Raw genomic sequence first — 57,123 nt, 5'->3', positions numbered from 1 at the left:
TGGAAAACCGCAAGACCGCGACGAAGCGGCCGAATTCATGCGCCTCATGTCGGGGCGCAGACACAAGGTTCTGACCTCGGTGGCGCTCAGCTATCGGGGCAAGGTCCGTTCGCGTCTGGTCGAAACGACCGTTCGCATGCGCAATGTGACCGAAGCCGAACTTGCAGCCTATCTTGATGTCGGCGACTGGCACGGCAAGGCCGGGGCCTATGCCATTCAGGGGGCGGCGGCCGTATTCATCCCCTGGATCCAGGGGTCGTTTTCTGCCGTGGTCGGTCTGCCCCTGGCAGAAACGGCCTCTTTGCTGGCATCGATCGGAATTGTTGCGAACACTGAAGGAGATCGGCCATGAAGGGTCGTCAGGTCGTTCTGGACCATATGTTTGGCGAACCGGCCGCTGCCCTGATGCAGGACGGCCAGCTGATCGATCTGATCATTGATTCGGGCGAGGCGCTTGCCCCGGGTGCGATCTGCCGCTGCGTGACCGAACGTCTGATGAAAGGGCAGGGCGGTGTCTTCGTGCGTTTGCCCGACGGGCAGCGCGGCTATCTGCGCGAACGTTCCGGGATCAGCGAGGGTCAGCCGATGCTGGTTCAGGTCGCCGGTGTCGCAGAAGAGGGCAAGGCGATCCCGCTGTCGACGCGGCTGGTATTTCGCGGTCGCTACGGGCTTGTGACCCCCGGCGCTCCCGGAGTGAACGTCTCGCGGCGCATTCGCGCAAGTGAGTTGCGCGAAGCGCTGCAGGCGGTCGGGCATGAGGCATTGCAAGGCCGTGACTATGGCATCGTCATCCGCAGCGCAGCGGAACATGCTTCTCATGACGAGATCCGCGAAGAGCTGACCCCCTTGCTGGAACTGGCCGACCGGATCATGTCCGAGCGGATGGGCCAGGAAGAGCTGTTGCTTGATGCGCCGGACGCCTGGGAGCAGGCCTGGCTGGACTGGGCCGAACCGGAACCGGATGCTGTCGAACAGGGCGAGGGCAGCTTTGACCAGAACGGAGTCAGCGATGCTGTCGAAGCCTTGCTGTCTCCCAGGGTTGATCTTCCCGGCGGGGCCAGCGCCTTTGTCGAGGCAACCCGCGCCCTGGTTGCCGTTGATGTGAATACCGGGCGTGATACCTCTCCTGCCGCCTCGCTGAAGGCCAATATCGCCATTGCGCGGGACTTGCCGCGCCAATTGCGGCTCAGAGGGTTGGGAGGCCAGATCGTCGTCGATTTCGCCCCGATGCCCAAGCGCGACCGTGCCACGCTGGATCAGGTGATCCGCGCGGCCTTCAAGGCTGACAGCACCGAAGCCTCGATGATCGGCTGGACCGCCATGGGATTGTATGAAATCAGCCGCAAGCGTGACCGCGTGCCTCTGGCGCGTCTGGCAGCGGAGGCGTTCTGATGGCTTGCCCGATCTGTTCCAAGGACAGCGTGCCGGCATACCGTCCTTTTTGCTCGAAACGCTGCGCCGATGTCGATCTGGCCAAGTGGCTGAGGGGGGAGTATGTCATCCCCGGTCCGCCGCTGGATGATGTTCCTTCGCAAGAAGATGAAGACGATTGAAGTTTTCGTCGTTTTGGGTCTGGACACGCCGCGCGGAGATCCGTAAATACCGCTCCACACCGGATGTCGAAACGATATCAAGGTGGCCCGGATAGCTCAGTTGGTAGAGCAGCGGATTGAAAATCCGCGTGTCGGTGGTTCGAATCCGCCTCCGGGCACCATTCCCCCCCCCCAATATATGAAGCGATTGTCGTCGGGCGCCCATGTCTCTTGCGCTGTTGAGGCAGGTGGTTGCGCTGTCGAGATGCTGAATGCCGCCTGATGCGTTGTCCGGACGCGGGACTAATCCAGTGAAATCAATATGCGGGCGATTCTGGCCGGGTCGTATTTGCAGTCTTCTGCTCTGCCAAGCGGCAGGCGCAGGCAAGGGATGCCATATTGTTCCGTGACGCGGTCACATTGGCTTTGCGGCCGAGATTCATCACAAAGGATATGAGTCATGAAGTCGCTCGGGCGGCTGTCTGAACCGGCATCGGCACGGAGGGGGGCCAGAATGGCCCCAACCTGATCGGCAAGATCATGATCCAGAGCCTCGGGATCATGGCCAAGGCTGGGAAGATAGGCCTTGGGGATGTGGCGCGCCGCGATGGCACGACCGACGCCTGCGGGAAGCAGATTGGCGATGACGCTGGAATAGAGGCTGCCGGGGGGGTAGCAGATCGCATCGGCCTGCTCGATCAGCTTCCTGTTGCGTTTGGGCAGCGGCACGTCAGCGGGTGGGATTTCGTTTCGCCCGTCGCTGAGGAAGCAGCGTGTGATGGGGCTGTCGATGGCGGGGGCCTCTTTGCCGCTGATCAGGCGCTGGCTGATGATGCGCCGTCCGTTCGCCAGATCGACGCCCAACTGCAGATTGGCATCCACGATCGCGCGCACGATGCCGCGCACGTCAACCATCTTGGACATCAGAAACAGCACCGGCTCCAGCTCTCGCCCGTGGCTCAGATAGCCGCCCGCCAGGATCAGATTGCCGATGCTGGCATTGCGATAGTCGAAATCCTCAGGCACCTGAGCTGCGAATTCGCCAAGCAATGTCTGGATCAATTGCCGCATGGGTTTCGGGATCGCCGCCACCAGCGGATGCTTGCCGGAAATGATCAGTGCGACTTCGGCGCGTAGACGCTTTTGCGCGCCATTCTTCGGCAGGCGGTGGCTGAACAGGGCAAAGACATCGGGCTGCCCCAGAACCGATTCATCGGCCAATGCCATCAGCCGACTGCGCAAATCGCCCACGGCTGGCATGTCAAAGGCCTGCCGCAGCGTCTGCGAACTGCCGCCGCTGTCAAAAGGGGTGATGAGATGCATCGAATTGAAGGTATAATGCTTCAACCGGCGGGAAATGCCGTTCAGTGCGCTGCCTCCACTGAAAAACAGGATGCGCGGCCCGAGGTGCGGGGCGCTTTGGGCCCGGGCGACACGCAGATCATCCGGAAGGCGCAATTCACGTTCCACGCGCGCAGCTGTCATGAAAATTTCATCTCCGGCTGGTTGCTTCGGTCCGATTGACTGTTGGATTTCATGATGGGCTGGGCGCATAAGATCAGATGAGGAACGAAGATGACATATCTCCAACCGGTCAGGCTGTCATTGGCAGGGAACCCGTGTTTCCATTCCGGGTCAAGCGCGGATCCATCGACCGCAATGGCCTGACGGGCGGGGCCGTGGCGGTCGGCCCGGGAAGGATCCGTCATGGCGCGTCCTGACGCCGTCGTCGAGAACATGTCCTTCCTGCTGGCAGAACTTGACGGTCAGCTGACACGCCTGACCAGCTATATGCAGGAACCCCATCCCGAGATGGCGCTGCAACTGGTGCAGAGGGCGGGCTATTCCAACAATCTGTCGGCACGGGTGCGCAAGGCCTGTCTGGCAGGGATGATGCGCGCCAAGCTGACCGAGGCGCAAAGGCTGCGCTTGCAGGGAATCGACACGATCGCGCGGAACCTGGATCTGGTGTCGCGCCTTGGTCGTCGTGCGGTGGAACATGTCGAACAGGCAGAACGCAACAGGCTGCTGCGCACCAAGACCTATGTCGCGCCCGTGACACTGGTGGGCAAGACCATTGCCTGCATCCCCAAGGCGATGGAAACCAGCGACAGTCGGCTGGCGGTCGAAATCGGCAAATCCCGCAGCCAGATCGACATATTTCACGATCGGCTGTTTCGCACCTATACGCGCGACATGCGCGGCTCGAAACACAGTGCCGATCTGGCCCATGGCCTGCTGACCCTGAACGAAATCCACCGCATGGGAGAGGGGCTGTCGGCGATCAGCGAGGCGCTGCTGTCGATGAATATCGGGCAGGCAGTGCAGTTTGACCGCTATTTCACCCTGCGCAGCGTTCTGGGCGGGGGCAAGGGCGATGAAGAGGTTCGTCTGCAGCCCTTGGCCGAGACCAGGTCAGGCAGCGCCATCTCCAGCGTAAACCTGCGCAACGCCAAGGGCGAAACCGTCGCCGCCGTGTTCAAGGACGGGGATCGGCGCAAGGTCAAGCAAGAGCGGGTGGGCGTCAAGAGCTGGAACTCGGTCTATCCGGGGCTGGCCCCGGAAATCCTGTCCTACGAAAGACATGGAAAATCCGCAGCATTGCTGATCGAGCATCTGGAGGGTGAAACCCTGGAGGATATCGTCGTCGCCGGCAGTGACGAGGCCTTGGCCCGCGCCCAGAAGGCTCTGCACAAGACGGTGGGGGATATCTGGCGCCAGACCCGCACCGAGGAGCCCGCCGAGATGAAGGCGATGGAGCAATTGAGCAAGCGGATGAAGGATGTCTATCGCCTTCACCCACGCTTTGCGCAGGGAGTCCGGAACCTGAACGGGCTGAGGATTCCGGATCTGGACGAATTGATTGCCGCCGCCGCGCGTCGCGAAGCGGGGCTGGCTGCGCCGTTCTCGGTCTATATCCACGGCGATTTCAATCTGGACAATGTGATCCATGACGCCGTGGGCAACAAGATCCGCTTCATTGATCTGCATCGGTCTCGCTATATGGATTATGTGCAGGACGTTTCGGTCTTCATGGTGTCGAACTATCGTCTGCAGGTGCTGGACAGCGCCACGCGCAACCGCATTGCCAAGGTGGCCAGCGATATGCATGCAATGGCCGCCAAATTTGCCCGACGCCACAGGGATCCGACCTTTGAATACCGGCTTGCGCTGGGGCTGGCGCGCTCTTTCGCCAGTTCCACCCGTTTTGTTGTCGATCAGAACCATGCGCGGCGTATGATCCTGCGTGCGCGCTATATTCTTGAATCCGCCCTGGCGGTTCCCGAGGGACGGGAAGCCCGGTTCAAACTGCCCATAAGGATGCTGTTCAGTGACTAGGAAAATCGGGGTGATCGGCACCCCTGGGAAATGGTCGACCGAAAGCCTGGCCGACGCGCTGGAGGCGCGGACCGGCTATCGGCAGGTCATCGACATGTCGCAGGCCGTGCTGGATCTGGAGGCCGGAACCCTGCATTGCGCGGATGTGGATCTTTGCCAGCTGGATGGTCTGATCCTCAAGAAGATCGCCGAGGACTACAGTCCCGATGCGCTGGACCGGCTGGAAATGCTGCGCGTAGCCGAAGCTTCGGGGGTGCGTATCTTCAGCCCTGCCGTCAGTGTCCTGCGATTGATGGACCGGCTGGCCTGCACAATGACCCTGCGCGCTGCCAACATTCCCATGCCCGCAACCACCGTCACCGAGGATGAGGGCGCGGCCCTTGCAGCCCTGCAACGCTATGGCGCGGCGGTATTTAAGCCGCTGTTCTCGACCAAGGCGCGCGGCATGATGCTGCTGGACAGCGATACGGCGGATGCGGCGGCGCGGATTGCCGCCTTCAGACAGGCGAACCCGGTGATCTATGTGCAGCAGAAGCTCGATCTCTCGGGCGAGGATCTGGGCATGGTCTTCCTGAACGGGGAATATCTCTGCACCTATGCCCGCGTCGGGCAAAGCGGCAGCTGGAACACCACGATCCATTCGGGGGGCAGATATGCGCCCTATGAGCCCTCGGAGGAACTGATCGAGCTGGGACGGCGCGCTCAGGCACCTTTTGGTCTGACCTTCACCACGGTGGATATCGCCATGACGCCTGATGGTCCGATCGTTTTCGAGGTCTCTGCCTTTGGCGGCTATTCCGGTGCGTTGAAGGGCTGCGGCATGGATGCGGCCACGATGGTGGTCGATCATGTGCTGGGCGAGGTCTCGCGATGAACCGTGTCGATGAGTTGCTTTCCGGTCTTGACCTCTCTGTGGCTGCCAAGGCCGAGGCATTCTACATGCGAGTTGGCCATGTGAGGCTGACCGTGCGTTGCCCCGAACCGCTGCGGGCCAGATTGATGGACTATTTTGTTGAGACCCTGAGCCCGGAACCCGGTGAAATCACCGTGCATTTGCTGCCGGGGCAGGAACTGGCGCAGGATATCGACTGGACCGAATGGCAACGCGAGCCCGGCAAGACCGGCCGCAAGGATGCCATCTGTGATCTGCAGGACGGGCGACTGGTGCGCAAAATTCGCAGTGGGGTGACATTCCTGCAGGCGCGCGACATTGCCGTCGCCTTGGGGCCGCTGCAGGACAATATCAGCACCGTGATCAACTTCGTGAACACCCAGGTTCTGTCGGCCTGTCTGCGTCAGGGCTGGCAGCTGTGTCATGCCGCTGCCGCGACCCGGGAGGGACGCACGCTGGCCATTTCCGGACTGTCGGGGGGCGGAAAATCGACTTCCATCCTGAAGATGATGGATATCGATGGGATGCAGTTTCTCAGCAATGACCGGATTCTTGTGCAAGCCGGAGAACCGCCCCGTGTCCTGGGCATTCCCAAGCATCCGCGGATCAATCCCGGCACCATCCTTGGAAACTCGCGTCTGCATGGACTTCTGTCGTCGCAACGGCGCGCTGAATTGCAGCAGATGCCGGCCAGTGAACTCTGGGCGCTGGAGGAAAAACACGATCTGATCGTGCCCCGGATCTATGGTCCGGACCGAATGTGCCTGTCGGGGCCGCTGACTGATTTCTGGGTGCTCAACTGGAGCCATGACAGCAGCCATCCGACCCGTGTGGCACCGATATCCCTGGCCGATCGGCGGGATCTGCTGGGGGCGATCATGAAAAGCCCCGGCCCGTTCCATCAGCATCCGGACGGGCATTTCGAACCCAGCGGAGCCACGATTGATCCGGCAGCCTATCTCAAGGCGCTGAAGGGGGCGCGGGTCAGCGAGGTCTCGGGCCGGATCGATTTCGATCTGCTTGCGCAAGAGGGGCGGCGGCTGTTTGATGGCTAGTCCCGCCTATATCGCCTTTCTGCGTCATGGGGCCTATCGCCAGCGCTCCGATGCGCCGTCCGCGCGACAACCCTTTGCGCTGAGCCAGGAGGGAATCGAGCAGGCCCGGGAGGGCGCGCGCCAGCTTGTGCAGATGATCGCGCAGTTCGGCCTGAAACCGGTGGCGCAGATCCATTCGTCGCGGCAATTGCGGGCATGGCAGACTGCCAATGAGTTGCTTGCCGGCCTGCGTGCCCATGGCTACCCGGTGGACGACATTGTCCAGAGTTCTGATCTGGCCGAACGGGGGGTGGGTTGTGCGGCAAATCTGACCCTGTCCGAGATCGAGGCCGTGCTGCGTGACGATCCCCGCTGCGAACCACCTCCGCCGGGCTGGAAATCCGACAGCGATTATCGCCTGCCGCTGGAGGGCGCGGAAAGCCTGTCCGACGCGGGCCGCCGCGTCGCCGGTTATATCCAGCGATGCCTGCATCCGGGTTCGCTGACGGTGCTGGTCGGGCACGGGGCATCCTTTCGCCATGCCTGCCATCATCTGGGCCTGCTGCGGCGCGAAGATATTGCCGGAATGTCCATGTATCATGCCCGGCCTTTACTGTTCTGTCACGATGGCCGTGGTAGCTGGCAGCATCTGGCCGGGGAATGGAAGATCAGGACGCCCAAAGAGGTTCCTCTCGACTGAGCCTTGTCCATATGGAAAGGCCCCGAACTTGGAACACGCGCTTTATCATCAGCATGGCGAGCCACAGCTCTTGCCGCCGGTTTTCGACACCGATGCGCAACTGGCTGACTTGCCCCGGAAACTACGTCCCTGGCCCGATGCCGCGACCCACCCGCAGATCATGGCATGCCTGGCCCGCGCCCGCGAATATGGGGGCTGGCGCTGGCCCGACCGCCCGATCATTTTCGTCTCGGATCCACATGCCGATGCCGAGGGACTGCTGCTGTCGCTTTGTGCTGCCGGTGTGATCCGGCGCGAGGGGTGCCGAATTGCGCTGACCGGCTTTGGCCGCAAGGCGCGCATCATTCTGGGCGGCGACTCGCTGGACAAGGGGCCCAGCAATCTGGCGCTGCTGGATGCGCTGGGCGCGCTGGGCGAGGCTGGGGCCGATCTGCATATTCTGGCGGGCAATCACGATCTGCGCATGCGCATGGCGGTTGCGGCCCTGCGCGGGCCACGCAACCCCATGACCGAACATCTGTTCCTGCGCATGGGGCGCAAGATTTTGCCTGCCCTGCACGAGGTCCTGCAACGATTCGTGACGGCGGATGACCTGGCCGCCATGCCCGATGAGGCCACATGTCGCGCGCGGCTGTTGCCCGGCCCTGACTGGCCGACGCGATTTGCTGCGGCCGCACAGGCTGAACTGCGTCCGCAGGTGATTGCGACCGAGATCGCCAAGCTTGGGGAAAAGCAGAGGAAATTCGATCACGAAAGTCGTCGCTCGGGCATGACCAGCCGCGAAATCCTGGCCGCAGCGCTGAAATGTCATACGATATTCTTCGAGCCGGACGGCGCATATGCATGGTTCTATGAGAGGATGGATGTCGTGGCGCGGGTCGGATCGCTGCTGTTCGTGCATGCGGGGCTATGTGACAGCATGTGCGAGATGTTGCAGCAGGCAGGGGTCGCCTCGGTGAATGCCCGCTATCGCGACGAGGCTGAAAATGCCTCTCTGGGGTTCTATTTCGGGCCGCTGGCCAATCTTGTGCGCACCAAGTATCGCCGGTCGGATTGCGAACTGACGGGGCAGGGCGTCACCGCGCTGCATCGCGCGGGCATCCATATGGTCGTGCAGGGCCATGTGAACAATCACCGGGGGCAGCGGCTGCTTGCCAAATGTGGCCTGCTGCATCTGGAAGGGGATGTCACGCTTGACCGGAGCTCGCGCAGGCTGGAAGGTCTGGATGGCGTCGGGGCAGGTGCGACATTGATCTTTCCCAGTGGAGATGTGGTCGGTCTGAGCAGGGATTATCCTTGGGCCAAGCATTTCGCGCCTGACCGCATGACATAAGGAACGGATGCCGCATGAGTGACCCGAACAAGCGTTTCACGCATGAATCGCTGGCCGACCGGAAGACCATCAAGACATTGCTGTCCTCATTGGCCAAAGGGTTTTCCAAGGGTCAGATGACGCTGGGTGATGACAAGGACGAGCTGGTACTGAAGACCGCCGGCCTGATGGATCTGCGGATCAAGGCCGAACGCGAAGATGGTCGATGCGAGGTCAGCCTGCGCGTGTCCTGGTCGGATCCCGAGGCCCCGGCACAGCGCAAGGGTGCCCCCCGCATCGAAAGCTGAACTGCATCGCTAGCGGTTGGGCCACAGGGAAGCGTGGCGGTTCACATCCTTGTAGAGCAGATATCGGAACCGGCCCGGTCCGCCTGCATAGCAGGCCTGCGGGCAGAAGGCGCGCAGCCACATGAAGTCACCCGGGCCGACCTCGACCCAATCACGATTCAGACGATAGACGGCCTTGCCCTCCAGCACGAACAATCCATGTTCCATGACATGGGTTTCGGCAAAGGGGATCGAACCGCCGGGTTCAAAGCTGACCAGGGTGATATGCATGTCGTGCCGCAGATCGTCCGGGTCCATGAATCGGGTCGTGGCCCATGCGCCATCAGTGTCGGGCATCGGGGCGGGGGTGATATCCTGTTCCCGCAGGATGATCGGATCGGGCCTGGCCAGATCGGCACTGGGCTGCCAGCGCTTGCGCCACCAGTGAAAGCCCGCCGGTTCCGAGCCGCCGTTGCGGATCTTCCACGGGGTGCCCGGCGGGACATAGGCGAAACCGCCGGGCTCCAGCAGATGTTCCTGCCCGGCGATCCAAAGTGCCACCGCGCCGACGGTCACAAAGATCGCATGCTGCACCTGCGGGTCGTCATCGGGCATGTCGCTGCCGCCACCGGGGGACAGTTCGACGATATACTGGCTGAATGTTTCGGCAAAACCCGTCAGCGGGCGCGCCAGAACCCACATCCGCATGCCCTGCCAATGTGGCAGATAGCTGGTGACAATATCGCGCATCACGCTGCGGGGAATTACCGCATAGGCCTCGGTAAAGACAGCCGTATCCGTGGTCAGGTCCCGTTGTGGGGGCAGGCCGGCCAGCGGCCCGGCATAGGCAGGGATCGGATGGGCGCGTGGCCTGTCGCTTGGCGGATGGTCGGTCATGGCAGGATCTCTTTCAGGCGAAGTTCGGCGATGCGGATGACCTGTTCCTCGGCCTCGTGACGCTCGGTGAACGTGTCATTCTCGACGCGGCTCTGCATGGCTGCAAGGATCGACGCCTTGTCATGGTCGCGCACCGCGATGATGAAGGGAAATCCGTGCTTTTCGGCATAGGCGCTGTTCAAGCGAGAAAATGCCGCGCGCTCGTCATCGGTCAGGGCGTCCAGACCGGCACTGGCCTGTTCCTGCGTGCTGGCCGCGGTCAGACGCCGCGCGGCGGCCAGCTTGCCCGCCAGATCGGGATGGGCCTTCAGCACGTCAAGGCGTTCCTCGTCACTGGCCGCGCGAAAGATCTGTGCCATGCGTCGTGACAGCCCGGTGGCGTGGTCGTGAACCGCCCCCATCTCGCCGTCCCAGACCCTTTCCGCGACCCAGGGTGAATGTTCGTAGATGCCGCCGAAACGCGCGACGAAATCATCGCGATCCATCTGTGACGGGAGCAGCCGCTCCGCGACATGGGGATGCGTCTGGGCCCAGTGTTTCGCGATATCCAGCCGCGTGGCGAACCAGACTCCGTCATGGGCACAGGCATGGTCCAGGAACCTGCGAATGGCCATGGCCCGGCCCGGTCGGCCCGCCAGCCGGCAATGCAGGCCGATCGACATCATCTTTGGCGCGCCGGCCTGGCCTTCGGCATAGAGAATGTCGAAACTGTCGCGCAGATAGTCAAAGAACTCCTGTCCGGTGCCAAAGCCCTGACCGCTGGAAAAGCGCATGTCATTGGCATCCATCGTATAGGGGACGATCAGCTGCGCACGTCCCTGATGCAGATGCCAATAGGGCAGGTCATCGGCGATACTGTCGGCCAGATAGGCAAAGCCGCCTTCCTCACATCCCAAGGCGACGGTGTTCATCGAGGTGCGGCCCTGATAGAATCCCAGCGGGCGCTGGCCGGTCACCTGGCGGTGCAATTCGATGGCGCGGGCCAGATGCTCGGCTTCGGTTTCGCGAGGCACATCCTTGTAGTCGATCCATTTCAGCCCGTGGGTGGCGATTTCCCAGCCGGCCTCCTGCATGGCGGCGACCTGGTCGGGGCTGCGCTCCAGCGCGGTGGCAACGCCATAGACGGTGACGGGAAAATCCTTCAACAGCCGATACAGCCGCCAGAAGCCTGCGCGTGAGCCATAGTCATAGATCGATTCCATGTTCCAGTGGCGCTGTCCGGGCCATGGCTGCGCCCCGATGATTTCGGAAAGAAATGCCTCGGAGGCCGCATCGCCATGTTCGATGCTGTTTTCGCCGCCTTCTTCGTAGTTGACCACGATCTGCACGGCGATCTTTGCGCCGCCCGGCCATTTCGGATCGGGGCTGGACCGGCCATATCCGCGTAGATCCCGACTGTAGCGCATCATGTCGCTCCTCACTTCAATGGATAGGTCAAAGCAAACAATGTCATGGCCGGCGGAGCAAGCATCCTGTCGCGGAAATCACGCGCGCGACGACATTTGCCCTGCCTGTAAATTGGGCAGGACTTGCAAGAGGCGGGGCAGGGGCTATAGCAGACCGCTCTGGCCAGGGGGATGCTGATGACCACCACACTGACACGACGCACCTTGCGGGCATTGGGGCCGGCGATTCCCATTGGTTCGGTCAAGGAATCGCTGCGTGCAGGGGGCGGGGCACTGCTTGGCCTGGCAGTTGCGGCGCTGGTCGTCTTGTTGCCTGCCGTGAATCTGGATCTGGGACTGTATCTGATCGCGCCTTTCGGGGCGACTTCGGTTCTGATCTTCGCCGTGCCCAGCAGCCCTCTGGCGCAGCCTTGGTCGGCGGTCATCGGCAACAGTGCCTCGGCAGTCGTGGCGGTGGCCATCTGCCTGACGATCGACGACCCGAACCTGCGTATCACGCTGGCGGTCAGCCTGGCCATCGTGGCGATGATCCTGCTGCGCGCATTGCATCCGCCGGGCGGGGCGGTCGCCATGACGGCGGCGATGAATGCCGAGACCATGCACGAGATGGGCTTCTGGTTCGCCCTGTCGCCCGTTGCGCTGGGAACGGCGCTGCTGGTCGCGGTGGGCATCGTCTATGCCCGTGCGACCGGGCGGCATTATCCGTTGCGCCAGTTCGAAGACCCCAACAGCCATGGCACCGATGATCCGGAACCGGCCGAACGCCTGGGCCTGAGCGCCGAGGAACTGACCGATATCCTGGCCAGCTATCGACAGTCGCTGAACCTTGGGGTCGAGGATCTCGCGCGTCTGATCGCGGCGGCCGAGATGCAGGCCGCCAGCCATCGGACCGGGCCGCTGACCGCGGCGGATATCATGTCGCGCGATCTGGTCACGGTGCCGCCCGATGCAACATTGGGCAGCGCGGCCGATCTGTTCCGCCAGCATGGCTTTACCTCGCTGCCGGTCACGGGGCCGGGGGATGTCTATCTTGGGGTGATCTTCCAGCTGCACCTGATCCGGCGCGCACGCCGCGATGCCTTTGCCTCGGGCAAGCGTTTCGGTTCGGCCATGGCGGTGCTGCTGGAGAATGACGCCGAACTGGGGTTGCGGGCCGAACATATCATGGAAACCGATGCTCCGGTCATCGGTCCCGACGATCCGGTGGCGGGGCTGCTGCCCAAGATGGCCGATGGAAGATTCGATGCCGTGCCGGTTCTGGACGGAGAGCGCATCGTCGGTATCGTGACGCGCACCGACCTGATTGCGGCCCTTGCGCGCCAAAGCCTGAATATCGCGTCCAAAGAAGAGGCCTAGCCCCCCAGGGCCTGTGTCAGATCGCCCGCCGTCGCCACGACCACGGCCCCCAGCGTCTTGACATGTTCATGGCCGATGCGCTGGGTCGGGCCACTGATCGAGATGGCGGCGACCAGCTTGCCGTCGTGATCAAGGACCGGGGCGGCGATACAGCGCATGCCACGGGTCCTTTCCTCGTCGTCAAAGGCAAAGCCGCGTGTGCGGATGCGCTGCATGTCTTCGAGCAGCGCGTCACGCGTGATCAGCGTCTTGTCGGTACAGCGCGCCAATCCGGTGGTGTCGATCAGCTGTTGCAGGCGCTCGGGGCGGCCAAAGGTCAGCAATACCTTGCCCATTGCCGAGGCATGCAGGGGCAGGCGCGTTCCCGGGGCAAAGCAGGCGCGAATGGATTCATGTGTTTCGACCTGTGCCAGGGACAGCACGGAATTCTCTTCGGGAATGCCCAGATTGGCCGTTTCGCCAGTATGTTCCATCAGGGTGCGCAGGAAGGGGCGCGCGCGCTCTCCAAGGCCCGAGCGGCGCATGAAGGCCGCGCCCAACCGGAATGTCGCAGGGCCGATATGCCAGGTCTGCGTGGCCGGATCGCTTTCGGCGACCCGGCGCGCTGCCAGCGTATGCAGCACGCGATGCACGGTCGAGGGCGACTGCCCCATCTCTTCGGCCACCTCCGACAGGGTCAGCCCCGGGTTCGCGGCCAGCAGGTCCAGAATGTCCAAAGCGCGATCCAATGCCTGAATCGTTCCCGAGGCTTCACTTGCGCTGCGCGGACGTCCGCGACGACGGGTCGGTTCGGCCATATGTCTATCCCCGATTTGCATCTTGCTCGGCGCGAACAATGCCCGCCAGCAAGTGAAAAAGGCAATATGCCGATCAGAGGTTGCACCGATATCGGCATCGGCTGCTGAAAACTGGCTTCAAAAGACATGAGAGAACAAATGGATCGCTTTCGCGTGATCGCGATCTCGTCAAGCAGGCAAAATCGGGTAACACTGTCGCCGGACAAGCAGCGGAGGCATCAATGTCGGGATATCTGACAACCCATGTTCTGGACACCGCCCGCGGCCAACCCGCCAGCGGCATGGAGGTCGTGCTGTATCGGATCGAAGAGGAAGGCCGGACCGAACTGATCCGGCTGCGCACCAATGCCGATGGGCGCACCGATCGCCCGATCCTGCCGGTCGAGCAGTTCCGGCCGGGCATCTATGAACTGGAGTTCCACGCAGGCGCCTGGATGGACGCGACCGGAGTGGCTGCAGAAAGCCCGCGCTTTCTGGATGTCGTCCCGATCCGCTTTGGAATGTCGCAGCCGGATCACTATCATGTGCCGCTGCTGATTTCGCCCTTTGGCTATTCGACCTATCGGGGCAGCTGAAATGATGATTCCGGATCAGGTCATCATCTGGGAATGGCTGAGCTTTGCCATCCGCTGGACCCATGTCATCACCGCCATCGCATGGATCGGCAGTTCCTTTTATTTCATCGCGCTGGATCTGGGGTTGCAGCGCGCGCCCGACATACCCAGAGGCGTGCATGGCGAGGAATGGCAGGTTCATGGCGGCGGCTTTTACCATATCCGCAAATATCTGGTCGCGCCCGATCGCATGCCCGAGCATCTGACCTGGTTCAAATGGGAAAGCTATTCGACCTGGCTTTCAGGGGCGGCGCTGCTGATGGTCACCTATTGGGCCGGGGCACATCTGTTCCTGATCGATCCGGCCAAGGCCGATCTGGCGACATGGCAGGCGATCATGATCTCTGCCGGCTCCTTGGCGATCGGCTGGCTGATCTATGACGGCCTTTGCCGATCCGGGCTGGGGAACCGGCCGACCGCGTTGATGCTGCTGCTGTTCGTGGCGCTGGTGGTAATGGGCTGGGGCTATGACCAGGTCTTCACGGGCCGTGCGGCGCTGCTGCACCTGGGGGCCTTCACGGCGACGATCATGACCGCGAATGTGTTTCTGGTCATCATGCCCAATCAGCGCATCGTGGTGGCGGATCTGAAGGCCGGGCGGGCACCGGATCCGAAGTATGGCAAGATCGCCAAGCTGCGCTCGACTCACAACAACTATCTGACCTTGCCAGTCGTCTTCCTGATGCTGTCGAACCACTATCCGCTGGCCTTCGCCAGCCGCTATAACTGGATCATCGCGGCGCTGATATTCCTGATGGGGGTCAGCATCCGGCATTTCTTCAACAGCATGCATGCGCGCAAGGGGCGACTGTGGTGGACATGGCTGGTGACGGCGGTGTTGTTCATCATGGTGATGTGGATCAGCTCGGCGGGGCTCAACCAGGACAGCCTCGGCGATTCCGAGGCCCGCCTGCTGTCGCCCGTCGAACAGCGTTATGCCGATGCCGCCGGTTTCGAAGAGGTGAACGATATCGTCATGGGGCGCTGTTCGATGTGTCATGCGCGCGAACCGGTCTATGACGGCATCCATCACGCGCCGAAATCACTGATGCTGGAAACGCCGGCCGACATCGCCCGTGCCGCCCGCGCAATCTATGTGCAGGCCGGGCTGACCGATGCCATGCCCCCGGCCAATGTCAGCTTCATGGAGCCCGAGGAACGCGCGCGGATCAGAGGCTGGTTCCGCAATGCGGACGGGATGGAACTGGCCGGGATGTAATCCGCTGCCTGCAAGGGGAATCCGCCGAACACGAGAATTCAACTTATCGGCATCGCGATTTCAGGCTATTTGGTCGGTGATGTCACGCCGAATCGTTCAAATCACCCTGATCGTCGGGGTCATGCTGGGCTTGTTGCTGCCGAAGACTTCGGCGGCCCTGTCCGACCTTGGGCTGATCGGCAGCCGGACGGTGGTCATCTGCACCGGTACCGGGTTGAAAGAGATCACCCTGACCGACAATGGACAGCCCGCCCCCCAAAGCGAGGCACATCACGAGGCTCCCTGCCTTCTGGTTCATGCCCTTGACCGCTGGGTTCAGCCCGAAACGCCGGTCTGGATTGCGCTGGCTGGAGCCTTGCAGCCTGCGCGTCAGGGACATCTCTGGCATGAAACCCGCATAGCGGCCACGCATTTCGCCCGCGCACCACCGCGCGTCTGATCAGGCGGCAGTTCCGCCCGACCACATCAGAACAAGCGAAATACCGGTCTGCCGGCCCAGACGGGCGCGCAGATCGCAGCCGGAGATATCACAATGAAACATCTGTTTTCCACGCGGGCCCATGGCCCGGCCGGGGGGTGCCATGGCGATCACTGACAGCCAGTTTTCCACCCTGAAAGCCTCCGATCAGGGGCGCAGCACGCGTCTTTATCGTGCCGCATGGCGCTGGCACTTCTATGCCGGTGTCTTCGTGATCCCCTTCTTCCTGATCCTTGCGGTCACCGGCATGATGATGCTGTGGATCGCCTGGATAGACGGTCGCGACGGCGAAAAGACTGCAGTGGTGCCCGATGGCGCACCGCTGGCCGTTTCGGTTCAGGCCGATGCCGCCCTTGCAGCGGTCCCCGATGGCAAGCTGGTGCAATATGTCGCGCCGCGAAATGACGAACTGGCCGCGATCTTTCGGGTCGACAACGCGGACGGCGCGCAAATGGTCGTCGTCGATCCCTATCGTGGCGAGGTTCTGGAACAGTTCAACCGGCGCAGCGGATGGTACGACTGGGCCGACAGCATGCATGGGGAATTGCGCATCGGCGTCACCGGCGACCGCATGATCGAGATTGCCGCTTCGCTGGGAATCGTCTTGCTGGCGACGGGCCTGTTTCTGGCCTGGCCCCGCGACGGTGGCATGGCCCGGGCCTTCATCCCCGACCTGCGCGCACGCGGGCGGCAACTGTTCAAGAGCCTGCATGCCTCCATCGGGGCGTGGATCGCGATCTTCCTGTTCTTCTTTCTGATTTCCGGCCTGTCCTGGGCTGGCGTCTGGGGCGGCAAGCTGGTTCAGGCCTGGTCCAGTTTTCCGGCCGGAAAATACGGGGATATCCCCCTGTCCGAGGACATTCATGCCAGCATGAACCATGGCCCGAAAGAGGTGCCATGGGCGCTGGAACAAACGCCGATGCCCGCCTCGGGGTCCGACAAGGGCAGCGATGGCATTGACGGACCGGTGGATATCGACAGCATCGATGCCATGGCGCGCAAGATCGGCTATGAGGGCCGCTACCAGATGAACCTGCCCTCGGGCGCCGAAGGCGTCTGGACGCTGAGCCGCGATTCCATGAACAACGACAGCGTCGATCCGACCAGCGACCGCGTCGTGCATATCGACCAGTATAGCGGCAAGATCCTGGCCGATATCCGCTTCGAGGACTACTCGCTGATGGGCAAGGCGATGGCGGTGGGCATTGCCTTGCATATGGGCACCTTGGGTCTGTGGAGCGTGCTGGCCAATACGCTGTTCTGCCTGTCGGTGATCTTTCTCTGCCTGTCCGGTGTCATCATGTGGTGGAAGCGTCGTCCCGCTGGCCAGTTCCGTCTGGCCGCCCCGCCGCTGCCTGCGGATATGCCGCTGTGGCAGGGTGCCGTGCTGGTGGGGCTGGTCGTCTCGTTGGCCTTCCCGATGGCCGGATTGACCATCGCCACCGTGCTGCTGTTTGACTGGCTGGTCCTATCGCGCCTGCCGGCGCTGAAACGGGTGCTTGGCTGAACGGGATGCGGCCGGGGCGTGATCCCGGCCGCATCTCCTGCTGATTCGGCTTTGCCCGCGCCTTGTGCAGCCTGGCTGGCCTTTTCCCTGACAACCGATCTCGTTCGTCCCCGCAGCCCCGCCGTTCCGGGGGTGGTTCTTTGCGGGCTGGACGGGGCAGGGAATTACGCGCAGTCTTTTCAGGTGGGGCATGGTGGCGCTAGGCTTTCCCTGTCTCGTGCAAGGTCTTCCATTCGAGACAAAACAGACCGTTTCCTGTTCCGGCATCGGTCGGGACAGAGGCAAAGCCAGGAGGGACGACATGACAACCGAGCTGCGCTTTCTGCTGAACGATCAGGAGGTCCGCCTGTCCGCCGTTCGCGCGTCGGACACGCTGCTGGGTTATCTGCGCGAGGAACGGCGTCTGACCGGAACCAAGGAAGGCTGCGCCGAGGGCGATTGTGGGGCCTGCACGGTGCTGGTCGGGCGTCTGGGGCGCGACGGCCTGATTTATGAGCCGGTCAATGCCTGCATCCGTTTTCTGGCATCGCTGCATGGCCAGCATGTCGTCACCATCGAATACCTGAAAGCCCCGGATGGAGGGCTGCATCCGGTGCAGCGGGCCATGGTGGACCATCACGCCAGCCAATGCGGCTTTTGCACGCCGGGTATCGTCATGTCGCTTTGCGGGCTGTGGATGACACAGCCGGATGCCTCTGACGCGCAGATCGAGCAGGCATTGCAGGGCAATCTGTGCCGCTGCACCGGCTATGCGCCCATCATTCGCGCGGCGCAGGCCGTTGGGCGCGAGGGGGGGCAATCTGACGATCTGTTGCAAGGTGAACGCGACCGGGTCACAGGGCTTTTGCGTGACATGCAGGGTCGGCGGATCGAGCTGAACCGCGATGGTCAGCGCGCGATCATTCCCGCCGACACGGATGATCTGGCCGAAATACTGGCGCAAACCCCCGATGCAAGGCTGGTTGCGGGGGCGACCGATGTCGGGCTTTGGGTCACCAAGCAGATGCGGAACATTTCTCCGGCGGTTTTCATCGGCCATCTGATGAAGGAAATCAGCGAAACAGAGACCGAAATCCGACTGGGTGCGGGGGTGACCTATAGCGAAGCAGCGCCGGTCATTTCCAGCCATTTCCCCGCCGCGCGAGAATACTGGAACCGCATCGGTGGCTGGCAGGTGCGCAATATGGGGACCATCGGGGCAAATATCGCCAATGGCTCGCCCATTGGCGATACGCCGCCGCTGCTGATCGCGCTGGGGGCGCGGCTGATTCTGCGGCATGGCATGACGCGGCGCGAGATCGCCCTGCATGATTTCTTCATCGACTACGGAAAACAGGATCTTCGGACGGGTGAATTCGTCGAACAGGTCGTGATCCCGACCTGCCCGCAGGCGCGCATCGCCGCCTACAAGATCAGCAAGCGCAGCGACAGCGATATTTCCGCCGTGGCGGCAGGGTTTTGCATTGCGCTTGAAGATGGCCGGATCGCTGATGCCCGGATCGCCTTCGGGGGCATGGCAGCAACGCCGAAACGGGCCAGCCATGCCGAGGCCGCGCTGACCGGTCAGCCCTTCAGCGCCGACAGCTTTGCTGCCGCGGCCGATGCGCTGGCAGATGATTTTCAGCCCCTGACCGACTGGCGCGCCAGCGCCGAATACCGCCTGACCGTCGCGACCAATCTGTTCCGCCGGTTCTGGCTGGAGCAATCCGGCACGGATCAACCGGTCCGCTTGCCCCTTGCCATGGAGGAGCGCGCATGAGTGAACCGACCGGCATCAAGGGCGGCGCACATAGCGATACCGTGCATGACAGCGCCATCAAGCATGTCACCGGACGCGCCGAATATACCGATGACATGAACGAACCTTCAGGTCTGGTCCATGCCTGTCTTGGTCTGTCCGACTGCGCGCATGGAAAGATCGCCGATATGGATTTTTCCGACGTGCTGGCATCGGAAGGGGTGTTGGGGGTGCTGACAGCCAGCGATCTGGCAGGAGTGAACGATGTTTCACCCAATGGCCTGAATGACGATCCGATCCTTGCCGATGGGCATGTGATGTTCTGGGGGCAGCCGGTCTTTGCCGTGGTCGCCCTGACCCGCGATCAGGCAAGGCGCGCGGCGCAAAAGGCCCGCATCAGCTATCAGCCCTTGCCCCATGCCATTGATCCCATTGCCGCCCGTGAGGCCGACATGGGCTATGTCACCGCGCCGATGACCCTGCGCCGCGGCGATGTCTCGGCCGGCATGAAAAGCGCGCCGCATCGGATCCGCGGAAGTTTCCGGATCGGGGGGCAGGATCATTTCTATCTAGAAGGACAGATCGCCATCGCCGTGCCCGGCGAGGATGACGAGATGACCGTCAATGTCTCGACCCAGCACCCCTCCGAAGTGCAGCATATGGTGGCACATGTTCTGGGTGTTCCCAGCCATTCCGTCGTGGTGAATGTCCGGCGGATGGGCGGCGGTTTCGGCGGCAAGGAAACCCAGATGAACCTCTTCGCCTGCGTGGCCGCCGTGGCCGCAAGGCGCTGGAACCGCGCAGTCAAGATACGCCCCGACCGTGACGATGACATGATCGCCACCGGCAAGCGCCATGATTTCGTTGTCGATTACGAGGTCGGGTTCGATGATCAGGGACGCATCCTCGCCGTTCAGGGCGACTGGTATGCCCGCTGCGGGTTCTCGGCCGATCTGTCGGGGCCGGTGACGGACCGGGCGCTGTTTCATGCCGACAACGCCTATTTCTACCCCGATGTCGAATTGCGCAGCCACCCGATGCGGACCAATACGGTCAGCAATACCGCCTTTCGCGGCTTTGGCGGCCCTCAGGGGGTGATCGTGGCCGAACGGATGATCGAGGAAATCGCCTATGCACTGGGCCGCGACCCCTATGAGATCCGCCAACGCAACCTCTATCGCAACGGGCAGTTGACTCCCTATCATCAAGAGGTCTCGGACCAGATCCTGCCGCGTATCTTCGATGAACTGGAACGCAGTAGCGACTATCAGAAACGTCGGCAGGCAGTATTGGACTGGAATGCGCGCGGCGGCGTGATTCGCAAGGGGATCGCGCTTACCCCGGTGAAATTCGGAATCAGCTTTACCGCCACATGGTTCAATCAGGCCGGGGCGTTGATCCACATTTATGCCGATGGCTCGATCGCGCTGAACCATGGTGGCACGGAAATGGGGCAGGGGCTGAACACCAAGGTCGCCCAGATCGTGGCCGAGGCCTTCCAATGCGATCTCTCACGCATCAAGATTACCCGGACCACAACCGAGAAAGTCCCAAACACCTCTGCCACGGCGGCCTCTTCGGGAACCGACCTGAATGGCATGGCAGCACTGGATGCGGCCGAACAGATCAAGTCACGACTGGTCGAATTTGTTGCGGAAAGATGGCAGGTCCGCCAGGAGGACGTGCAGTTCATCCCCGGCCATATCCGCGCCGGAGATCGCGATATTCCCTTCAATGAGGTCATCTCTGCCGCCTATATGGCGCGGGTACAACTGTCGGCGGCGGGTTTCTACAAGACCCCCAAGATCCATTGGGATCGCGCGACCGGACGAGGTCGGCCCTTCTACTATTTCGCCTATGGCGCTGCGGTCTCCGAGGTTTCCGTCGATACGCTCACCGGCGAATATGTCATCGACCGCACGGATATCCTGCATGACGTGGGCCGCAGCCTGAACCCGGCCCTGGACAAGGGGCAGATCGAAGGCGGCTTCGTTCAGGGCGCGGGCTGGCTGACCTGCGAGGAACTCTGGTGGGATGACCAGGGACGGCTGCGCACCCATGCGCCCTCGACCTACAAGATCCCGCTGGCCTCGGACCGTCCACGCATCTTCAATGTGCAACTGGCCGATTGGTCGGAAAATGCCGAGCGCAGCATCAAACGCTCCAAAGCCGTGGGAGAGCCGCCCTTCATGCTGGGCATTTCGGTCTTCGAGGCCATCAATATGGCGGTCGCCTCGGTTGGCGGCTATCGCGAACCTGCTCGGCTTGATGCGCCCGCAACGCCCGAACGCGTGCTGATGGCCATCCAGAGGCTGACCTCATGATCCGGGTTCGTGTTGCACAGACCTTCGGCTCGACCCCGCGCGAGGCCGGGGCCGAGATGTTTGTCGGCCCCGACAGCGTCACCGGCACGATCGGCGGCGGGCAACTGGAATATATGGCCATCGACCGGGCAAGACAGATGCTGGCGCAGGATCAGGCCAGCGCAAGCATCGAGATCCCACTTGGTCCCGAAATCGGGCAATGTTGTGGCGGTCGGGTGGTCCTGACGCTGGATCGCAAACCGGCAACGCCGCGCCATGAGCCAAGGGTGCTGATCTTCGGCGCCGGCCATGTGGGCCGCGCACTGGCCCTGGCATTGCTTCCCCTGCCGGTTCAGGCGGAACTGATAGATGAACGTCCGCATGAACTGTCGCGGGCCGCAGCCGGCATCAGGACACGGCTGACGCCACTTCCCGAAGAACTGCTGCGCACAGCTCCTGCAGGCAGTGCGGCGGCCATTCTGACCCATGACCACGCGCTGGACTTCCTGCTTGCCACCGAAGCATTGGCGCGCGGTGATATGGTCTATGTCGGCATGATCGGCAGCGCCACCAAACGCGCCCGTTTCAATCGCTTCGCACGCTCGAAAGGCATTGATCCCACGCCCCTCACATGTCCGATCGGCACGGGCTTCAGCTCCGACAAGCGCCCCGAAGTCATCGCCGCATTCACTGCCGCCGAATTGATGGCGCGCCTGACAGCTTCTTCTTCGAGAAAATACCCATGCAACATCTGATCCGAGGACGTGTTCTCGATTTTCACGCGGATCCGGCCGACAGTGATGACAATCACCGCTATCTGCCCGACGGTGCCATTCTGACCGAAGGTGGCAAGATCGTCGCGGTGGATGATTACGCCAATCTGGCCCGCCCCGATCTGCCCGAGACCGACCACCGGCCCTGGCTGATCCTGCCGGGCTTCATCGACCCGCATATCCATTTCCCTCAGGTGCAGGTGATCGCCAGCTGGGGCGCGCAATTGCTGGACTGGCTGCACACCTATACCTTCCCCGAGGAGGCACGCTTTGCCGACAGCGATCACGCCACGCGCATGGCAGGCTTTTTCCTCGATCAGCTGATCGCCCATGGCACCACTTCGGCCGCAGCCTTCTGTTCGGTTCATGCCACCAGCGCCGAAGCTTTGTTCACTGCTGCCGAGGCTCGTGACATGGCGATGATCGCAGGCAAGGTTATGATGGACCGCAATGCGCTGCCCGCCGTTCAGGATACGCCGCAACAGGGCTATGACGACAGCAAGCGTCTGCTGGAAAAATGGCATGGCCGGGGGCGGCAGCGCTATGCCATCACGCCGCGCTTCGCGATCACCTCCAGCCCCGAACAGATGGAGGCCACGGGAGCGCTGGCCCGCGAATATCCGCAATGTCATGTCCAGACCCATATGAGCGAAAACCTGGAGGAAATCGACTTCACCCTCAGCCTCTATCCCCAAGCGCGGGATTATCTGGATGTCTATGAAAGCCACGGCCTTCTTTCGGAGCGACTGCTGTTGGGTCATTGCATTCACCTGCGCGAACGCGAAATCATGCGCCTGGCCGAAAGTGGCAGTCGCGCGGTGTTCTGCCCGACATCAAACCTGTTCCTGGGGTCGGGACTGTTCGATCGCGACGGGCTGCGCAAGGCGGGGGTCACCACGGCCGTCGCCACGGATGTGGGCGGGGGAAGCAGCTATTCCATGCTGCAAACCCTGAACGAAGGCTACAAGATCCTTCAGTTGCGTGGCCAAATGCTGCACCCTCTTCAGGCCTTCCACTGGGCCACGCGGGGGAACGCGTTGGCGCTGGGAATGCAGGACAGCATCGGCACGCTGGCGCCGGGTTCGGCTGCTGATCTTGTTGTGCTGGATGCCCGTGCGACCCCGGCCATGGCGATGCGGATGGAGCGTGCCGAGACCCTGTCCGAAGAACTGTTCATCCTGCAGATCATGGGGGACGACCGATCCGTCGCCCAGACCTATGTTTCCGGCCGCCCCATGAAGGCGGGTCGATCTCCGGCTTCAGGGTGAGGCAGGGGGCATGACCTTGTTCGCACGGGCAGCGCGACCTTCAGGCGGCGCAGAAATTCAAATTCGGGCAAAGCCATGCCTTGGCGCAGAGTTGCGCATGAGCTATCCGTTTTACAACGGCTTTTTGCCGAAAGCCGTCATGACCGCCGCAGGCAGGTCGTCACGAAGCGCCCCGTCGGGCGATGCAGTTTGAAGGTGCGGCGCATCCGCGCACGCGGGAGTATTGGATGGGTATGATTACACCAGTGTTGATGGCAGGCGGGTCGGGAACGCGTCTTTGGCCCGTGTCGCGCAAAAGCTTTCCCAAGCAATTCGCGCCGCTCATCGGTGAGGAAACGCTGTTCCAGGCATCCGCTCGCCGTCTGTCCGGGGCCTTCTATGGCGAGCCGATGGTGATGACGAATGCGGATTTCCGCTTCATTGTCGCCGAACAGCTGGAGCAGATCGGCATTTCGCCCGAGGCGATCGTGATCGAGCCGGCAGGACGCAATACCGCGCCCGCCATTCTGGCCGCCGCCTTGATGGTCGCGGCACAGGATCCCGACCGGCTGCTGCTGGTTGCGCCCTCTGACCATGTGATTCCCGATGCCGAGGCATTTACCCGCGCCGTCGAACAGGGGATCGAACCGGCGAAAGAGGGGCGCATCGTGACCTTTGGCATCACGCCGGATCGTCCCGAAACGGGGTATGGCTATCTGGAGCTTGCCGGGCAGGGTGAGGGGCCGCAGCCCCTGACGCGCTTTGTCGAAAAGCCCGAAGCCGCGCGCGCGGCGCAAATGCTGGAAGCCGGGAATTTCCTGTGGAACGCAGGTATCTTCCTGTTCAGTGCCCGCACCATGATCGAAGCTTTCCGCCAGCATGCCCCCGCCTTTGTCGAACCGGTTCAGGCGGCGATCGACGGGGCCAAGACGGATATCGGTTTCCTGCGCCTTGCAGCCAAACCCTGGGACGGGCTGGGGGATGAATCCATCGATTATGCGGTGATGGAAAAGGCCGATAACCTGACCGTGGTCCGCTTTTCGGACCGCTGGTCCGATCTGGGCGGTTGGGATGCCATCTGGCGGGAAACACTGGAGCGCAGCCCCTCCGAGGATGGCGTGGCGCTGACCGGGCATGCGACGGCGATCGATTGTCATGACGTGCTGCTGCGTTCGGACAGCGATGACCTGGAAGTCGTCGGCATTGGCCTGAAAGACGTGATGGTCGTGGCAACCAGCGATGCGGTTCTGGTGGCTGACAAGGACCGCGCGCAGGACGTGAAACAGGCGGTGACCGCGCTGCGCAAGAAGAACCGCAAGCAGGCGGTGGCGTTTCCGCGCGATCACCGGCCCTGGGGCTGGTTCGAAACACTGGCGCTGGCCGACCGCTTTCAGGTCAAGCGCATTGTTGTCAAACCGGGGGCGGCTCTCTCGCTGCAAAGCCATGTTCACCGGTCGGAACATTGGATCGTCGTTTCAGGCACAGCCAAGGTGACCGTGGATGAAACCGTGACCCTGGTGACCGAAAACCAGTCGATCTACGTGCCCCTGGGCGCGGTGCACCGGATGGAGAACCCGGGCAAGGTTCCGATGGTCCTGATCGAGGTGCAGACCGGCTCTTATCTGGGGGAAGACGACATCATTCGTTACGAAGATGTCTATGCGCGCGACAGCGACGACTAGGCCACAAGACAGGTGACAAGACGGGCAGGGGGCGATCCATGACGGTCGCCCCCTTGTCCATTGTGCCACTCAGGCGGCATTTTCCTTGCGCACATAGTTGAGCACGGGTGCCAGCCAGCGTTCGACCTCGGCCAGATCCATGCCCTTGCGTGCAGCATAGTCGCGGGCCTGATCTTCCTCGATCTTGGCAACACCGAAGTAATAGGACTCGGGATGGCCGATATAGAGCCCCGAGACCGAACTTCCCGGCCACATCGCCATGCTTTCGGTCAGTTCGACGCCGGTGTGTTTCTCGGCCTCCAGCAGGCGGAACAGGGTCAGCTTCTCGGTATGATCGGGCTGTGCCGGATAGCCGGGCGCGGGGCGGATACCGGCATAGGGTTCCTTGATCAATTCATCCGGGGCATAGGTTTCATCCGCGCCATAGCCCCAGTATTCCTTGCGCACCCGTTCATGCAGCATTTCCGCCATGGCTTCGGCAATGCGGTCGGACAGCGCCTTGACCATGATCGCGCCGTAATCGTCATTGGCGCGTTCATAGCGGGCGGCAATCTCCTGTTCTTCCGGCCCCGAGGTCACGACGAAGCCGCCGACATAGTCGCGATGACCTTCGGGCGCGACGAAATCGGACAGGGCCACATTGGGGCGTCCGCCGCGCTTGCTGACCTGTTGGCGCAGGGTGTGCAGCGTGGCCAGTTCCTGCTGGCGGTCCTCGCCGGTGAACAGGCGGATGTCATCGCCCGCCGAATTGGCTGGCCAGAATCCGACCACCGCGCGCGGTTGGAACCATTTTTCGGCGATGATGCGCGCCAGCATCTGCTGGGCATCGTGATACAGGCTGCGCGCCGCTTCGCCCTGCTTTTCATCCTCAAGGATGCGCGGATAGACGCCCTTCAGCTCCCATGTCTGGAAGAACGGGGTCCAGTCGATATAGCGCGCGATCTCGGCCAGATCCCAATCGTCCACGACATGGGTTCCGGTAAAGCCGGGGGTTCTGGCTTCGAAACCGGTCCAGTCCAGCTTCAGCGCGTTGTCGCGTGCTGCCTGAAGCGAGAGGCGGGTCTTGGCGGCCTCTGACCGTTCGTGCCTTTCGGCGACCTGCGCATAGTCATCGCGGATGCCGGCGACATAGCTTTGCTGCTGCGCCGGGCTGAGCAGGGCAGAGACAACGCCGACCGCACGGCTGGCGTCGGTGACATAGACCGCCGGTCCCTTGGAATAGCGCGGCGCGATCTTGACGGCAGTGTGGATCTTCGAGGTCGTGGCGCCGCCAATCAGCAGCGGGATCTCGAAGCCCTCGCGCTCCATCTCGTTGGCCAGATGGACCATTTCATCCAGTGATGGCGTGATCAGACCCGACAGACCTATCACATCGACCTTCTCGGCCCGGGCGACTTCCAGGATTTTCTGGGGCGGCACCATCACGCCAAGGTCGATCACCTCGTAGTTGTTGCAGGCCAGAACGACGCCGACGATATTCTTGCCGATGTCATGCACATCGCCCTTGACCGTTGCCATCAGAACCTTGCCCGCGGTCTCACGTTCGGTCCCGCCATTCAGGCGTTTCTCTTCTTCCATATAGGGAAGAAGAACTGCCACGGCCTGTTTCATCACCCGTGCCGATTTCACCACCTGCGGCAGGAACATCTTGCCCGCGCCGAACAGATCGCCCACGACATTCATTCCCGCCATCAACGGGCCTTCGATCACATGCAGAGGGCGCTCGGCTGAAAGGCGGGCTTCCTCGGTATCGGCATCGATATATTCGGTGATGCCATTGACCAGCGCATGTTCCAGCCGTTTTTCGATCGGCCATTCACGCCATGTCAGATCCTTCTCGCGCCGTTGTGCCCCGCCATCGCCACGGAAACGTTCGGCGATCTCCAGCAGGCGTTCGGTTGCGGTGCCGCCCGATTCGGGCTGGCGGTTCAGAACCACATCCTCGCAGGCGTCGCGCAGATCGGGATCAATCTGGTCGTAGACAGCCAACTGACCGGCATTGACGATGCCCATATCCATGCCCGCCTGAATGGCGTGATACAGGAACACCGCATGCATCGCCTCGCGCACGGGTTCATTGCCGCGAAAGCTGAAAGACAGGTTCGACACGCCACCCGAGACATGGGCATGGGGCAGGTTCTGGCGGATCCAGCGGGTGGCCTCGATGAAATCGACGCCGTAATTGTCATGCTCCTCGATTCCCGTCGCCACGGCGAAGATATTGGGATCAAAGATGATGTCTTCGGGCGGGAAGCCGACCTCATCGACCAGAATGCGATAGGCGCGGGCGCAGATTTCGATCTTGCGTGCGCATGTGTCGGCCTGACCCTGTTCGTCAAAGGCCATGACCACAACCGCCGCGCCATAGGCCAGGCAAAGCCGGGCGTGATGGCGGAACTGCTCTTCGCCTTCTTTCATGCTGATCGAATTGACGACCGGCTTGCCCTGAACGCATTGCAGACCGGCCTCGATCACTTCCCATTTCGAGCTGTCGAGCATGATCGGCACGCGGGCGATATCCGGCTCGGCCGCCAGCAGGTTCAGGAATTCGACCATGGCGGCTTTGGAATCGATCAGCCCTTCATCCATGTTGATGTCGATGATCTGGGCGCCGTTTTCCACCTGATCGCGGGCGACCTCTAATGCGGTGGCATAGTCACGATTCTTGATCAACTTGCGAAAGCGGGCGCTGCCGGTGACATTGGTGCGTTCCCCGACATTCACGAAAGGGATGTCGGGCGTCAGGACAAAGGGCTCCAGGCCGGATAGGCGCAACTGGCGGTCAGGCATATTCGGGGACCTTTCTCGGAGAAAATTCGGCCACCGCCTCGGCAATGGCGCTGATATGTTCGGGGGTGGTGCCGCAGCAGCCGCCGACCACATTGACCAATCCGTCGCGGGCGAAACCGGCGATCTGGCGCGCAGTGTCATCGGGTCCTTCGTCATATTGGCCAAAGGCATTGGGCAGGCCGGCATTGGGATAGGCGCAGATCAGCGTATCGGCCACGCCGGAGAGTTCCGCCAGATGCGGGCGCATCGCCTCGGCCCCAAGGGCGCAATTCAGCCCGACCGTCCAGGGCTGGGCATGCCGCACGGAATGCCAGAAGGCCGTCGGCGTCTGCCCCGACAGGGTGCGCCCAGAAGCATCGGTGATCGTGCCCGAAATCATCAGCGGCAGGCGTTGGCCATGCGTCTCCATCGCCTGCATGCAGGCAAAGATCGCGGCCTTGGCATTCAGCGTGTCGAAGATTGTCTCGATCAGCAGGATATCGGCACCACCTTCGATCAAACCGTTGGCCTGCTGCAGATAGGCCTGACGCAAATCGTCAAAGGTCACGGCACGATAGCCCGGATTGTTCACGTCCGGGCTGATCGATGCGGTGCGGTTGGTCGGTCCCAGGGCGCCGGCAACCCAGCGTGGGCGCCCGTCCTTGGCGGTGGCACGGTCCAGCGCCCGGCGCACGATGCGCGCACCCTCGACATTCAGATCATGCACGGCATTTTCCAGCGCGTAATCCGCCTGTGCGATCGTGGTCGAGGAAAAGGTGTTGGTTTCCACGATATCCGCGCCAGCCATGGCATAGCGATAATGGATATCCTCGACCGCCTCGGGCTGGGTCAGGATCAACAGGTCGTTGTTGCCCTTTTGCGGATGATCCGTGTGATGGCGGCAGACATGGCCCGAGGCGTGACCGGTATAGTCATCCTCATCCAGCCCAAGCTGCTGGATCTGGGTGCCCATCGCCCCATCCAGAATCAGAATGCGTTCAGAGGCAGCGCGGTTCAGCGCTGCGAAAGCGGGTGAGAGTGGAAGCTTGCCGGTCATGTTCGCGCCTTTGTCAGGAAGCAGGCAACATAGGCGCGCTTCTCGGCGACGGCAAATTCATAATATTCCAGAAGATGATGAGCGGATTCGATAATCTAGCCGAGCGAGACGCCCCTTTCATCCTTGAGCGTCTTGAGCACGATTTCCGAGCGAACCTGCGACACCTGCGGATGGGGCAGCAGATGGCGATGCACGAAATCGGCAAAGGCATCCAGATCGCGTGCACGCACATCCAGCACATAATCCGCATCGCCCGAAACTGAAAAGGCCGAACGGATCAGCGGCTGTGCGGTGACAAATCGCGCGAAATCGCTTTCCTTGCCCTGTCCATGGCTGGACAGGTTCACCCGGATCACCGCCCGCAGCCCATAGCCCAGTTTGGCAGCGCTGAGGCGGGCCGAATACCCTTCGATCACGCCCGCCTGTTCCAGCGCGCCGCGACGGCGAGAGCATTGCGATGGCGAGAGATTGACGATCTCGGCCAGCGCCGCATTGGTCATGGATCCGTCTTTCTGCAATGCGGCAAGCAACGCGATATCATAGCTGTCCAGTTCCATTTTGTGCGCATCTTTCCGACTGCATGCATGTTTCGTGCGATAATGCGCGAAGAGCGCGTTCCTTCGCAAGGTTTTTGCAGCGTGGTGATGGCATCATGAAGACAGAGCGACATGACACAACGAACAGGAGCATGCCATGGGACCATTTCCTCATGACGCCCCCAAGGCGACTATCAGCGCATCCAACCCGGCGGGCACCGATGGTTTCGAATTCGTGGAATTTGCCCATCCCCAGCCCGAGATTCTGGACAGGATCTTTCGGCAGATGGGGTTCACCCCCGTTGCCAGACACAGGACCAAGAACATCACCCTGTATCGCCAGGGAGACATCAACTATCTGCTGAACGCCGAAGCCGACAGCCACGCGGCGGAATTCGTCCGCGATCACGGCCCCTGTGCGCCTTCGATGGCATGGCGGGTCGTTGATGCACAGGCCGCGCTGAAGCGCGCGCTGGATCTGGGCGCGACCGAATATACCGGCAGCGGCAAATCCCTGGATGTGCCGGCGGTCTATGGCATCGGTGGCTCGCTGCTGTATTTCGTCGATACCTACGGCGAGGACGGCAGCGCCTATGAAGCCAATTTCGACTGGCTGGGCGAGGTCAATCCGCGCCCCGAGGGTTTCGGTTTCTATTACCTCGATCACCTGACCCACAACGTGATCCGCGGCAATATGGACACCTGGTACAAATTCTACCACGACACGTTCAATTTCCGCGAAATCAAGTATTTCGACATCAAGGGCAAACAGACCGGCCTGGTCAGTCGTGCCTTGACCTCGCCCGATGGCAAGATCCGGATTCCGATCAATGAATCCACCGATGATCACAGCCAGATCGAGGAATATCTGCGTGAATACAAGGGCGAGGGAATCCAGCATATCGCCATTGCGTCGGAAGATATCTATGCGGGCACGGACAGGATTGCCGATGCCGGTATGGAATTCATGCCCGGACCGCCCGACACCTATTACGAAATGTCGCACAAGCGCGTCAAAGGACATCAAGAGCCGATCGACCGCATGAAGCGGCGAGGCATCCTGATCGATGGCGAAGGCGTCGTCGGCGGCGGAGAGACCCGAATCCTGCTGCAGATCTTCTCGAAAACCGTGATCGGGCCGATCTTCTTCGAATTCATCCAGCGCAAGGGGGACGACGGCTTTGGCGAGGGTAATTTCCGCGCCCTGTTCGAATCGATCGAGGAAGACCAGATCCGCCGTGGCGTTCTTGACGCCACCCCGGCCGAATGATGGAGAAGGCCCTGCCGTTGGCGGGGCCGCATTGGCAGCAATGAGTTGGACCGATTATTCCTCGGCGCCTGCGCCGGGCACCCGGCTTTGCCTGGCCGAAGAGGTCAACGAACCGGCAGCCCTGACCGTGGAAACGGAAAAGGGCAGCTTTCCCCTGTTGATCATGCGGCGCGGTGACGGCTTTCGGGCTTATGTGAATGCCTGCCCCCATCAGTTCCTGCCGCTGAATTATCGCGGCGACCGGATCCTGTCGGCGGATGGCACGAAGTTGCTTTGCACTGCCCATGGCGCGCGGTTCGACATCGACACCGGCGCGGTCGTCGAAGGGGCGGATTGCGGCTTGGAGCCGGTGCCGATCGAAGTGGTCGATGGCGCGATCCATATTGCCCGTGATGACGCGGCCTGACAGTGGAGGCCTGCCTTTGGGTGAAACGGCAAGGGGCCGGGCTGCATATCGCATCCCGGCCCCGCAACATTTTCATCCTTTGAAAGGCGTGATCAGAAACCAGCCTTGATCTTTTCGAACTCGGCCAGCTGTCTTTCGCGCTGTTCGGGTGAATTCGGTGTCTGCGACAGGATTGGCGCATTGGTTTCCGACAACCCGTCCTTCACCGCCTGCTCGTCTGCCACCGTCGCCATGGCTTCGGTCGATGTGTGGCCATAGCCGATGGCATCAAGCAGCGCCTTGCCTGCCGAGGGCTCCAACCAGGCATTGATGAAGTCATAGGCCTTGTCTTCGCTGCCAGGGGCGTCCTTCAGATTGACGAAACCGCAGAAGAAGGTCGAGGAACCCTCTTTCGGGGCCCGTTCAAAGCCGACCGGATAGTTGTCCTCTTGCAGATAGACCACGCCGTCATTCCAGGACCAGGCGATATCCACGGCACCCGAAGCCATCAGCTGCGCTTGTTCCGACGGATCTGCCCAATAGGCCGCGACATTCTGATGGGCCTGGCGCAGCCATTCGGCGGCCGCATCGAATTGCTCGTCGGTGACTGCGGTCCAATCCGTGGTGCCGGTCGCCAGATAGGCCAGCGCCCAGACATCATCAGAACTGTCGGGCAAAGAAGTGCGGCCCTGATATTTGGGATCGACGAAGACCTGCAGGGTTGAAACGTCCTCCTGCGGCACGGTCTCGGTGTTATAGGCGATGGCCGTTGCGCCCCAGTCTGTGGGAATATACCAGACGCCGTCATCATCCTTGAACACTTCGGATGCCAGGAATTTCGGATCCAGCGTGTCAAAGGCCGGGATCCTCGACACATCCCATGGTTCTATCAGGCCGGCGTCGCGATATTTGCCGACCATCTGGCTGCAGGGGTGAACCACATCCGCCTTGAAGCCCGAGGCAAGCTTCTGGAATGCTTCATCATCGTCGCCGTAAAAGGCGAAGGTCGGGCTGTCGCCATGTTTGTCGATATAGCCCTGAAAGATCTCGGGCTCCTCGAAACCTGCCCAGTCAAAAACTGTCAGTTCCGGATCTGCAGCGAATGCGGGCAGCGCCAGACCGGCGGCAAGAAATGTTGTCGTCATCAAACGCATGAGATGGCTTTCCTGTTGGAGACTCTCCAAGACGCTAGCCCCAGCCCATGGACCAAGCAAGAGCCTTGCGTGCCCTGCCGCGCATGCGTCGTCGGGGCCGGCAAGCCATCTGCCAAGGGGCGTGTGCTCAGGCGTCCAGCATTTCCGGGCCGCCGGCAATCATCTTGTCGACGGTCCCGATCATGGCGCTGTCCTTGCCGGGAAAATCGACCGCATGCAGGATGGTCTGAATCGCGGCGATCCGGGCGCGGCGCTTGTCGTCGGAACGGATCACCGTCCAGGGTGAAATCGGCGAATGCGACAGATGCAGCGTGTCGTGGATGGCCTCGCTGTATTCATCCCATTTGGCCAGCCCTTCGACATCGACATTCGACAGCTTCCATTGTTTCAGCGGGTCCTTTTCGCGCGCCAGAAAGCGGATCAGTTGTTCGGCCCGACCGACATTCAGCCACAGCTTGACCAGCGTGATGTTGTCATCAACCAATGTCTGTTCAAAATTCGGCAGTTGCCGGAAAAAGGCGCTGCGCTGCGGACCGCTTGAGAAACCGAAGACCCGTTCGACGACGCCGCGGTTGTACCAGCTGCGGTCGAACAGGGCGATCTCTCCGCCGGCAGGCAGGCGGGCAACATAGCGCTGGAAATACCACTGGGTCGTCTCGCGTTCGGTCGGTTTGGGCAGGGCGACGATATAGCATGACCGGGGGTTGAGGTTCTGGCGCACACGTTCGATCGTGCCGCCCTTGCCGGCGGCATCGCGGCCTTCGAACAGAACCACGACACGTCGCCCGGTGGTTTTCACACCATGTGTCATGCGGACCAGCTGAAGCTGCAGGTTCTCCATCCGGGACTGATATTCGTCCTTGTCCATCTGCTGCCGATAGGGGTAGCTCCGATCCAGGATCTCGTTCTTGCCGGCCTTCTCGATGGTTTCGCGGATCTCCTTGGGCGCACCGTTCTGCAGATAGTCGCTGATCTGGCCCACCAGAGGCATGCTCATCGTATCAGCCATGGTCTTGTCCCTCTCCGATGCGCGACATGTCATAGGATGTCGTCTGGTAGATTTCGTTGATCCAGTTACCGTAGAGCAGATGGGCGTGGCTGCGCCAGCGGTTCAACGGCGGCTGCGTCGGATCGTCATCGGGATAATAGTTCCGGGGGATATTGACCGGCTTTCCGGCCTCGACATCGCGGTCGTATTCTTCCTTCAGCGTGGTGCTGTCATATTCCAGATGGTTGAAAATATACAGCGCCCGCCGCGATTTGTCCTCCAGCAGGCAGGGGCCGACCTCATCGCTGGCCAGCAGCGTGGTCAGATCGGGGCATTGATCGACCTCGGCCTGATTGATCTCGGTCCAGCGGCTGACCGGAACCAGCACGTCATCGGAAAAGCCGCGCAGATAGGGCGAGGTCTGGTCAAGATTTCGATGGCGGAAACAACCGAAGGCCTTCTGCTTCAACATATGCTTTTGCAGGCCGTGGAAATGCCATGCCATGGCCATGCCGCCCCAGCAGACCCCAAAGGTGGAATGGACGTGACTTTGGGTCCATGCAAAGACGCGGGTCAGTTCATCCCAATAGGTGACCTGATCGAAGGGCAGATGCTCGATCGGGGCGCCGGTGATGATCAGCCCGTCGAATTTCTCGCCCGTGGCCTCGACGTCGCGAAAGGGGCGATAAAAGCTCTCCATGTGATCGGCGGCGGTATTGCGGCTTTCGTGATCGGACATGCGGATCAGCTGGAAATCGATCTGCAGCGGCGTGGCACCGATCAGACGGGCAAACTGGTTTTCCGTCTGGATCTTCTTGGGCATCAGGTTCAGCAGCCCGATCCGCAGGGGCCGGATGTCCTGGGTTGCGGCCCGTCCCGGCGACATCACCATCACGCCTTCATTCGACAGGATGCGATATGCGGGCAGGTTCTCGTTCAGGGTAATGGGCATGAAATCAATCCTTGCGGTCGATGGCGCGGGCGATCAGGGCGTTGAAGTCCTCGGGGCTGCGGATCTGTGACACTTCTTCTGCGGTGATGGTCACGCCGCGTTGTGCCATGGCCTCATAGCGAGGCTGGCGATGGGCCAACGCCCGCGCATAGGTCCAGCGGATGAAGTCGTCGGGGTTGACCTCATCTTCCTGCAGGCCCTTTTCCACGCGATAGGAAATCCAGGCATCTTCCAGAAACTGTGGCTGGTAATACATCGGCTTGGGCGCGCGGTCGAACCGGCGGACCAGTTCAGCGGTATGGGCCTCGGTTCCCTTGATCCATACCATCAACAGATCCCGCTCCATCGCCGTCAGAACCGGGTCCTGCGGATCCTGCGGATCAACCACCTCGCAGATCGAGCCGCCGGAATCGCAGACGAAATGCGGAATGTTGTAGATATCTATCGCCCGGTCCAGGAAATGGCGGGTGTCCAGCAGGGCCGAGATTTCGGCATGACGATGCTGGTTCTGACGCAGGCAATATTCGGTGAAGTCCAGGCCGCCGCGGCTGGCGCTGCCCGGTTTGCCCAGATAGGTCGACAGCGGCGCAAGGTTTTCAAAGGTGATATTGCTGGCGATATAGACGCTGTCCGACATCAGCAGTTCGCGCAGAAACGGGACCTTCATCGCCTCGCGCTTGAAGTTGTCGGCGATGAATTCGCCCATGTAGCGGGTGCCGATACGGTAATCGATCGAATAGTGGAACCAGTTTCCCGCGTCGCGCAGCATGTTGGACAGATAGGTTTTGCCCAGGCCGGACATGCCGAACAGGACGACCCGTTTGTTTGCGGATTCCAGCCACTCGCGGCCACTGCCATAGATCATCACGCACCCCTTGCTGCTGGCGCCATAACTAGTGGCTCGACGCGCCATAGGGAAGGGCAGGGAGCGGTCATGCTTTCCGCCGCGCAGGTCGGTCACGGCACGGGGCGGCACCGGCATGAAAAAGGCGGCCCGAACAGGGCCGCCTTCGGTCGTGGTGTCAAGGCGATCAGAAGCTGTAGCCGATACGGATACCCACGCCCCAGAGGTCGTTGTCCTCCATCGAGGCGCGCGCCGTGTCGTTGGTTTCCGGCTTGGCATCGCCCAGTTTCGTATAGTTGATGCCGGTGGTGATCTTCATGTTGTCCATGGTGTAGATCGCGGCAAGCGTGATGCCCATGCGGCCGTTCGTCGGGGCCAGCGGCGACACCAGATCATCGCCATCCGGCTCATAGGTGAAGGCGGCCGAACCCGACCATGTTTCCGAGAATTTGCGCCCGATGCCGATCGTATAGGTCGTGGTGTCTTCCAGTTCGACAAGCCCGGCCCCGGTCACGGATGTGAAATTCTGGGGATCGACCAGGAATTCGCTCCAGTTGACCCAGCGAACCGATCCGAAAAGCAGGGTATCGGCGGCGATGCCGGTCTGGAATTCCAGGTTGACGGCTTCGGGGGTCGAGACGGTGGTGGTCGATTCCCCGTTCAGCAAGGGCAGATCACCGAAAGGCGTCGAGATCAGCGGCCCGGTTTCGACGGTGTCGAAATCATGGTCGATCTTCGAGTTGTAGGTCAGTGAGACCCGTGCCGCATATTCGGGAATTTCATAGGCTGCGCCGACGACATAGCCCACGCCCCACGCCCCGTCGAGATTGACGTTATATCCCGCCACCGAGCTGTAGGCTGCGCCGTCCAGCGTCACATCGCCATCGGCATATGATCCGCGGATACCGCCGTGAAACGAGATGTTGTTGTCGAACTTATAGCGCAGCAGGGCGGTATATGTGGTGGAATTCACCTCGACTGCGGTGCCGCCCAGCAGGACCGAACCGCCATTCAGGGCCGAGGCATAGCTGAGATCGGCACCGAAGGGCTGTTCGATGATCAGGGCGCCCGACAGGTTCTGGTTGAACTGATGCTTGTAGGCCAGGCTGAAGAAACCGTATCCATTGGCGACATCGCCGGTGGAATAGCCAAGTGAATCCGTGCCCTCGACGCTTGGGGTGACGGCGCCAAAGCCGAGTTCCACGTAATTCCCGTCCTCGAACAGGGCACTCAGTGACTGGGGTGCCCGTTCGATACCACCGGCAAAGGCGGGTGCAGTGCTTACCAGCAGCGCCGCGAGACCCGAATATGCAAACTTCATGATTGTTACCTCCCTTTGTCGGATCAGATGACCCTTGGGTGCAGAGTAAACAGAGTAAACGGCGAATCAATCTGCGTCCCCGGGAAATAGGCTTCTTGGTTAATGTGACCTTGCGACACAGTGACATTGTCGCAACGTGTTCGTGATGGCCGATTGCCGCACCCATGCCTGAATCTGCGTCCTGTGAAAAATGCATCCGCGGGCTGGACAATCCCGCCGCCGCGTGAAAGGGGAAACTGCCAAACGAAATTGCCGCAAGGACCCCCGCCATGCAGATTCGTGAGGCTTTGACCTTTGATGATGTTCTTCTGGTACCCGCCGCTTCGACGGTGATGCCATCCACTGCGGATGTGACGACCCATGTCACCCGTTCGATCAGGATGAATATTCCCCTGCTGTCATCCGCGATGGATACCGTCACCGAAAGCCGGATGGCGATCGCGATGGCGCAATCGGGCGGCATGGGCGTCATTCACCGCAACCTGACGACCGAGCAACAGGCCGATGAGGTCAGCAAGGTCAAGCGTTTCGAATCCGGCATCGTGTTCCGGCCGATCACCCTGCGGCCCGACCAGACGCTGGCCGATGCCAAGGCCCTGCAGGAACGCTATAACGTCACCGGTTTTCCGGTCGTTGACTCGGAAGGCCGGGTGCTTGGTATCGTGACCAATCGCGACATGCGTTTTGCCAGCGATGACAAGACGCCGGTGCGTGCCATGATGACCTCGGAAGGTCTGGCCATGCTGACCGAGCCTGCGGACCGCGAGCAGGCCATCAACCTGATGAAAGAGCGCCGGATCGAAAAGCTGCTGGTCACCGATGGCCAGGGCAAGCTGACCGGTCTGCTGACGCTGAAGGACACCAAGAATGCCGTCCTGAACCCCCAGGCCTGCAAGGATGATCTGGGACGTCTGCGCGTCGCCGCGGCCTCGACCGTCGGGGACGAGGGATTTGAACGCAGCATGGCCCTGATCGAGGCTGGCGTGGACATGGTGGTGATCGACACGGCGCATGGCCATTCGGCGGGCGTCGCGAAATCTGTCGAACGCGTCAAGGCCCATGCGGGTGACGTTCAGGTTGTCGCCGGCAATGTCGCAACGGCCGAGGCGACCCGGGCGCTGATCGGCGCGGGTGCGGATGCCGTCAAGGTCGGCATCGGGCCGGGCAGCATCTGCACCACGCGCATCGTCGCCGGTGTCGGCGTGCCGCAGCTGACAGCGATCATGGATGCGGCTTCGGCGGCGGGCGATATCCCGGTGATCGCCGATGGAGGCATCAAGTTTTCGGGCGATTTCGCCAAGGCCATCGCGGCGGGTGCAAGCTGTGCCATGGTCGGCAGTGCAATCGCCGGCACCGATGAAAGTCCGGGCGAAGTGATCCTGTACCAGGGGCGCAGCTTCAAATCCTATCGCGGCATGGGCAGCATGGGTGCGATGGCGCGCGGCAGTGCCGATCGCTATTTCCAGAAGGACGCCGCAACCGACAAGCTGGTTCCCGAGGGCATCGAAGGTCAGGTGCCTTACAAGGGGCCGGCAGGCACCGTCATCCATCAGCTGGTGGGCGGGCTTCGTGCGGCCATGGGCTATACCGGATGTGCAACCATTGCGGAAATGCGCCGCAACTGCGAATTCGTCCGCATCACCGGGGCAGGGCTGAAGGAAAGCCATGTCCATGATGTCTCGATCACGCGCGAAAGCCCCAACTACCGGATGGGATGATCCTCGCATGCGCGGCCCGTCTGTTCGGGCGGACCGCGCAATGTCGGGGCCTCTTTTTTTTGGGGGCGGGCAAAGCTGGAAGGATGGGTTCATGATTCCTGATGCGCAGTCGAGATGGTCTTGTCCTGACCGGGATCGCCGAGGTCGCGCATGACTCCGGCAGCGCGTATCGCATCCGCTATCGAGATTCTTGATCGCGTGCTGGCGGGACATCCGGCCGAGCAATCGCTTCTGCGTTGGTCCCGCGCCAGCCGCTTTGCCGGGTCGGGTGATCGTGCGGCCGTGCGTGACCTGGTCTTCGAGGCGCTGCGTCGGCGCAACAGCCTTGCCGCGCTTGGCGGCGGTTGTGACGGGCGCCGTCTGATGATCGGAATGCTGCGGGATGGTGATACCGATCCCGACACGGTCTTCACCGGCATGGGCCATGCCCCCGCGGCACTGAGCGATGCCGAGCGTCATCAGGGTGTGGATTCACCCCCGGTGATCGACCTTCCTGAATGGATCCTGCCGTTCTGGCGCGAATCCCTGGGGGAGGAAGCGGACAGGATTGCCGCCCTCATGGGACAGCGCGCTCCGGTCTGGCTGCGCGTGAACGGGCGCAAGTCCAGTGTCGAGCAGGCACTGGCCGCGCTGGCCGATGATGGCGTTGAGGCCAAGGCCGATGATCGGCTGGAGGGCGCCTTGCAGGTGACTTCGGGCGAGAGGCGGATTGCGCGAAGTGGGGCCTATCTGGAAGGCCTGGTCGAACTGCAAGACCTGTCGCCGCAGATGGCCTGTGCCGCGTTGCCGCTGAAATCGGGTGACCGGGTTCTGGATTACTGCGCAGGTGGGGGCGGCAAGGCGCTGGCGCTGGCGTGCCGGCAGGGTGGCCTGAAAATTGACGCCCATGACGCAGATCCCGGACGGATGCAGGATATTCCGGCGCGTGCGGCGCGTGCGGGCGTCTCGATCAGGTTGACTGACAGGGTCGCGGGAAAATATCAGCTGGTGGTGGCCGATGTGCCATGTTCGGGCTCGGGCACGTGGCGGCGCAGCCCGGATGCGAAATGGCGTCTGGACGAGAAGAATCTGGACAATCTGACCGCGACCCAGTCGCAGATACTGGATTCCTGTTCGAAATTCGTCGCCCCGGCCGGGCATCTGGCCTATATGACCTGTTCGTTGCTTGACGAAGAGAATGACCGGCAGATCGCGGCCTTCCTGTCGAGAAACGACCGGTTTTCCCTGATTTCACGTCAGCTCTGGACCCCGGTGACGGCCAGCGACGGATTTTTCCTGGCGCTCTTGCAGAGAAATCCGTGATTTTCCGGGCTGCAATGGATTAACCCGATGTTAAGCTCTCTGCCGCAAGTTTTTCAGCGGCAGGTGCGCAGAGGGACGATCCAGATGGTGAAGCTGAACGAACGGTTGGGACTTTCCGGGGCGGCTCTTGCGTTCTTGCCGGTTCTGCTGTCGCCGGCGATGATCGGTTCAATCGGATTGCTGGTCATGCCATCGCTTGAGGTCGGCAGGACGGCAATCGCCTTTTCGACCCTGGCCGTGGCCTGGTATCTTCTGGGTGGCGCATTGTCGCTGTCACATGGCATGAAGGGTCTGGCGGTCCATCGTGCGCTCAAGGCGATCCGGGGCGAGGTATCTGCGGCACCCGAGCCGGTCTGGATCTGCGACGGTGACGGACTGGTGATCTTTCAGAATGCGCCATCCCGGGATCAGTTTGGCGATATCGTGGGGCAGAATATTCTGGCATTGCTTCAGCGCCTTCGCGCCGATGCCAGGGCAGATGTGAACAACCTCATGAAACGGGCCATGGCTGGCGGGAATGCCGAATTGCCGTTGGGCAATGGCAATGTGCTTGCCTTGAGTTGCGCCGTGGATGCGCCATTGCGGGTCTGGTCCTATAACCGGCCGGATGACGCCATCACGCCGATGGATGTCGCGATGAGTGCTGACGAAACGGATCCGGGCGATCTGGGGGTGCTGGCCGCCCTGCCGGTGGCGCTGTTGCAGATATGGCGTGACGGGCGGGTTTCCTATGCGAATGAAGCGGCCTGCCGTCTTCTGGGCAAGGCCCATGCCGGGCAGCTTGTGGATGTAAATCTTGGCAATCTGCTGGAAGGGCCAGGCCGGCCACTGGCGGATTGGATTGCTGATGTCAGCGCCGGACGGATCGAGGGCCGCCCCGAGGTTCTGCGCCAGCGGGGCAAGGGGCCTGCCGATGGGAGTGCCGCATCGCAGGACAGGTATTTCCAGGTGTCACTGGCGGTCTATCCCGGAGAACGCGCGCGCCTGATCGCCGTGTTGAATGACGCCAGCGCCTTGAAGAGGCTGGAAGCGCAATTCGTTCAAAGCCAGAAGATGCAGGCCATTGGCCAGCTGGCCGGAGGCGTAGCCCATGACTTCAACAATCTTCTGACCGCGATCAGCGGACATTGCGATCTGCTGATGCTGCGCCATGACAAGGATCATCCCGATTATGCGGATCTTGACCAGATCAACCAGAATGCCAATCGGGCCGCTGCATTGGTGGGGCAGTTGCTGGCATTTTCGCGCAAGCAGGCGCTGCACATGGAAACGCTGGATGTGCGCGACACGCTTGCCGATCTGACGCATTTGCTGAACCGCCTTGTCGGAGAACGGATCCGGTTGACCATCAACCATGATCCGGCTCTGCGCCCCATCCGTGCCGACAAGCGTCAGTTGGAGCAGGTCATCATGAATCTTGTCGTCAACGCCAGAGATGCCATGCCGGACGGAGGTGACGTGACGATTGACACCGATTTCGTCCAGATCACCCGACCCGTGACATATGAGCGTGTCGAACTCCCCGCCGGTGAATACGTGCGAATAAGCGTGCGCGACGAGGGCTGCGGCATCGCGCCGGCGCATCTGCAGAAGATCTTTGAACCATTCTTCACGACCAAGCGAACCGGAGAGGGAACCGGGCTGGGGCTGTCAACGGTATATGGCATCGTCAAGCAGAGCGGAGGATATATCTTCTGCGACAGCAAGCTGGGCAGCGGAACCAGTTTCACCCTGTATTTTTCCGCGCAGATGCCCACGGAACATTGCCCGCCCCGGATTGAAGAGGCGCCAGTTCCGGCTGATGTGCCGGTGAAAGGGGCGCAGAAACCCACCGTGCTTCTGGTCGAGGATGAGGCGCCCGTTCGCGCATTTGCCTCTCGTGCGCTCGGATTGAAGGGCTTCCATGTGCTCGAGGCCGGCAGCGCCGAGCAGGCTTTGCAGATATTGCAGGATGGGGCGCTGCAGGTAGATGTCTTCGTGACGGATGTGGTCATGCCGGGTATGGATGGCCCGACCTGGGTACGCCAGGCGCGGAGGGACAGGCCGCACACCGCTGTGGTCTTCATGTCCGGCTACACCGAGGAAATTTTCGGCGATGACCACGCACCGGTCGAGAATTCGGCATTCCTGGTCAAGCCCTTCACGTTGATGCAGCTTGCCGAAATCGTGCAGCAGCAACTTTCGAAACCCGCGGAACCGTCCCGACAGCAGTGATGGCTTGCCGCCTGAAGTTGCTAGAGCGAGGCGTAAAGCGTCAAATCCCTTGAGAGCATGGCGCGCAACTCCTGTTCGCGCGATGGCGGCAGATCCGTTTCGACCGCAGGGGGCACGTTGACGCGTGGCAACTCGATGCGACAGTCCATCCTGTCTTCCAGAAAATGGACGAAATCGTCGATCTGTTCGTATCTGAATATCCGGTCGACCCGACCTTGGGCGCAGGTCAGGAAATCGGACTGGGATCCGATTCCGCGGGCTGCGGCCCCGCTGCCTGCAACATATTGGCCGACGAAATCGTCAAAGCTGATGCCGGTGATGCCTTCCTGAGGGTCTTCAAGATCGTCACGCAGCTTGAAGCGATACCAGCTGCGCAGCCATTCGACCGGCTCACGCATCAAGGCTACGGTATCGAATTCGACACCGGACTGGCGTTTCAGCCATGGGCCGATGAAATGATGATAGGCGTGAAAGTCGGAATGTTTCAGTGGCGCGGGCCTTTGCAGCGAGCCGGAGGCCAGCGATTCCAGCGCCACCTCGATTGCTGTCGATCCCGTTTTGGGTGTTGCCAGAAAGACCAGGCGATGTTTCCAGAATATCAGCATGTTGCGACGACCTGTGTGATCTGACGTCAAAGGATGGATCGGCTGGCGAATATCGGCCGCATCCCGCGAAGTAAACGCTTTGTTAACGGAACATCACGGATAATCGCATGGAACGCGCAGCAGTGAGGGACAAACAACTTGCATCGACCCGCAGTTTCGCGCATCCATGGATGAGAACAACGGTAGAACATCAAGCGCTGACCAGGCAGATTGCTCTGCTTCGGGGGCTGTGAAATAAGGATGGAAATCACATGGCACAGGCGAGCATATTCGACATGACCGACAAACGCAGTGCGGACAAGCAAAAGGCCCTGGACAGTGCTTTGGCACAGATCGAACGTCAGTTCGGCAAGGGGTCGATCATGAAGCTGGGCAAGGACAGCCCGGTTGCCGATATCGAGGCCACCTCGACCGGTTCGCTGGGGCTGGACATCGCGCTGGGGATTGGCGGCCTGCCCAAGGGACGGATCATCGAGATCTATGGCCCGGAAAGCTCGGGCAAGACCACGCTGACGCTGCATGCGGTTGCCGAGGAGCAGAAGAAGGGCGGCGTATGCGCCTTTGTCGACGCCGAACATGCGCTGGACCCGCAATATGCCAAGAAGCTGGGCGTCAATCTGGACGAACTGCTGATTTCCCAGCCCGATACGGGTGAACAGGCGCTGGAAATCGTCGATACGCTGGTCCGCTCGGGGGCGGTCAACATGGTTGTCGTCGATTCCGTCGCCGCCCTGACACCCAAGGCCGAGATCGAGGGCGACATGGGCGACCATCAGGTCGGTGCGCAGGCGCGCCTGATGAGCCAGGCGATGCGCAAGCTGACTGCGAATATCGGGCGCTCGAACTGTATGGTCATCTTCATCAACCAGATCCGCATGAAGATCGGCGTCATGTTCGGCAGTCCGGAAACGACTTCGGGGGGCAACGCGCTGAAATTCTATGCTTCGGTCCGGCTGGACATCCGCCGCACCGGTTCGATCAAGGACCGCGACGAGGTGATCGGCAATTCGACCAAGGTGAAGGTGGTCAAGAACAAGGTCGCACCGCCGTTCCGGCAGGTCGAATTCGACATCATGTATGGCGAGGGCATCAGCAAGGTCGGCGAATTGATCGATCTGGGCGTCAAGGCCGGCGTCGTCGAGAAGTCGGGGGCCTGGTATTCCTATGGGGATGAACGGATCGGTCAGGGTCGGGAAAACGCCAAGAAATTCCTTCGCGATCGCCCCGATGTCGCACTGGCCATCGAGGACAAGATCAGGGCCAGTCACGGGTTGGAGTTCCTGCCCTATGGGGATGATGATGACGCTCTGACCGAAGTCTGAGCGGATCATCAGGCAGAGGACGCGGGAACCCGGTTCCCGCGTTTTCCACGTGATGACCAGAAAAAGGCCGCAAATGCGTAGGCCTGGCACGGCGGAAACCGCAAAGAGTCCGTGCTGGTCGCTGGACAGCCGGCCTTGCCGGGGCTAGACCGAACGCCAGCCCGGCTCTGTCCGGAATATGATGCCACCGCATTGCGATGAAGGCCCCCTATGCCCAGTCTGAACGAGATCCGTTCCACCTTTCTTGGCTTCTTCGAAAAGAACGGCCACCGCGTCGTCGAGAGCAGCCCGCTAGTTCCGCGCAACGATCCCACCCTGATGTTCACCAATTCGGGGATGGTCCAGTTCAAGAATGCCTTTACCGGGCTGGAAACGCGCGACTACAACCGCGCAACGACGGCGCAGAAATGTGTGCGGGCAGGTGGCAAGCACAACGATCTGGACAATGTCGGCTATACCGCACGCCATCACACCTTTTTCGAGATGCTGGGGAATTTCAGCTTCGGCGATTATTTCAAGTCCGAGGCGATCCCCTATGCCTGGAACCTGCTGACCAAGGAGTTCGGCATTCCCAAGGAGAAGTTGCTGGTCACGGTCTATCATACCGATGACGATGCAGCCGAGACCTGGAAGAAGGTCGCGGGGCTCAGCGATGACCGGATCATCCGCATCGCCACCAATGACAATTTCTGGCAGATGGGCCCGACCGGTCCCTGCGGTCCCTGCACCGAGATCTTTTTCGATCATGGCGAAGACATCTGGGGCGGCCCTCCGGGCAGCGCGGATGAGGATGGCGACCGCTTTATCGAGATCTGGAACATCGTGTTCATGCAGAACGAGCAGTTCGAGGATGGCTCGATGCGTGCCCTGGACATGCAGTCCATCGATACGGGCATGGGGCTGGAGCGCATCGGTGCCCTGCTGCAGGGCAAGCATGACAATTACGACACCGACCTGATGCGCGATCTGATCGAGGCCAGCGCAAACCTGTCCAGCAATGATCCGGACGGCCCCGGCAAGGTCCATCACCGGGTGATCGCCGACCATCTGCGCTCGACCAGTTTCCTGATTGCCGATGGCGTCATGCCCTCGAACGAAGGTCGCGGCTATGTGCTGCGCCGGATCATGCGTCGCGCAATGCGCCACGTGCACATGCTGGGCGTGCAGGATCCGATGATGCACCGACTGGTGCCCGAACTGGTCAGTCAGATGGGCGCAGCCTATCCCGAGCTGAGCCGCGCTCAGCCGCTGATTCAAGAGACCCTGCGCAGCGAGGAAACCCGATTCCGTCAGACTCTTGATCGCGGATTGCGTCTGCTGGACGACGAATTGTCGCGCCTGCCCGAGGGCGGCAATCTGCCCGGTGAAACGGCTTTCAAGCTGTATGATACCTATGGCTTCCCGCTGGATCTGACGCAGGATGCCCTGCGTGAAAAGGGTCGTGCCGTCGATATCGAAGGTTTCGACAGCGCCATGGCCGAACAAAAGGCCAAGGCCCGCGCGGCCTGGGCGGGCAGCGGCGAAACCAAGGATGCCGCGATCTGGTTTGACATTGCCGAACAGCATGGCGTGACCGAGTTCCTGGGCTATGACACCGAAGAGGCCGAGGGCCAGATCCTGGCCCTGGTGGCCGATGGTGCCGAACGCCCCGAGGCTGCCTTGGGTGAGCAGGTCCAGATCGTGGTGAACCAATCGCCTTTCTATGCCGAATCGGGCGGGCAGGTCGGGGATACCGGCCTGATCAAGACCGAGACCGGCGCTGCCCGTGTCACCGATACCAAGAAGGTCGCCGGCGTCTTTGTGCATATGGCCGAGGTCACCCTCGGTACGATCCAGCGCGGACAAGGAGCCCAGCTCTCGGTCGATCATGACCGTCGCAGCCAGATTCGTGCCAATCACTCGGCGACGCATTTGCTGCATGAAGCGCTGCGCCGGACCCTGGGCGAACATGTCGCGCAGCGGGGCAGCCTGAATGCGCCCGAGCGTCTGCGTTTCGACTTCAGCCATAATCACGCCATGACCGCCGAGGAAATGTCGCGCATCGAAGCCGAGGTCAACGAGTATATCCGCCAGAATACACCCGTCGAAACCCGCATCATGACGCCCGATGACGCGCGTGCCATCGGGGCGCAGGCGCTGTTTGGCGAAAAATATGGTGACGAGGTTCGCGTGGTCGCGATGGGCCATCAGGGCAATTCCGGCAAGGGGCCGGATGGGCAGACCTATTCGCTGGAACTCTGCGGCGGCACCCATGTCGCACGCACCGGTGACATCGGTGCCTTTGCCTTGCTGAGCGACAGTGCCTCGGCCGCTGGCGTGCGCCGGATCGAGGCGTTGACCGGGCAGGCGGCGTTGGATCACCTGCGCGCCTGCGATACCCAGCTTGGCGAGATCGCGACGATCCTCAAGGCGCAGGCCGGCGATGTTGTCAATCGCGTGCGCGCATTGGCAGATGAGCGCAAGGCCTTGGCCAATGAGGTCGCACAGCTCAAGCGGCAGCTTGCCATGGGCGGTGGCGGTGCTGCGGAAGCCAAGGATATCGGCGGGATCAAGTTCATCGGGCGCGTTGTCGACGGCGTGTCGGGCAAGGAACTTGGTCCGCTGGTGGATGAGATGAAACAGCAGCTTGGCAGCGGCGCGATTCTTGTTCTGGCGCAGGCCGATGGCAAGGCCACCGTGGCCGCGGGCGTGACGCCTGATCTGACCGATCGTGTCAGTGCCGTGACGCTGGTGCAAACCGCGACGGCGGCCTTGGGTGGCAAGGGCGGCGGTGGCCGGCCTGATCGGGCACAGGGTGGCGCACCCAGCCTTGATGCGGCCGATGCTGCCCTGGCAGAAGTTGAAAAACTGATCGGAGAAACAGCATGAGCGCACTGTGGATTGCCCATGTCCATGTGACAGATGCCGACGCCTATGGCCGCTATGCCAAGGCAGCCGGTCCGGCGATTGCCGCCCATGGCGGTGAATTCCTTGCCCGTGGCGGTCGCTATCGGCAGATGGAGGGAAATGACCGGGCTCGCAATGTCGTGGCCCGCTTCCCCAGCTTCGAGGCGGCAGTCGCCTGCTATGAAAGCGCAGAGTATCAGGCTGCGCTGGCCCATGCCAAAGGCGCGTCCGAACGTGATCTGGTGATTGTCGAGGAAACGCCGGTCGCCCCGCAATAGGCTGCGGTTTCGACTGGCAAAGATCTGATCGAAATGTGGCCGTCGCAGCGGGGAACCGCGGCGGCGGCCATCTCTTGTCGGATCACTCGGCCTTGTCTTGTGTGCCGGCGGGCTGATCCTGAATATTCGCAGAAGGGGGGGCGGCCGGTTCGGGCGCTGACTGGCTGACGGCCGGTAGTTCCGCTGTCATGCCTGACGTGGTGATCGGGCGTCGGAAGACCAGCACATTGTGATAGACGGTCGTGCGGCCGGTCAGTCCGCTGCGCTCTTCACTGGGAAGAACATCGGCGCGCAGATACTCCCAGCCATCCGCTGCCATGCGGTTCAGTTCGGCGGTCAGGGCCAGCGCATAGCGATCGGTCGGGGACTTGGCGTCCTTGGCTTTTTCGCCGCGCGTCGGCGCGGCAATAACGGTATATTCAAATGCCATATTCTGATCCTGCTTCGGCGCAGCCGATCTGCGCAAGGAAAAAGAGGGCGGGTTAACCGCCCAGTTTCTTGGCAACCATTTCATTCACCGCTGCCGGATTGGCCTTGCCACCCGTTGCTTTCAGCACCTGACCGACGAACCAGCCGGCCAGTTTCGGGTTCTGCTTGGCTTTTTCGACCTGCGCAGGGTTGGCGGCGATGATCTCATCCACGGCTTTTTCGATGGCGCCCAGATCGGTGACCTGCTTCATGCCGCGTTCTTCGACGATCTTCGCCGGATCGCCGCCTTCGGTCCACAGAATTTCGAACAGATCCTTGGCGATCTTGCCCGAGATGTCACCCTTGGCGATCAGATCGACGATGCCGCCCAGCTGAGCAGCCGTGATCGGAGAGGTCTGAATGGTCAGCCCTTCCTTGTTGAGACGGCCAAACAATTCGTTGATGACCCAATTGGCAGCCATCTTGCCATCGCGCCCCTGCGCCACGGCTTCGAAGAAATTGGCATTGTCGACATCGGCGGTCAGAACGCCAGCGTCATATTCCGACAGGCCCATGTCCTTGACGAAGCGGGCTTTTTTCTCGTCAGGGAGTTCAGGCATCCTGGCGGCGATGGCGTCGACCCATTCCTGCTCGATTTCCAGCGGCAGCAGGTCGGGATCGGGAAAATAGCGGTAGTCATGCGCTTCTTCCTTCGAGCGCATCGACCGGGTTTCGCCCTTGTCGGCATCATAGAGGCGGGTTTCCTGAATCACCTCTCCGCCATCTTCCAGAATGGCGATCTGGCGGCGGGCCTCATATTCGATTGCCGCCTGGATGAAACGCATCGAGTTCATGTTCTTGATCTCGCACCGCGTGCCAAGATGGCTGAAATCCTGCGTTTCCTGGTATTTCTCATAGGCACCGGGAGGGCAGACGCTGACATTGACGTCGGCGCGCAGATTGCCGTTCTGCATGTTGCCGTCGCAGGTCCCCAGATAGCGCATGATCTGGCGCAGCTTGACGACATAGGCGGCGGCCTCTTCGGGGCCGCGGATGTCGGGACGGCTGACGATTTCCATCAGCGCGACGCCGGTGCGGTTCAGGTCCACGAAGGACATGTTGGGGTCCATGTCGTGAATGGATTTCCCGGCATCCTGTTCGATATGGATCCGCTCGATCCGGACACGGCGCGCGACGCCCGGTCCCATGTCGACGATCACCTCGCCCTCACCGACGATCGGGTGATAGAGCTGGCTGATCTGATAGCCCTGAGGCAGGTCGGGATAGAAATAGTTCTTGCGGTCAAAGGCACTGACCAGGTTGATGGCGGCTTTCAGGCCCAGTCCGGTGCGCACGGCCTGTTCCACGCAATATTCGTTGATGACCGGCAGCATCCCCGGCATGGCCGCATCGACGAAGGCCACATTGCTGTTGGGTTCGGACCCAAAGGCCGTCGAGGCACCCGAGAACAGCTTTGCGTTCGAGGACACCTGGGCGTGAACCTCCAGCCCGATCACCAGTTCCCAGTCGCCTTTGGCCCCGGCAATCACCTTTGGTTGGGGTTCAGTGAATGAAAGATGATCAAGCATCAGCGGGCCTCGCATGCGGGTTGGCGTTCTGGCGGGTGTTTTAGGTCAGAGCGCGCGGGTTGTCACGGCCTTGCGGGCGATCCGAAAGGGGAAAGCGGAGAATTTCATTCGTCGAAGATGCCGGCGACCGAGGGCGGAACTGGTTAAGACTTCGTGAACCGGCGCGGCAAGACTCCATGCAAGCCGATTTTCGGCGGAAAACCGTCGCCTGGTCTCGGGGGCGCTGGCGTGATCCTGCCGATCACCTTCACCCCGGCTTGCGCGACAGGGACTTGCGGCGCATCGCTGATGGCAGAGAAACTGGAGAAGCCGAGATATTCATGCGCGCCGCTTTGCTTCCATTCGCCTTTCTGGCCTTTCTGGCAGCATGCCAGCCCGCCACCGATCAGCAGGCCGAGAATGAGGCGGCGCAGGCCGAGGCCAGGCGGATGTCCTTGGCCACCAATCCACCGATGCGCTGGCAGGACCGCAAGGGCTCTGATGCCTGGACCAAGGCCACGCTGGCGGCGCTGGACCGCGAAGGGGTGGCAATCCTGTCCAGGGTTCCCGATGACATTGATGACTTCTGCCCCAATTATGCCGAACTGACAAAGACCGGGCGCAAGGCATTCTGGGCGGGGCTGCTGTCGGCGCTGGCCAAACATGAAAGCACCTATAACCCCAAGGCCAGTGGCGGTGGCGGGAAATGGCTGGGCCTGATGCAGATCGCGCCTGCGACCTGGCGCAGCTATGGCTGCACGGGCAATATCACCAATGGTGCCGACAACATGAGCTGTGCGGTCAGGATCATGTCGCGTCAGGTCGCGCGCGACAATGCCGTGGTGCGCGATGAAACGGGCGGCTGGCGTGGCGTGGCGCGCGACTGGGCGCCGATGCGCAACCCCAGGAAACGCGCGGATATTGCCTCGTGGACAAGCTCGCGCAGGTATTGTTCGCAGGAAGGATAGGGCGAAAACTCGCCCTGTCCGTTTCTTGAATGGCCTTGCGCGGTGGAATCAGCGCAGGGCAGCAAGAATGCGCGCCCATGACCGCGCGCCCTTGGTAAAGCTCTCCAGATTGTATTTCTCATTCGGAGAATGGATACGATCGTCATCGCGCCCGAAACCGATCAGCATCGAATCCATGCCCAGGATCTGTTTGAAATCTCCGGCAATGGGAATCGAGCCGCCCGCGCCGATAAAGGCGGCGTCGCGCGCCCATTCATCGCCAAGTGCCTGTCTTGCAGCCGAAAAGGCGGGATCGGATGTATCCATGACGCTGGCGGGGCTGGCGCCGTGATCATGGAATTCGACCTTGCAGTCCTTGGGAAGGTGGCTGCGGATATGGGCCCGGAATGCCTCGCGGATCTTGATCGGGTCCTGCTTGCCGGTCAGGCGAAAGCTGACCTTGGCGTGTGCGGTTGCTGGCAGGACGGTCTTGAAGCCATCGCCGGTGTAGCCGCCCTCGATGCCGTTGATTTCCGCCGTGGGGCGGTTCCACAGCATTTCCAGCGGGGTTCGTCCCTGTTCCCCGATCGGTTTCGACAGGCCGACGCGGCCAAGGAATTCACCTGCGTCAAAGCCAAGCGCTTCCCAGTCGCGCCGCAGCGCCTCATCAGGTTCCTCGACGCCGTCATAAAAGCCCGGCAGGGTGACCCGCCCGGTTTCATCCTTCAGCGATCCCAGGGCCTGCGCCAGAACCATGACCGGATTGGCCGCCAGGCCACCGAAACTGCCCGAATGCAGGTCGCGATCCGCGCCGGTCACGATGACCTCTTCGCCCACCAAACCGCGCAGCTGCGTCGTGATGGCGGGTCGGCCATCGGCATAGAGCGCGGTGTCGCAGATCAGGGCGATCGAGGCGCGCAAGTCGTCGGCATGGGATTCCAGAAATGGTCGCAGCGAGGGCGAGCCCGATTCCTCTTCGCCTTCGAACAGCAGGATCAGGTCCGAGGGCAGGGCACCATGAACGGCCTTCCATGCCCGGCAGGCCTCGAGAAAGGTCATCAATTGCCCCTTGTCGTCCGAGGCACCACGTCCGCGAATGACGGGCCCGTCTTCGGTATCTTCGATGGCGGGTTCAAAGGGCGGGCGGTTCCACAGTTCCAGTGGATCGACAGGCTGGACATCGTAATGGCCATAGAACAGCACTGACCGGCCAGATCCGGGCTGCGAGCGCGCCACCACCATGGGGTGTCCGGTCGTGTCGTGGATCTTTGCATCAAATCCCAGTTCGGCCAGCTCATCGCGCAGCCACCGGGCCGCGCGGCGGACATCTTCGCCATGGGCGGGATCCGTCGAGATCGACGGAATGCGCAGAAAGTCCAGCAGGCGCGCGATGGCGCCATCGCGATCTGCATCCAGTGTCGCCAGGATATCGTCCAGTTGTGCGGGTTCCTGCATGTCAGCCTTCATCTTGTATTGACCTTGATATTGCGATGTAACGACTTTGGTCCGGTTGCGACAATTTGGTCCTGTCTTTTTTGAAAATTGATATGTATCAACGACGGGCCTCGCGTGATCGGACAATGATCGCACCTAGCCAGCCTTGCAAGGGAAAGCCCGCGATGAACTATGATGCCGCTTTGGACCAGGCCATTGGACGATTGCATGAAGAAGGTCGCTATCGGACCTTCATCGACATTGAACGCGCCAAGGGCCAGTTTCCCAAGGCCGTCTGGACCCGTCCTGACGGCGAAAAGCAGGATATCACCGTCTGGTGCGGCAATGACTATCTGGGCATGGGGCAACATCCGGTCGTGCTGGCCGCAATGCATGAAGCTCTGGATGCGGTAGGCGCAGGCTCGGGCGGCACGCGCAATATCTCGGGCACGACGATCTATCACAAGCAGCTTGAAGCCGAACTGGCCGATCTGCATGGGCAGGAAGCCGCTCTGGTCTTCTCCAGTGCCTATATCGCCAATGACGCGACGCTTTCGACGCTGCCCAAGCTGTTCCCGGGGCTGATCATCTATTCGGATGCGCTCAACCATGCTTCGATGATCGAAGGGATCAAGCGCAATGGCGGGGCAAAGCGCATTTTCCGGCACAATGATGTCGCACATCTGCGCGAATTGCTTGAGGCCGATGATCCCGCGGCGCCGAAACTGATCGCCTTCGAATCGATCTATTCGATGGATGGTGATTTTGGCGTAATCGAGGAAATCTGCGATCTGGCAGATGAATTCGGCGCGCTGACCTATCTGGACGAAGTTCACGCCGTCGGCCTCTATGGTCCCCGCGGTGGCGGTGTGGCCGAGCGCGACGGTCTGGTGGATCGTATCGATATTTTCAACGGCACGCTCGGCAAGGCGTTTGGCGTGTTTGGTGGCTATATTGCCGCCACGGCCAAGATGTGTGACGCGATCCGCTCTTATGCGCCGGGCTTCATCTTTACCACGTCGCTGCCGCCTGCGGTGGCTGCCGGCGCAGTCGCCTCGATCCGCTTCCTGAAAGGGGCTGGCGGACAGGAATTGCGCGATGCCCAGCAACTGCATGCGCGCATTCTGAAGATGCGGCTGAAATCGCTGGGGATGCCGATCATTGATCACGGCAGCCATATCGTGCCCGTGCATGTGGGACATCCGGTGCATTGCAAGTCGCTTTCCGACATGCTTTTGCGCGATCATGGCGTCTACGTGCAGCCGATCAACTTCCCGACCGTGCCGCGTGGCACCGAACGGCTGCGCTTCACACCCTCTCCTGTCCATGATCCCAAGGAGATCGACCGCGTCGTGCGCGCGATGGATTCGCTCTGGTCGCAGTGCGCGCTGAATCGCGCTGAAATGAGCGCGTGACGCAATTCCACTGGTGAACTGCTCGCAGTCGCGTGATAGTATTTAGTTAATAATTTTAAAGTATCGTCCGATTCGGGCGATCTGTCAGGCGGGCAGGGCAAATAAACATGGGCAAACTGCGGGCTGAGCACCCGGCAGGGGAGTATGTGCAGGTGGAGGAAGAGTGCGATTTCCTCGAAGATGACACGCGTCTTGGCGATATTATGCGAGGCGAACGTGCGACTTTGGGAAAATCGCTACTGGATGTTCAGCGTGAATTGCGCATCCGGGCCTCTTATGTCGCAGCCATTGAAAATTGCGACATCACTGCATTCGATACCCCCAGTTTCATTGCAGGATATGTGCGTTCCTACGCACGCTACCTGAACATGGACTCGGACTGGACCTTCCGCAGGTTCTGTGCCGAATCCGGATTTCAACCCACACATGGCATGGCCCCTTCGGCCTCGGGGCCCAAGCCGGCGCGGAGACCTTCGGACCCCGCCGAGGCGCTGGCCAATCCGCGCGCCTTGTTCATTCCCCAGCAGGAAAGTTTCTGGTCCAGCGTAGAACCGCGTGCCATCGGCTCCGTGCTTGTGCTGGCCTTGGTGGTCTTCGGTCTTGGGTATGGTGGCTGGACTGTCCTGCAAGAGGTTCAGCGCGTCACCCTGACGCCAGGGGAAGATACGCCGGGTGTCGTGACCGCGCTTGATCCCGCTCAAGGGGTCGGCATGAGCGAACCTGCGCTGGAACTGGCGGATACCGGTGACATCGTGCGCAATCTGCCTCAGCCCGAGGCGCTGGACCGGCTCTATCGGCCCCAGATCCTGGAAGCGCCGGTCCTGACGGCCCGTGATGGCCCGATTGCGGCGATCGATCCCGGTCTGGGTTATTTCTCCGAGTTCGACATTGCCGATGCCGCCATGACGCCGGATGCCATATCGGGGGCGGATCAAGCGTCCGCGGCCGATGTTGCGCAGGCAGGATCCGCGGCAACCGCGACAGAAGCACCGGCCGTCGTACGTACTGTTGCCGCCGATGCGCCCGAGCTTGAACTTCTGGCCGTTCGGCCTGCATGGGTTCGCGTGACGACCGCTGATGGGACCGTGCTGCTGGAAAAAATCATGGATGCGGGGGAACGTTTCACCCTGCCCAAGCTGGAACAGCCGCCCCTGCTGCGCACGGGCAATTCCGGTGCGGTCTATTTCGCGGTGGCGGGGCAAACCTATGGCCCGGCGGCACCGGGTCCGCAGGTGGTCAAGAACGTCGAATTGTCACCCGACAGCCTGACGGCAAACTATGCTTTGGCGGATCTGAATGCAGATCCCGAGCTGGCGCAGATGATGGCGGTGGCGCAGGCGGATACGGGTGCGACCGGCAAACTGACCGACTGACCGACTGATCGATATGTGACGGGGCAAGGTTGTCCCTTGCCCCGCAACGGCAGGTCAGGCGCCCCAGGTCCGGCGCAGAAGCTCGATCCAGTTGCGGCTGGTGATCTTCGAGACAAGGTCCTTTCCATAGCCGTGGTCCTGCATCGCCCGGATCAGGTTCGGCAGTGCCGCAGCGTCACTCAGATCGGCGGGCATCAACGCCCCGTCGAAGTCCGAACCCAGCGCAACGCCATCCTCGCCCAGATGCTCGAGCAGGTGGTCCAGATGGCGCAGCATGACGTCAAATCCCTCCAGCGGCAGCCGCTTGCCGTCGGGACGCAGAAAGCTGGAGGCATAGTTCAATCCGACCAGCCCCTTGCTTTCGGCGATCTGGTCCAGCTGGCGGTCGGTCAGATTGCGCGCGCTGGGGCAGATGGCATGGGCGCAACTGTGGCTGGCGACCAGCGGGGCGTCGGACAGTGATGCGATGTCGTTGAAACCGGCCTCGTTCAGATGCGACAGATCCAGCATGATTCGCAGTTCATTGCATTCGCGCACCAGATCGCGGCCCGCAGCGGTCAGCCCCTCTCCGGTATCGGGCGAGGATGGAAACGCGAAGGGAACACCATTGCCATAGGCCGTCGGGCGCGACCACACCGGCCCCAGAGACCGCAACCCGGCGCTGTGCCACAGGTGCAGCGCATCCATGTCGCGGATCGCCTCGGCGCCCTCCATATGCATGACGGCGGCGATGCGGCCCTGTTGCGCGGCGGAGTCGATCTGCGCGGCACTGGTCACGACCTCCAATGTGCCGGTCCGCTCCAGCGCACGCAGCGCGGCGGCCTGGCGGAATGCCAGGGGCAGGGCGCTGTCATGGGGGATTTCTTCGGGCAGCGGCAGCGCAAAGGGAGGGTTCTGCATGATCGCCACGGCCACATCGTCATTTGGACCGGCGGGCGAGGGAACCCAGATCGCGAAAAATCCGCCGATCATGCCACCTTCGCGCACACGGGGCAGATCCATATGCCCGGTTCCATCACCCTTCAGCCAGACCTCGGTGCCCTTGTTGCCTGCGGACACGACACGCTGGATAAAATCATTATGGCCATCGAATACCGGGATCATCGCGGTCTCCTTCCTGAGTTCGTTGCGACCATGCACAGTTGCATGCCCGCGGGCAATCCTTGTCAGCTTCACGCTTTGCTGCGCGGCGATTCCCGCCTAGGCTGATCACGACGCATCGCCAGTGAGGAGGCCAGCCATGCCCGATATCACCCCGGATTTCGACGGTCAGACCGTCATCTGCACCTTCGAGGTCAGCCCCGGAACCGCCCATGATGTGCTTGATATGCTGAACGAGGCCTGGGATCAGGTCATTCGCAAGCAAAGCGGCTTCATTGCGGGGGCGATCCATCTGAACGATGCGCAGACGCGCATCGCGACCTATTCGCAATGGCGCGACCGCAAGGATTACCAGGCCATGCTGCGCAGCGATGAGATGCGCAGGCGCAACCGCGAGATTCATGCCATGTGCAAAAGTTTTGAGCCGGTCATGTATGAAGTGCAGTCGGTTTTCGACTAGGTTGCGGCTGCACCAGAAATCCCGTGCAAAGACAAATGCCGGCCGCTAGTCTGCTGACGAAAACAAGAAGAACAGAGGGATCGGGATGGCAGGCAAGATCATCACTGTGGCCCAGCAAAAGGGCGGATCGGGCAAGACGACATTGGCCGTCAATCTGGCCGTGTCCCTGTGGCAGCGGGGGCATAGCGTTGCGCTGGTCGATACCGACCCGCAGGGCAGCCTGGGCCGATGGTTTCTGGAGCGGATCGAAAGCTATGGCGAGGATGAGGCACTTGATTTTTCGACTTCGTCCGCCTGGGGGGCCAGCTATGAATCCGAAAAGCTGAAAAGGCGCTTTGACTATGTGATCATCGACACGCCGCCCAAGATCGACAGCGATCTGCGACCCTCGCTGCGGGTTGCGGATCTGGTGCTGGTGCCGGTCTCGGCCAGCCATGTCGATCTGTGGGCGACCGAAGGTGTGCTGGATCTGGCACGGCGGGAAAAGGCGCCGGTGCTGGTCGTGCTGAACCGGGTGCGGCCCAATACCCGGTTGTCGCTGGATGTCAGCGAAAAGGCGGTGGAACTGGGCGCAATCGTGGCGCCGACACAAATCGCCAACCGTGTCGCCTATGCCGAGACCCTGGGTCTGGGGCTGGGCGTAGTCGAACAGTCCCGCAATGCGGTGGCGCGCGAGGAAGTCGCCGCAATCACCGAAGACATTCTGGGCAGCATGGGCTGAAACCGGCTCGCGGCGATCACAGCGGCAGAATCAATGGCCCGTGCTCGGTTTCGATCCGCTGGGTGCGAATCTGGAAGGCACGTTGCATCAGTTCGTCGCCCAGAACATCCTGTGGTGCGCCATCGGCGATGATGCGTCCTTCGGCCAGCAGGACGAGGCGGGTGCAAAACCGCGCGGCCAGGCCCAGGTCGTGGATCGAGACCAGCAGTCCATGTCCCTCGCAGGCCAATTCGCGAAACAGCCGCATGCAGGCCAGTTGCTGGGCGGGGTCCAGCCCGGCGATAGGTTCATCGGCCAGCATCAGGGGCGTTTCCTGCGCCAGCGCGCGGGCGATCAGAACCCGGCTTTGTTCGCCACCAGACAGGCGCATGGCGGTGCGCTTGCGAAAGGGCTCCAGATGCATGCGGGCGATGGCGGCGTCTATGGCCGCCCGGTCCACGGCGGCACGCCCGCTACCGGGCCAGGGAATACGGCCAAGTGCGATCAAGTCCTCGACGCTGACCGGCCATGCGATTTCGCGTGACTGGGGCAGATAGGCGGCTTTGCGAGCACGATCCGCCGCGCTCATCCCGGCCAGATTGCTGTGACCCGCGGTCACCGGCAGCAGCCCCAGCGCGGTTTCCATCAGAGTGGACTTTCCCGCGCCATTCGCGCCGATCAGGCCGACCAACTCATGTCGGTCCAGCGTCAGATTGATATCGCTCAGCACCGGTCTGTTGCGGCGGGTGACCGAAAGGCCCTGAAGTTCCAGCAGCATCACATCCGCCCTCCGCTGCGCGTTTTCCAGATCAGATGCAGGAACAGTGGCGCCCCCACCAATGCGGTGATGACCCCCAGCTTCAGATCGCGTTCGGGCAGGATCAGGCGCACGGCAATATCGGCCGACAACAGCAGAACCGCTCCGCCCAAAGCCGATGTCAGCAACAGTGCCGAGGGCCGGGCACCCACCCAGGGACGCAGGATATGTGGCACGACCAGACCG

General features: G+C 61.6%; 52 protein-coding genes and 1 tRNA gene (2 of these 53 cut by a window edge). 33 read left to right on the top strand and 20 right to left on the bottom strand.

Features of this window, described 5'->3' with window-relative positions; translation table 11 throughout:
- The 4 genes from JHW44_RS10590 to JHW44_RS10575 form a co-directional block, all read left to right on the top strand.
- Positions 1–352: the 3' portion of a Maf family protein gene (locus JHW44_RS10590; protein ID WP_089344517.1), read on the top strand. Its footprint begins 263 nt before the window's first position; 352 of the gene's 615 nt are visible here — the last part of the coding sequence; its start codon lies beyond the left edge, outside the window; it ends in the stop codon at positions 350–352.
- Positions 349–1,392 carry a ribonuclease E/G gene (locus JHW44_RS10585; RefSeq protein ID WP_089344518.1) on the top strand — a complete coding sequence of 348 codons (1,044 nt, stop codon included), beginning with the start codon at positions 349–351 and terminating at the stop codon, positions 1,390–1,392. Before JHW44_RS10590 ends, JHW44_RS10585 begins: the two co-directional genes overlap by 4 nt.
- On the top strand, positions 1,392–1,553 hold the full coding sequence (locus tag JHW44_RS10580) for a DNA gyrase inhibitor YacG (RefSeq protein WP_089344519.1): 162 nt from the start codon (positions 1,392–1,394) through the stop codon (positions 1,551–1,553). Before JHW44_RS10585 ends, JHW44_RS10580 begins: the two co-directional genes overlap by 1 nt.
- Positions 1,554–1,638: 85 nt before the next feature.
- A tRNA-Phe gene (locus tag JHW44_RS10575) sits at positions 1,639–1,714 on the top strand.
- Between the two features lie 121 nt (positions 1,715–1,835).
- Here JHW44_RS10575 and JHW44_RS10570 read toward each other — a convergent pair.
- Positions 1,836–3,017, bottom strand: coding sequence for a GAK system CofD-like protein (locus JHW44_RS10570; protein WP_089344520.1), 1,182 nt, complete (start codon positions 3,015–3,017; stop codon positions 1,836–1,838).
- Positions 3,014–3,241, bottom strand: a complete 228-nt coding sequence (locus tag JHW44_RS10565; protein WP_089344521.1) for a hypothetical protein — start codon at positions 3,239–3,241, stop codon at positions 3,014–3,016. The genes JHW44_RS10570 and JHW44_RS10565 overlap by 4 nt, the downstream gene beginning before the upstream one ends.
- Here JHW44_RS10565 and JHW44_RS10560 point away from each other — a divergent pair.
- From JHW44_RS10560 to JHW44_RS10535, 6 genes are read left to right on the top strand one after another with little or no spacing between them, the layout of a single operon-like run.
- Positions 3,240–4,871 carry an aminoglycoside phosphotransferase family protein gene (locus JHW44_RS10560; RefSeq protein ID WP_089344522.1) on the top strand — a complete coding sequence of 544 codons (1,632 nt, stop codon included), beginning with the start codon at positions 3,240–3,242 and terminating at the stop codon, positions 4,869–4,871. The genes JHW44_RS10565 and JHW44_RS10560 overlap by 2 nt on opposite strands.
- Positions 4,864–5,745 carry a GAK system ATP-grasp enzyme gene (locus tag JHW44_RS10555; protein ID WP_089344523.1) on the top strand — a complete coding sequence of 294 codons (882 nt, stop codon included), beginning with the start codon at positions 4,864–4,866 and terminating at the stop codon, positions 5,743–5,745. Before JHW44_RS10560 ends, JHW44_RS10555 begins: the two co-directional genes overlap by 8 nt.
- A complete protein-coding gene (locus JHW44_RS10550) occupies positions 5,742–6,818 on the top strand; it encodes an HprK-related kinase B (RefSeq protein WP_089344524.1) in 1,077 nt (358 codons plus the stop codon). Before JHW44_RS10555 ends, JHW44_RS10550 begins: the two co-directional genes overlap by 4 nt.
- Complete coding sequence (locus JHW44_RS10545) at positions 6,811–7,497, top strand: histidine phosphatase family protein (protein ID WP_089344525.1); 687 nt, start codon at positions 6,811–6,813, stop codon at positions 7,495–7,497. Before JHW44_RS10550 ends, JHW44_RS10545 begins: the two co-directional genes overlap by 8 nt.
- Positions 7,498–7,525: 28 nt before the next feature.
- The gene (locus tag JHW44_RS10540; protein ID WP_089344526.1) at positions 7,526–8,830 is read left to right on the top strand and encodes a metallophosphoesterase; all 1,305 of its coding nucleotides are present in this window, start codon (positions 7,526–7,528) and stop codon (positions 8,828–8,830) included.
- Positions 8,831–8,844: 14 nt separating this feature from the next.
- Positions 8,845–9,117, top strand: a complete 273-nt coding sequence (locus JHW44_RS10535; protein ID WP_089344527.1) for an amphi-Trp domain-containing protein — start codon at positions 8,845–8,847, stop codon at positions 9,115–9,117.
- A 9-nt stretch (positions 9,118–9,126) separates the two neighbouring features.
- Here JHW44_RS10535 and JHW44_RS10530 read toward each other — a convergent pair whose 3' ends face one another.
- Both JHW44_RS10530 and puuE read right to left on the bottom strand, forming a co-directional pair.
- A complete protein-coding gene (locus JHW44_RS10530) occupies positions 9,127–9,993 on the bottom strand; it encodes a bifunctional allantoicase/(S)-ureidoglycine aminohydrolase (RefSeq protein WP_089344528.1) in 867 nt (288 codons plus the stop codon).
- Positions 9,990–11,402: an allantoinase PuuE gene (puuE, locus tag JHW44_RS10525; RefSeq protein WP_419182502.1), complete on the bottom strand. Its 1,413-nt coding sequence runs from the start codon at positions 11,400–11,402 to the stop codon at positions 9,990–9,992. Before puuE ends, JHW44_RS10530 begins: the two co-directional genes overlap by 4 nt.
- Before the next feature lie 174 nt (positions 11,403–11,576).
- Between puuE and JHW44_RS10520 the strand changes: the two genes are divergently transcribed.
- Positions 11,577–12,755, top strand: coding sequence for an HPP family protein (locus tag JHW44_RS10520; protein WP_089344602.1), 1,179 nt, complete (start codon positions 11,577–11,579; stop codon positions 12,753–12,755).
- Here the strand turns inward: JHW44_RS10520 and bhcR are convergent.
- Complete coding sequence (bhcR, locus tag JHW44_RS10515; protein WP_089344529.1) at positions 12,752–13,552, bottom strand: HTH-type transcriptional regulator BhcR; 801 nt, start codon at positions 13,550–13,552, stop codon at positions 12,752–12,754. The genes JHW44_RS10520 and bhcR overlap by 4 nt on opposite strands.
- Before the next feature lie 221 nt (positions 13,553–13,773).
- Between bhcR and uraH the strand changes: the two genes are divergently transcribed.
- From uraH to JHW44_RS10470, 9 genes are all read left to right on the top strand, one after another.
- Positions 13,774–14,127, top strand: coding sequence for a hydroxyisourate hydrolase (uraH, locus tag JHW44_RS10510; protein ID WP_089344530.1), 354 nt, complete (start codon positions 13,774–13,776; stop codon positions 14,125–14,127).
- Between the two features lies 1 nt (position 14,128).
- The gene (locus JHW44_RS10505) at positions 14,129–15,385 is read left to right on the top strand and encodes a urate hydroxylase PuuD (protein WP_419182501.1); all 1,257 of its coding nucleotides are present in this window, start codon (positions 14,129–14,131) and stop codon (positions 15,383–15,385) included.
- A gap of 79 nt (positions 15,386–15,464) precedes the next feature.
- Positions 15,465–15,824, top strand: a complete 360-nt coding sequence (locus JHW44_RS10500) for a hypothetical protein (RefSeq protein WP_089344531.1) — start codon at positions 15,465–15,467, stop codon at positions 15,822–15,824.
- Between the two features lie 142 nt (positions 15,825–15,966).
- The gene (locus JHW44_RS10495; RefSeq protein WP_089344604.1) at positions 15,967–17,370 is read left to right on the top strand and encodes a PepSY-associated TM helix domain-containing protein; all 1,404 of its coding nucleotides are present in this window, start codon (positions 15,967–15,969) and stop codon (positions 17,368–17,370) included.
- 301 nt (positions 17,371–17,671) lie between these two features.
- On the top strand, positions 17,672–19,129 hold the full coding sequence (gene xdhA / locus JHW44_RS10490) for a xanthine dehydrogenase small subunit (protein WP_089344532.1): 1,458 nt from the start codon (positions 17,672–17,674) through the stop codon (positions 19,127–19,129).
- A complete protein-coding gene (xdhB, locus tag JHW44_RS10485) occupies positions 19,126–21,432 on the top strand; it encodes a xanthine dehydrogenase molybdopterin binding subunit (RefSeq protein WP_089344533.1) in 2,307 nt (768 codons plus the stop codon). The genes xdhA and xdhB overlap by 4 nt, the downstream gene beginning before the upstream one ends.
- Positions 21,429–22,166 carry a xanthine dehydrogenase accessory protein XdhC gene (gene xdhC / locus JHW44_RS10480; RefSeq protein WP_089344534.1) on the top strand — a complete coding sequence of 246 codons (738 nt, stop codon included), beginning with the start codon at positions 21,429–21,431 and terminating at the stop codon, positions 22,164–22,166. The genes xdhB and xdhC overlap by 4 nt, the downstream gene beginning before the upstream one ends.
- Positions 22,154–23,452 carry a guanine deaminase gene (guaD, locus tag JHW44_RS10475; RefSeq protein ID WP_089344535.1) on the top strand — a complete coding sequence of 433 codons (1,299 nt, stop codon included), beginning with the start codon at positions 22,154–22,156 and terminating at the stop codon, positions 23,450–23,452. The genes xdhC and guaD overlap by 13 nt, the downstream gene beginning before the upstream one ends.
- A gap of 227 nt (positions 23,453–23,679) precedes the next feature.
- Positions 23,680–25,113, top strand: coding sequence for a mannose-1-phosphate guanylyltransferase/mannose-6-phosphate isomerase (locus tag JHW44_RS10470; protein WP_089344605.1), 1,434 nt, complete (start codon positions 23,680–23,682; stop codon positions 25,111–25,113).
- Between the two features lie 69 nt (positions 25,114–25,182).
- Here JHW44_RS10470 and metH read toward each other — a convergent pair whose 3' ends face one another.
- From metH to JHW44_RS10455, 3 genes are all read right to left on the bottom strand, one after another.
- Positions 25,183–27,903 (bottom strand): methionine synthase, encoded by a 2,721-nt coding sequence (gene metH / locus JHW44_RS10465; protein ID WP_089344536.1) that lies wholly within the window; start codon positions 27,901–27,903, stop codon positions 25,183–25,185.
- Positions 27,896–28,939 (bottom strand): homocysteine S-methyltransferase family protein, encoded by a 1,044-nt coding sequence (locus JHW44_RS10460; RefSeq protein ID WP_089344537.1) that lies wholly within the window; start codon positions 28,937–28,939, stop codon positions 27,896–27,898. The genes metH and JHW44_RS10460 overlap by 8 nt, the downstream gene beginning before the upstream one ends.
- 95 nt (positions 28,940–29,034) lie before the next feature.
- The gene (locus JHW44_RS10455) at positions 29,035–29,496 is read right to left on the bottom strand and encodes an Lrp/AsnC family transcriptional regulator (RefSeq protein WP_089344538.1); all 462 of its coding nucleotides are present in this window, start codon (positions 29,494–29,496) and stop codon (positions 29,035–29,037) included.
- 136 nt (positions 29,497–29,632) lie between these two features.
- On the opposite strand from JHW44_RS10455, the gene hppD reads away from it, so the two are divergent.
- Together hppD and JHW44_RS10445 are read left to right on the top strand one after the other, a co-directional pair.
- Positions 29,633–30,745 (top strand): 4-hydroxyphenylpyruvate dioxygenase, encoded by a 1,113-nt coding sequence (gene hppD / locus JHW44_RS10450; protein ID WP_089344539.1) that lies wholly within the window; start codon positions 29,633–29,635, stop codon positions 30,743–30,745.
- 40 nt (positions 30,746–30,785) lie between these two features.
- Positions 30,786–31,151, top strand: a complete 366-nt coding sequence (locus JHW44_RS10445; RefSeq protein WP_089344540.1) for a Rieske (2Fe-2S) protein — start codon at positions 30,786–30,788, stop codon at positions 31,149–31,151.
- A gap of 92 nt (positions 31,152–31,243) precedes the next feature.
- Here the strand turns inward: JHW44_RS10445 and JHW44_RS10440 are convergent, their stop codons facing one another.
- The 5 genes from JHW44_RS10440 to JHW44_RS10420 form a co-directional block, all read right to left on the bottom strand.
- Positions 31,244–32,284 carry an ABC transporter substrate-binding protein gene (locus JHW44_RS10440; protein WP_089344541.1) on the bottom strand — a complete coding sequence of 347 codons (1,041 nt, stop codon included), beginning with the start codon at positions 32,282–32,284 and terminating at the stop codon, positions 31,244–31,246.
- Positions 32,285–32,411: 127 nt separating this feature from the next.
- Entirely contained in the window at positions 32,412–33,281 is an 870-nt protein-coding gene (ppk2, locus tag JHW44_RS10435) for a polyphosphate kinase 2 (RefSeq protein ID WP_089344542.1), read from the bottom strand.
- A 4-nt stretch (positions 33,282–33,285) separates the two neighbouring features.
- A complete protein-coding gene (locus JHW44_RS10430; protein ID WP_089344543.1) occupies positions 33,286–34,224 on the bottom strand; it encodes a homoserine O-succinyltransferase in 939 nt (312 codons plus the stop codon).
- 4 nt (positions 34,225–34,228) lie between these two features.
- The gene (locus JHW44_RS10425; protein ID WP_089344544.1) at positions 34,229–35,089 is read right to left on the bottom strand and encodes an ATPase; all 861 of its coding nucleotides are present in this window, start codon (positions 35,087–35,089) and stop codon (positions 34,229–34,231) included.
- 166 nt (positions 35,090–35,255) lie between these two features.
- Positions 35,256–36,389, bottom strand: a complete 1,134-nt coding sequence (locus JHW44_RS10420) for an OmpP1/FadL family transporter (RefSeq protein ID WP_089344545.1) — start codon at positions 36,387–36,389, stop codon at positions 35,256–35,258.
- A gap of 269 nt (positions 36,390–36,658) precedes the next feature.
- On the opposite strand from JHW44_RS10420, the gene guaB reads away from it, so the two are divergent.
- From guaB to JHW44_RS10405, 3 genes are all read left to right on the top strand, one after another.
- Positions 36,659–38,107: an IMP dehydrogenase gene (gene guaB, locus JHW44_RS10415; protein ID WP_089344546.1), complete on the top strand. Its 1,449-nt coding sequence runs from the start codon at positions 36,659–36,661 to the stop codon at positions 38,105–38,107.
- A 150-nt stretch (positions 38,108–38,257) separates the two neighbouring features.
- Entirely contained in the window at positions 38,258–39,409 is a 1,152-nt protein-coding gene (locus tag JHW44_RS10410) for an RsmB/NOP family class I SAM-dependent RNA methyltransferase (protein ID WP_089344547.1), read from the top strand.
- Positions 39,410–39,493: 84 nt separating this feature from the next.
- The gene (locus JHW44_RS10405; protein ID WP_245847129.1) at positions 39,494–41,623 is read left to right on the top strand and encodes a hybrid sensor histidine kinase/response regulator; all 2,130 of its coding nucleotides are present in this window, start codon (positions 39,494–39,496) and stop codon (positions 41,621–41,623) included.
- 20 nt (positions 41,624–41,643) lie between these two features.
- Here JHW44_RS10405 and JHW44_RS10400 read toward each other — a convergent pair whose 3' ends face one another.
- The gene (locus JHW44_RS10400; protein ID WP_089344549.1) at positions 41,644–42,228 is read right to left on the bottom strand and encodes a sulfotransferase family protein; all 585 of its coding nucleotides are present in this window, start codon (positions 42,226–42,228) and stop codon (positions 41,644–41,646) included.
- A gap of 251 nt (positions 42,229–42,479) precedes the next feature.
- Here JHW44_RS10400 and recA point away from each other — a divergent pair, with 251 nt between their 5' ends.
- The 3 genes from recA (at position 42,480) to JHW44_RS10385 (ending at position 46,714) form a co-directional block, all read left to right on the top strand.
- On the top strand, positions 42,480–43,550 hold the full coding sequence (recA, locus tag JHW44_RS10395) for a recombinase RecA (RefSeq protein WP_089344550.1): 1,071 nt from the start codon (positions 42,480–42,482) through the stop codon (positions 43,548–43,550).
- Positions 43,551–43,760: 210 nt separating this feature from the next.
- Positions 43,761–46,418 carry an alanine--tRNA ligase gene (gene alaS, locus JHW44_RS10390; RefSeq protein ID WP_089344551.1) on the top strand — a complete coding sequence of 886 codons (2,658 nt, stop codon included), beginning with the start codon at positions 43,761–43,763 and terminating at the stop codon, positions 46,416–46,418.
- Complete coding sequence (locus JHW44_RS10385; protein WP_089344552.1) at positions 46,415–46,714, top strand: DUF1330 domain-containing protein; 300 nt, start codon at positions 46,415–46,417, stop codon at positions 46,712–46,714. Before alaS ends, JHW44_RS10385 begins: the two co-directional genes overlap by 4 nt.
- Before the next feature lie 82 nt (positions 46,715–46,796).
- On the opposite strand, the gene JHW44_RS10380 is transcribed toward JHW44_RS10385, so the two are convergent.
- Together JHW44_RS10380 and gatB are read right to left on the bottom strand one after the other, a co-directional pair.
- A complete protein-coding gene (locus JHW44_RS10380; RefSeq protein WP_089344553.1) occupies positions 46,797–47,144 on the bottom strand; it encodes a DUF4177 domain-containing protein in 348 nt (115 codons plus the stop codon).
- Between the two features lie 52 nt (positions 47,145–47,196).
- Positions 47,197–48,711: an Asp-tRNA(Asn)/Glu-tRNA(Gln) amidotransferase subunit GatB gene (gene gatB, locus JHW44_RS10375; protein ID WP_089344606.1), complete on the bottom strand. Its 1,515-nt coding sequence runs from the start codon at positions 48,709–48,711 to the stop codon at positions 47,197–47,199.
- Positions 48,712–49,031: 320 nt separating this feature from the next.
- On the opposite strand from gatB, the gene JHW44_RS10370 reads away from it, so the two are divergent.
- The gene (locus JHW44_RS10370) at positions 49,032–49,658 is read left to right on the top strand and encodes a lytic transglycosylase domain-containing protein (protein ID WP_089344607.1); all 627 of its coding nucleotides are present in this window, start codon (positions 49,032–49,034) and stop codon (positions 49,656–49,658) included.
- A 48-nt stretch (positions 49,659–49,706) separates the two neighbouring features.
- Here the strand turns inward: JHW44_RS10370 and JHW44_RS10365 are convergent, their stop codons facing one another.
- Positions 49,707–51,092 (bottom strand): dipeptidase, encoded by a 1,386-nt coding sequence (locus tag JHW44_RS10365; RefSeq protein WP_089344554.1) that lies wholly within the window; start codon positions 51,090–51,092, stop codon positions 49,707–49,709.
- A gap of 164 nt (positions 51,093–51,256) precedes the next feature.
- Between JHW44_RS10365 and hemA the strand changes: the two genes are divergently transcribed.
- Together hemA and JHW44_RS10355 are read left to right on the top strand one after the other, a co-directional pair.
- A complete protein-coding gene (gene hemA, locus JHW44_RS10360) occupies positions 51,257–52,486 on the top strand; it encodes a 5-aminolevulinate synthase (RefSeq protein ID WP_089344555.1) in 1,230 nt (409 codons plus the stop codon).
- Positions 52,487–52,689: 203 nt separating this feature from the next.
- Positions 52,690–53,859 carry a helix-turn-helix domain-containing protein gene (locus JHW44_RS10355; protein ID WP_089344608.1) on the top strand — a complete coding sequence of 390 codons (1,170 nt, stop codon included), beginning with the start codon at positions 52,690–52,692 and terminating at the stop codon, positions 53,857–53,859.
- 54 nt (positions 53,860–53,913) lie between these two features.
- On the opposite strand, the gene JHW44_RS10350 is transcribed toward JHW44_RS10355, so the two are convergent.
- Positions 53,914–54,963 carry a dipeptidase gene (locus JHW44_RS10350; protein WP_089344556.1) on the bottom strand — a complete coding sequence of 350 codons (1,050 nt, stop codon included), beginning with the start codon at positions 54,961–54,963 and terminating at the stop codon, positions 53,914–53,916.
- 136 nt (positions 54,964–55,099) lie between these two features.
- Between JHW44_RS10350 and JHW44_RS10345 the strand changes: the two genes are divergently transcribed.
- Together JHW44_RS10345 and parA are read left to right on the top strand one after the other, a co-directional pair.
- The gene (locus JHW44_RS10345) at positions 55,100–55,420 is read left to right on the top strand and encodes an antibiotic biosynthesis monooxygenase family protein (protein WP_089344557.1); all 321 of its coding nucleotides are present in this window, start codon (positions 55,100–55,102) and stop codon (positions 55,418–55,420) included.
- Positions 55,421–55,505: 85 nt separating this feature from the next.
- Positions 55,506–56,141, top strand: a complete 636-nt coding sequence (gene parA, locus JHW44_RS10340; RefSeq protein ID WP_089344558.1) for a ParA family partition ATPase — start codon at positions 55,506–55,508, stop codon at positions 56,139–56,141.
- Positions 56,142–56,157: 16 nt separating this feature from the next.
- Here the strand turns inward: parA and JHW44_RS10335 are convergent, their stop codons facing one another.
- Together JHW44_RS10335 and JHW44_RS10330 are read right to left on the bottom strand one after the other, a co-directional pair.
- Entirely contained in the window at positions 56,158–56,901 is a 744-nt protein-coding gene (locus tag JHW44_RS10335) for an ABC transporter ATP-binding protein (protein WP_419182500.1), read from the bottom strand.
- On the bottom strand, positions 56,898–57,123 hold the final stretch of the coding sequence (locus tag JHW44_RS10330) for a FecCD family ABC transporter permease (RefSeq protein WP_089344560.1). It continues 761 nt past the right edge of the window; only the last 226 of its 987 coding nucleotides appear in the window; its start codon lies beyond the right edge, outside the window — the gene reads right to left on this strand; the stop codon is at positions 56,898–56,900. Before JHW44_RS10330 ends, JHW44_RS10335 begins: the two co-directional genes overlap by 4 nt.

The organism is Paracoccus seriniphilus (assembly GCF_028553745.1).
Taxonomy (GTDB): Bacteria; Pseudomonadota; Alphaproteobacteria; order Rhodobacterales; family Rhodobacteraceae; genus Paracoccus; species Paracoccus seriniphilus.
This window is presented reverse-complemented; position numbering and strand designations above follow the sequence as displayed.

Bases quoted from the DNA above. Each gene is read 5' to 3' on its own strand.
- parA (WP_089344558.1), top strand. From the start codon at position 55,506: ATGGCAGGCAAGATCATCACTGTGGCCCAGCAAAAGGGCGGATCGGGC.
- xdhB (WP_089344533.1), top strand. From the start codon at position 19,126: ATGAGTGAACCGACCGGCATCAAGGGCGGCGCACATAGCGATACCGTG.
- JHW44_RS10420 (WP_089344545.1), bottom strand. From the start codon at position 36,389: ATGAAGTTTGCATATTCGGGTCTCGCGGCGCTGCTGGTAAGCACTGCA.
- uraH (WP_089344530.1), top strand. From the start codon at position 13,774: ATGTCGGGATATCTGACAACCCATGTTCTGGACACCGCCCGCGGCCAA.
- JHW44_RS10505 (WP_419182501.1), top strand. From the start codon at position 14,129: ATGATGATTCCGGATCAGGTCATCATCTGGGAATGGCTGAGCTTTGCC.
- gatB (WP_089344606.1), bottom strand. From the start codon at position 48,711: ATGCTTGATCATCTTTCATTCACTGAACCCCAACCAAAGGTGATTGCC.
- JHW44_RS10545 (WP_089344525.1), top strand. From the start codon at position 6,811: ATGGCTAGTCCCGCCTATATCGCCTTTCTGCGTCATGGGGCCTATCGC.
- alaS (WP_089344551.1), top strand. From the start codon at position 43,761: ATGCCCAGTCTGAACGAGATCCGTTCCACCTTTCTTGGCTTCTTCGAA.
- JHW44_RS10470 (WP_089344605.1), top strand. From the start codon at position 23,680: ATGGGTATGATTACACCAGTGTTGATGGCAGGCGGGTCGGGAACGCGT.
- JHW44_RS10405 (WP_245847129.1), top strand. From the start codon at position 39,494: ATGGTGAAGCTGAACGAACGGTTGGGACTTTCCGGGGCGGCTCTTGCG.
- JHW44_RS10530 (WP_089344528.1), bottom strand. From the start codon at position 9,993: ATGACCGACCATCCGCCAAGCGACAGGCCACGCGCCCATCCGATCCCT.
- JHW44_RS10585 (WP_089344518.1), top strand. From the start codon at position 349: ATGAAGGGTCGTCAGGTCGTTCTGGACCATATGTTTGGCGAACCGGCC.
- guaD (WP_089344535.1), top strand. From the start codon at position 22,154: ATGCAACATCTGATCCGAGGACGTGTTCTCGATTTTCACGCGGATCCG.
- JHW44_RS10385 (WP_089344552.1), top strand. From the start codon at position 46,415: ATGAGCGCACTGTGGATTGCCCATGTCCATGTGACAGATGCCGACGCC.
- guaB (WP_089344546.1), top strand. From the start codon at position 36,659: ATGCAGATTCGTGAGGCTTTGACCTTTGATGATGTTCTTCTGGTACCC.
- ppk2 (WP_089344542.1), bottom strand. From the start codon at position 33,281: ATGAGCATGCCTCTGGTGGGCCAGATCAGCGACTATCTGCAGAACGGT.
- JHW44_RS10565 (WP_089344521.1), bottom strand. From the start codon at position 3,241: ATGACGGATCCTTCCCGGGCCGACCGCCACGGCCCCGCCCGTCAGGCC.
- JHW44_RS10365 (WP_089344554.1), bottom strand. From the start codon at position 51,092: ATGCAGGAACCCGCACAACTGGACGATATCCTGGCGACACTGGATGCA.
- JHW44_RS10400 (WP_089344549.1), bottom strand. From the start codon at position 42,228: ATGCTGATATTCTGGAAACATCGCCTGGTCTTTCTGGCAACACCCAAA.
- metH (WP_089344536.1), bottom strand. From the start codon at position 27,903: ATGCCTGACCGCCAGTTGCGCCTATCCGGCCTGGAGCCCTTTGTCCTG.
- JHW44_RS10535 (WP_089344527.1), top strand. From the start codon at position 8,845: ATGAGTGACCCGAACAAGCGTTTCACGCATGAATCGCTGGCCGACCGG.
- puuE (WP_419182502.1), bottom strand. From the start codon at position 11,402: ATGATGCGCTACAGTCGGGATCTACGCGGATATGGCCGGTCCAGCCCC.
- JHW44_RS10520 (WP_089344602.1), top strand. From the start codon at position 11,577: ATGACCACCACACTGACACGACGCACCTTGCGGGCATTGGGGCCGGCG.
- JHW44_RS10460 (WP_089344537.1), bottom strand. From the start codon at position 28,939: ATGACCGGCAAGCTTCCACTCTCACCCGCTTTCGCAGCGCTGAACCGC.
- JHW44_RS10550 (WP_089344524.1), top strand. From the start codon at position 5,742: ATGAACCGTGTCGATGAGTTGCTTTCCGGTCTTGACCTCTCTGTGGCT.
- xdhC (WP_089344534.1), top strand. From the start codon at position 21,429: ATGATCCGGGTTCGTGTTGCACAGACCTTCGGCTCGACCCCGCGCGAG.
- hppD (WP_089344539.1), top strand. From the start codon at position 29,633: ATGGGACCATTTCCTCATGACGCCCCCAAGGCGACTATCAGCGCATCC.
- xdhA (WP_089344532.1), top strand. From the start codon at position 17,672: ATGACAACCGAGCTGCGCTTTCTGCTGAACGATCAGGAGGTCCGCCTG.
- JHW44_RS10410 (WP_089344547.1), top strand. From the start codon at position 38,258: ATGACTCCGGCAGCGCGTATCGCATCCGCTATCGAGATTCTTGATCGC.
- JHW44_RS10445 (WP_089344540.1), top strand. From the start codon at position 30,786: ATGAGTTGGACCGATTATTCCTCGGCGCCTGCGCCGGGCACCCGGCTT.
- JHW44_RS10380 (WP_089344553.1), bottom strand. From the start codon at position 47,144: ATGGCATTTGAATATACCGTTATTGCCGCGCCGACGCGCGGCGAAAAA.
- JHW44_RS10350 (WP_089344556.1), bottom strand. From the start codon at position 54,963: ATGATCCCGGTATTCGATGGCCATAATGATTTTATCCAGCGTGTCGTG.
- JHW44_RS10345 (WP_089344557.1), top strand. From the start codon at position 55,100: ATGCCCGATATCACCCCGGATTTCGACGGTCAGACCGTCATCTGCACC.
- JHW44_RS10495 (WP_089344604.1), top strand. From the start codon at position 15,967: ATGGCGATCACTGACAGCCAGTTTTCCACCCTGAAAGCCTCCGATCAG.
- JHW44_RS10455 (WP_089344538.1), bottom strand. From the start codon at position 29,496: ATGGAACTGGACAGCTATGATATCGCGTTGCTTGCCGCATTGCAGAAA.
- JHW44_RS10355 (WP_089344608.1), top strand. From the start codon at position 52,690: ATGCGAGGCGAACGTGCGACTTTGGGAAAATCGCTACTGGATGTTCAG.
- JHW44_RS10560 (WP_089344522.1), top strand. From the start codon at position 3,240: ATGGCGCGTCCTGACGCCGTCGTCGAGAACATGTCCTTCCTGCTGGCA.
- JHW44_RS10370 (WP_089344607.1), top strand. From the start codon at position 49,032: ATGCGCGCCGCTTTGCTTCCATTCGCCTTTCTGGCCTTTCTGGCAGCA.
- JHW44_RS10570 (WP_089344520.1), bottom strand. From the start codon at position 3,017: ATGACAGCTGCGCGCGTGGAACGTGAATTGCGCCTTCCGGATGATCTG.
- recA (WP_089344550.1), top strand. From the start codon at position 42,480: ATGGCACAGGCGAGCATATTCGACATGACCGACAAACGCAGTGCGGAC.
- JHW44_RS10440 (WP_089344541.1), bottom strand. From the start codon at position 32,284: ATGCGTTTGATGACGACAACATTTCTTGCCGCCGGTCTGGCGCTGCCC.
- JHW44_RS10580 (WP_089344519.1), top strand. From the start codon at position 1,392: ATGGCTTGCCCGATCTGTTCCAAGGACAGCGTGCCGGCATACCGTCCT.
- JHW44_RS10430 (WP_089344543.1), bottom strand. From the start codon at position 34,224: ATGCCCATTACCCTGAACGAGAACCTGCCCGCATATCGCATCCTGTCG.
- hemA (WP_089344555.1), top strand. From the start codon at position 51,257: ATGAACTATGATGCCGCTTTGGACCAGGCCATTGGACGATTGCATGAA.
- bhcR (WP_089344529.1), bottom strand. From the start codon at position 13,552: ATGGCCGAACCGACCCGTCGTCGCGGACGTCCGCGCAGCGCAAGTGAA.
- JHW44_RS10500 (WP_089344531.1), top strand. From the start codon at position 15,465: ATGTCACGCCGAATCGTTCAAATCACCCTGATCGTCGGGGTCATGCTG.
- JHW44_RS10425 (WP_089344544.1), bottom strand. From the start codon at position 35,089: ATGATCTATGGCAGTGGCCGCGAGTGGCTGGAATCCGCAAACAAACGG.